The sequence below is a fragment of the Mesorhizobium sp. WSM3626 genome (assembly GCF_000513935.1).
Taxonomy (GTDB): domain Bacteria; phylum Pseudomonadota; class Alphaproteobacteria; order Rhizobiales; family Rhizobiaceae; genus Mesorhizobium; species Mesorhizobium salmacidum.
Map to the genome: position 1 here is coordinate 55798 of NZ_AZUY01000005.1, position 57503 is coordinate 113300.

A 57503-nucleotide genomic window follows, 5' to 3' on the forward strand; every position below is an offset into this window, starting at 1 on the left:
CGTCGTGGCCCATGCTTTAAGATCACGTTGGACCGAGGGGCATCATGCCCATCGGGCGCCGACCAAGGACTCTCGCATGACTATCCGGGACGCATTCGGCTTGGCATTTTCGGGCGCGACGGACGCGGGATTCGCACCCTATAGCCAGGCCGTACGCGAATTGCAGTGTTTCGTTGGCGATCCGGTGAACTCCGTCGACCGCGCCATCGCGCAGGATCCCGGTTTCGTCATGGCGCATGTCTTCAAGGGCTACCTTTTCGGCCTTGCCACCGAACCGAAGGCGACGGCCATGGCCAAGACCTGCCACGAGGCGGCACTGCCGCTTGCCGCGACAACGCGCGAGCGGGCGCATGTCTCGGCCCTCGGCCACCTCGCCAACGGGCGCTGGCATCAGGCCTCCGGCATCCTGCAGGACATAGCGATCGATTTCCCGCTCGACGCCGTGGCGCTCCAGGTCGGACACCAGGTCGATTTCTTCACCGGCAACGCCCGCATGCTGCGCGACCGCATCGCCCGTGCCCTGTCCTCATGGCGGACCGACATGCCGGGTTACCACGCCATCCTCGGCATGCAGGCTTTTGGGCTCGAAGAGATGAGCGAATATACGCAGGCCGAAAGGCTCGGTCGTACAGCGGTCGAGATCGAACCGCGCGACGGCTGGGCGCAACATGCGGTCGCCCACGTGATGGAGATGCAAAGCCGGCAAAGGGATGGCATCGCCTGGATGCGTGCCGATCCCGAAGCCTGGACGAAGGAGAGCTTCCTCCAGGTCCACAATTGGTGGCATCTGGCGCTGTTCCACTACGATCTCGGCGAGACTGGCGAGGTGCTGGAGCTCTATGACGGGCCGATCTACGGCGCCAGATCGACGCTGGCGCTCAACATGGTCGATGCGTCGGCGATCCTGTGGCGGCTCCATCTTGGCGGCGCCGATGTCGGTGACCGCTGGGCAGCACTGGCCGCCAATTGGGTGCCCAAGGCCCGCGCCGGCAACTATGCCTTCAACGACGCCCATGCGATGATGGCCTTCGTCGGCGCCGGGCTCGACGCTCCGGCCCGGATCTTGCTCGAAGCACAGCGCGAGGCCATGCGCGGCAATGACGACAACGCCGCATTCACCAGGGATGTCGGCCATCCCCTGACGCTTGCCATCAAGGCGTTCGGAGAGGGCAACTACGCCGAAACCATCCGGCTGATCGGTCCGATCCGGGCCATCGCCCATCGCTTTGGCGGCAGCCACGCGCAGCGCGACGTCATCGATCTCACGCTGATCGAGGCCGCCCTGCGCGCCGGCGACGGCGCGCTCGCCCAGGCACTGACGACGGAGCGCTCGACGGCGCGGCCGGACAGTCCGCTGTCGGCGCTGTTTTCGCGACGTGCCGCCGATTTGTCAGAGAATTGACCCGGAGCGGATCTTGCCTTAGAAACTGGCTCAAGTATATTTTTCGGGCTCCGAAAAAAATAAAGACGTGGGAGGAAACCATGTATCTCGGCCTCGACCTAGGCACATCGGGCGTCAAGGCGCTGCTGATCGATGCCGGACAGGGCGTCATCGGCTCCGGCCATGGCACGCTTGATGTCTCTCGGCCACATCCTGGCTGGTCCGAACAGGATCCGCTGCATTGGATACGCGCCTGCGAGGATGCGATCGCCGAACTGAAGACGTCCTATCCCAAGCAGTTCGCCGCGGTGAAGGGCATCGGCCTGTCCGGCCAGATGCATGGCGCGACCTTGCTCGATGCGGCCGATCAGGTGCTGCGCCCCTGCATCCTGTGGAACGATACGCGCAGCCATCTCGAGGCAGCGGCCCTCGATGCCGATCCGCGCTTCCGCGCGCTCACCGGCAACATTGTATTTCCCGGTTTCACCGCGCCGAAACTCGCCTGGGTGAAGAACAACGAGCCCGCTGTCTTCGCCAAGGCGGCAAAGGTGCTTTTGCCGAAGGATTTCCTGCGGCTTTGGCTGACCGGCGAACATATTTCCGAAATGTCCGACTCGGCCGGCACGTCCTGGCTCGACGTCGGCAAGCGGTGCTGGTCCGCGGACCTGCTCGCCGCGACATCGCTTGACGAGAGCCATATGCCAGCGCTGGTCGAGGGCACCGCGAAGGCCGGCGGTCTGCGCGCCGAACTCGCATCGCAATGGGGTATCGAGGCTGGCATCCCGATCGCCGGCGGCGCCGGCGACAATGCGGCTTCCGCTTGCGGCATGGGCACGGTCGGCGCCGGCCAGGCATTTGTCTCCCTCGGCACGTCGGGCGTGCTGTTTGCCGCAAACGCGTCCTACCTGCCGAACCCGGCAAGCGCGGTGCACACCTTCTGCCATGCGCTGCCCGACACCTGGCACCAAATGGGCGTCATCCTATCGGCAACCGATTCGCTCAACTGGCTGTGCGAGATCACGGGCAAGGGCGCCGGCGAGCTGACATCGGAACTCGGCGAGGCGCTGAAAGCGCCGACCGGCGTGTCGTTCCTGCCCTATCTCTCAGGCGAGCGTACCCCACACAATGATTCGGCCGTTCGCGGTTCCTTCACTGGCCTCGCGCATGAATCGGGCCGCGCCGTTCTAACCCAGGCCGTGCTCGAAGGCGTCGCGTTTGCCTTCCGCGACAGCCTCGAAGCGTTGAAGACGGCCGGCACGACCTTGACGCGCGTGACCGCGATCGGCGGCGGCTCGCGCTCGCGCTACTGGCTGAAGGCGATCGCCACCGCGCTGCAACTGCCGGTCGACATCCCCGCCGACGGCGATTTCGGCGCCGCCTTTGGTGCCGCCCGGCTCGGCCTGATAGCCGCGACGGGCGCCGATCCGCTGGCTGTGTGCTCCGCGCCGAAGACCGACGCCACGATCGAACCAGATTCCGGTCTGGCCGGTGCCTACGCGGATGCATACCAGCGTTACCGGGCACTGTATCCGGCGATCAAAGCAGTAACCGCGTGAGTTGGCGCCAGGCACCCCCCTCTGCCCTGCCGGGCATCTCCCCCTCAAGGGGGGAGATCGGCAGCGTTGATGGCTATGCCAATCCTGGAATGCTGGGGGATGGCGAAGGCGGAAAAATCAGCCAATCTCCCCCCTTGAGGGGGAGATGGCCGGCAGGCCAGAGGGGGGCGCCTCGCATCCCCCTTTCCAAGTCGCCCTCACTGAGCCGGCACCTTATCGAGGAAACCGGTGACGCTCTTCAGGCGGCCGTTCTCGATGATTCCGATATCGGTGCCTTCGATGACGGAGGGGGTGCCCTCGGGTCCGAGGTTCCAGGAGAAGCGGATTTTGTCGGCAAAGCCGTCCGGCGTGCCCTTCAGCGAGAAGCGGAAGCCGGCAAAGCGTTGCTGCACACCGTCGATCAGCGCGGCGACGCCTTTATGGCCGTCGCCCTGCATGAGCGGATCGCGATAGCTGACGTCTTCGGTGAAAGTCGTCTTGAGCAAGGCCGCCCGGCGGTCGGCATCGGCTTCGTTCCAGGCGGTGATGTAATTCTGAGCGATCGTGTTGAGGTCGGTCATGGTCTGTCTCCTTCGTTTGAGGGTTTTGACATGACCGTTTTCGACCAGCGCCGGCGTGAAACCAATTACGCCTGAGGTAATCAGGCAAAACTATCTTGGAGAGGAAGAGAACCATGAGCAGCGGCTTTTTCGGCGACATCCAGAAAATCAAATATGAAGGCCCGGATTCGACCAATCCGCTGGCCTATCGCTTCTACAATCCCGACGAAGTGGTGGCCGGCAAGCGGCTGGAAGACCACCTGCGCTTTGCCGTCGCCTACTGGCATTCCTTCGCCTGGCCCGGCGGCGACCCGTTCGGCGGCCAGACCTTCGACCGTCCCTGGTTCCCCAAGGCCGGCGGCGTCGACACGATGGAACTGGCGAAACTGAAGGCGGATGTCGCCTTCGAGATGTTCTCGCTGCTCGGCGCGCCTTATTTCTGCTTCCACGACGCAGATGTTCGGCCCGAGGGCAAGGATTTCTCCGAAAGTGCGGCCCGCCTCGATGAAATCGCTGACTATTTCGCCGCAAAGATGAAGCAGACCGGGGTCAAGCTTCTGTGGGGTACGGCGAACCTGTTTTCCAACCGCCGTTTCATGTCGGGTGCCGCGACCAATCCCGATCCGGATGTGTTTGCCTACGCCGCGGCGACGGTGAAGAGCTGCATCGACGTCACCAAGCGGCTGAAGGGCGAGAACTACGTGCTGTGGGGCGGGCGCGAGGGCTATGAGACGCTGCTCAATACCGACCTTGCCCGCGAGCAGGAACAGGCCGGCCGTTTCCTGAACCTCGTCGTCGACTACAAGCACAAGATCGGCTTCAAGGGCACCATCCTGATCGAGCCGAAGCCGCAGGAGCCGACAAAGCACCAATATGACTACGACGTCGCGACCGTCTACGGCTTCCTCAAGCGCTTCGGCCTGGAGAAGGAGGTCAAGCTCAACATCGAGCAGGGCCACGCCATCCTGGCCGGCCATTCCTTCGAGCACGAACTGGCGCTGGCCAATGCGCTCGGCGTCTTCGGGTCGATCGACATGAACCGCAACGATTACCAGTCGGGCTGGGACACCGACCAGTTCCCCAACAATGTGCCGGAGATGGCGCTGGCCTATTACCAGGTCCTCCAGGCCGGCGGCTTCAAGACCGGCGGCACCAATTTCGACGCCAAGCTGCGCCGCCAGTCGCTCGACCCGCAGGACCTGCTGATCGGTCATATCGGCGGCATGGATTCTTGTGCGCGCGGCCTGAAGGCGGCGGCCCGCATGGTCGAGGACAAGGCGCTGTCGGGTCCGCTCGCAGAACGCTACGCCGGCTGGAACGGCGCCGAGGCCAAGGCAATGCTGTCGGGCAAGCGCACGCTGGAAGAGATCGCCGAGCGCGTGGTGAAGAAGAAGATCGAACCGCAGCCGCGCTCCGGCCGCCAGGAACTGCTCGAAAACATCGTCAACCGCTACGTCTGACGCTGCCTGACCGCCGGCAATCCAAGCCGGCGCACTATGCGATTCGAAAGCTTGGCGCGCGGAAACCTTTTGCGCGCCATGCTGAAACCGACGACAAGGTTTTGCCCCTAAGCGCCCCTCAATCGCCCAGCTCTTGCCTTCAAACTGCCGTCACGAATCTCGTATAGATATTGCTCGTGGCGGGAGAGGAAGAAGGAGGCGAACCGATATGCAGAACGAACGTGAAATCGACGCCCTGCTCTCACCTGGCGAGGCCGGATCGATCATCGACCGGCTGATGGCAATGCCGCATCCAAAGCAGGGCGCACGCAGCACCAATGAATGGGACCGCGCCGTTGCCAGCCGCTTCGAGACCCATCTCGCGCGGCAGATGCGCTCACAGATCGATGGCGGCAGCGACCGCCAGAATGCGGCATAAGCTCTCTTTACCTGTGCATGTCGTTGCCCCAAAACCGCTACACGGTTTTGGGCGACCTGCACTACCCCCGGCGAAGCCTGACCGGGGCTTCGCCAAAAGCTCTTGAAAATGCTCTGGAAAAGGCCGCGGCAGACGAGAACCCCGTCCGCCCGGCGATATCCGCCATGGCGATCCGCGTGTCGACCACGAGCCGACGCGCGGCACCCAGGCGCAGCCTGAGATAATAGGCGCCCGGCGTCTCGCCGATCGACTTGCGAAAGATGCTTTCCAGCGTCCGTGCCGTCACCCCGGCGCGCCTGGCAACCGCCTCTATGGTCAGCGGCTGATCGACATGCGATTCCATCAGCCGGATCGCCTGCGCCAGCCGCGGATCATAGCCGTCGAGCCGGCCGAGCGAGACCAGCGGCTGCGCATCGGTCGCGGCCCGCGCCTGGTCGTAGATGAAGACGCTGGCGACGTCGAGCGCCACCGCCATGCCGAGGCGCGTGCGAATGAGATGCAGCATCAGGTCGAAGGTCGGGGACGCGCCGCCCGAGGTGAACACAGGCCCGTCGATGACATAGCGGTCCGGCCGGACATCGACGCCGGGAAAGGCCGAGGAAAAATCCTCCATGTCCTCCCAGTGGGTGGTGGCGCTGCGGCCTTCCAGCAGGCCGGCGCGCGCCACCAGCCAGGTGCCGGCCTCGACGCCGCCGCACGCACGGGCCGCTCGCGCCGCCCGCCGCAAAGCTGAGAGGAGAGCCGATGTGGCATAGTTTTGGGTGCCGAAGCCGGCGACGACGACCAGCACGTCGGTTGCCTCATTGGCGTCGAAACGGCCGCTGACCGCCACCGGCAGGCCGCATGTGGTGACCGGCGCCTCGCCCGTCACCGAGACCAGCTTGAAATCGAACAGGGTCTCGCCGGAAATGCGATTGGCGGCGCGCAGCGGGTCGACGGCGGAGGCCACGCACATGATCGACGAGCCGGAAAACACCAGCAACGTCACCTTGAGCGGCGTGCGCTCGGTGCGAAAGATATCCGGTTTTTCGCTTTTGATCATACCGCCTTCGTAAAACGCAAAGCAGCTTGGATCAAGTCGAGCGATGCTAGCGGCTGTTTCGTATGGGAGGAGAGTTTCGATGCCGCTTGCAATGAACCGTGAGGTCTTCATTACCTGCGCCGTGACGGGTTCCGGCGGCTCGCAGGACCGCTCGCCGCATGTGCCGCGCTCGCCCAAGCAGATCGCCGATTCGGCGATCGATGCGGCCAAGGCAGGCGCTGCCATCGTCCACTGCCATGTGCGCGACCCCGAAACCGGCAAGCCCAGGCGCGACGTGCATCTCTACCGCGAAGTGACAGAGCGCATCCGCGCGGCGGACGTCGACGTCATCCTGAACCTGACCGCCGGCATGGGCGGCGACATGGTGTTCGGCTCGCCGGAAGCGCCGCTGCCGCTCAACGAAAAGGGCACCGACATGGGCGGCGCCACCAACCGCATGGAACATGTGCGCCAATGCCTGCCGGAAATCTGCACGCTGGACTGCGGCACCATGAATTTCGCCGAAGCCGACTATGTCATGACCAACACGCCCGGCATGCTGCGCGCCATGGGCGGCATGATGACGGCGCTCGGCGTCAAGCCCGAGATCGAGGCCTTCGACACCGGGCATCTCTGGTTCGCCAAGCAGCTGGTCGAGGAAAAGGTGCTCAACCCCGACGCGCTGGTGCAGCTTTGCATGGGTGTGCCGTGGGGTGCGCCCGACGACCTCAACACCTTCATGGCGATGGTCAACAACGTGCCGTCGACATGGAACTGGTCGGCCTTCGCCATCGGCCGCAACCAGATGGCCTATGCAGCGGCGGCGGTGCTTGCCGGCGGCAATGTCCGCGTCGGGCTCGAGGACAATCTGTGGCTCGACAAGGGCGTGCTGGCGACCAATGCGCAGTTGGTCGAGCGCGCCGCCTCGATCATCACCAATCTGGGCGCCAGGATCCTGGGGCCGGAGGAAGTCCGCAAGAAGCTCAACCTGACCAAGCGAGCGCCGATAGCGGCATAAATTATTCGCAGGGAGGGTCGATATGGCTACCGTAAAATTCACCGCGATGAAGGATGGCGACAGGCAAGACTACGAGTTCCTGACCGCTCACGAAACCGACTATGCGGCCAAGACCGGCGAGCGGCTGCTCGACGCGCTGGTGCAGCTCGACGAGGGCCTTTCCGGCTACAAGATCACCCGGCTCGGCCATTCGCTGCAGGCGGCGACGCGCGCCTGGCGCGACGGCGCCGACACCGACTGGATCGCCTGCGCGCTGCTGCACGACATCGGCGACATCTATGCGCCCTACAATCACGACGAATACGCCGCGTCGATCCTGAAACCCTTCGTGCGCGAGCAATGCACCTGGGTGGTGGAGAAGCACGGCGATTTCCAGCGCCTCTACTACGCCCACCATCTCGGCGGCAATCGCCATGCGCGCGACCGCTTCGCCGGCCATGCGTATTTCGACGATTGCGATGCGTTTTGCGAGCGCTGGGACCAGTCGAGCTTCGACCCCGACTATGAGACGCTGCCGATCGAATTCTTCCGGCGCTTCGTGCTCGAAGTCTTTGCCCGCAAGGCCTACGACCCATCAGTCATTCGCGCTGGCGAGCGCGTGCCTCTCACCGATCCCGAAACCGCCAGGACAAGAACCGGAGCCTCTCAATGAGCATCATCAACAAGGCGGCCGCCATCGGCGGCGGCGTCATCGGCGCCGGCTGGGTGGCGCGGCTGCTCTTGAACGGCATCGACGTCTCGATCTTCGATCCCGATCCGGAGGCCTCGCGCAAGGTCTCGGAAGTGATGAAGGGCGCGCGCCGCGCCTACAAGCAGATGGTTCCCGGCGGCCTGCCCAAGGAAGGCAAGCTGACCTTCGCCAAGACCATCGCCGAGGCCGTCGCCGATGCCGATTTCATCCAGGAGAGCGTGCCGGAACGGCTCGACCTCAAGCACAAGGTGCTGGCGGAGATCGACACCCATGCGCCCGCCAACGCCATTGTCGGTTCGTCGACCTCTGGCATCAAGCCGACCGACATGCAGGTGGCGATGAAGAAGCATCCGGAGCGGCTGGTCGTCGGCCATCCGTTCAACCCGGTCTATCTGCTGCCGCTGGTCGAGATCGTCGGCGGCGACCAGACCTTCCCCGAAGCGATCGAAGTCGCCAAGGAAATTTACGCTTCGATCGGCATGAAGCCGGTCGTCATCCGCAAGGAAATCGAGGCTTTTGTCGGCGACCGCCTGCTTGAAGCCGCCTGGCGCGAGGCGCTGTGGCTGATCAAGGACGGTATTTGCACGGTCGAGGAACTCGACGACATTATGCGCTATGGCTTCGGCCTTCGCTGGGCGCAGATGGGCATGTTCCAGGTCTATCGCGTCGCCGGCGGCGAAGCCGGCATGCGCCACTTCATGGCGCAGTTCGGACCGTGCCTGAAATGGCCGTGGACCAAGCTGATGGACGTGCCGGAATTCAACGACGAGCTGGTCGACCTGATCGCCACCCAGTCGGACGACCAGGCGCACGGCCTGTCGATCCGCGAGCTGGAAAAGATCCGCGACGACAATCTGGTCGCGATCATGGACGCGCTGTCGAAGCAGAACAAGGGCAAGGGCTGGGGCGCCGGCGCGCTGCACAAGGACTATACCAAGCAACTCGCCAAGCTGGCGGCGAAGAAGCCCGTGGCTTCCAAGGCGGCCGAAAGGGCCAAGGCCGCCAAGCCGGTAAAGCGGGCCGAAAAGCCGAAGAAAAAGAAGAAGGGCTGAGACCATGGATTTCGGTCTTTCGGAAGAGCAGAAACTCATTGTCGAGACGACGCGCGCCTTCGTCGAGAACGAGCTTTATCCGCATGAACGCGAGGTCGAGCGCACCGGCGTGCTGCGCCGCGAGCTGATCGAAGAGATCAAGGCCAAGGCGATCGATGCCGGGCTCTATGCGGCGAACATGCCGGCCGATGTCGGCGGCGCGGGTCTCGATACGGTGACCTGGCTGCTCTACGAGAAGGAGCTTGGCCGCGCCAATTACGCGCTGCACTGGACCTGCGTTGCGCGCCCCTCCAACATCCTGCTCGCCGGCACGCCGGAACAGCGTGAAAAGTACCTTTTCCCCTGCATCCGCGGCGAGAAATGGGATTGCCTGGCGATGACGGAGCCCGGCGCCGGCTCCGACCTGCGCGGCATGAAGGCGACCGCCGTGCAGGATGGCGACGACTGGGTGCTGAACGGCACCAAGCATTTTATCTCGCACGCCGATCTTGCCGATTTCGCCATCGTCTTCATGGCCTCGGGCGAGGAGGATTCACAGCGTGGAAAACGCAAGAAGATCACCGCCTTCTTCGTCGACAAGGGCACCAAGGGATTTACGGTGCGCGACGGATATCGCAACGTCTCGCATCGTGGCTATACCAACGCTATCCTCGAATTCGACGACTGCCGCCTGCCGGCATCCCAGGTCCTGGGTGAGGTGCACAAGGGCTTCGATGTCGCCAATTCCTGGCTCGGCGCGACGCGCCTGCAGGTCGGCGCCACCTGCCTAGGCCGCGCCGAGCGGGCGCTTGGCCATGCGGTCGAATATGCCGCGCAGCGCCAGCAGTTCGGCCAGCAGATCGGCAAGTTCCAGGGCGTGTCGTTCAAGCTTGCCGACATGGCGACGGAACTGAAGGCCGCCGACCTGATGGTGTTCGAAGCCGGCTGGAAGTACGATCGGGGCATCGTCACCGACCAGGACATGGCCATGGCCAAGCTGAAGGCCACCGAAATGCTTGCCTTCGTCGCCGACGAGGCGATCCAGATCCATGGCGGCATGGGGCTGATGGATGACCTTCCGCTGGAACGCATCTGGCGCGACGCCCGCGTCGAGCGCATCTGGGAAGGCACATCGGAGATTCAGCGACATATTATTTCGCGGGCGCTGCTGCGTCCCTTCGGCGCTTAGAGCATGATAGCCAAGACCGGCATCCGGTTTTGTCGGGCAAACGGGATGGTTTGTCCTGAGATCGTGCTCAAAACGAAAAGATGACCATGCATAAACTCGAACGCCTTCTGCGCCCGAAATCGATCGCCGTGTTCGGTGGCGTGCAGGCCGCCGCCGTCGTGGCGCAATCGATCAAGATGGGGTTTGCCGGTGAGATCTGGCCGGTGCATCCGACCAAGGACGAGGTTGCCGGGCGCAAGGCCTACCGGTCGGTGGCGGATCTGCCCGCCGCGCCGGATGCGGCCTTTGTCGGCGTCAACCGGCATCTGACCATTGAGGTGATCAAGGCGCTCGCCGAGCGCGGCGCCGGCGGCGCCGTCTGCTTCGCCGCCGGTTTCCTCGAAACCGAGGCCTATGACGAGGATGGCGAACGGCTGCAGGCCGAACTGGTCGCCGCCGCCGGCCAGATGCCGATCATCGGGCCGAATTGCTATGGCCTGATCAACTATGCCGATGGTGCGCTCTTGTGGCCCGACCAGCATGGCGGCATCAGGCTGGACGAGGGCGGCAAGGGTGTCGCCATCATCACCCAGTCGTCCAACATCGCCATCAACATGACGATGCAGAAGCGCGGCCTGCCGATCGCCTTCCTGATGACCGCCGGCAACCAGGCGCAGACCGGCCTGTCGGAAATGGCGCTTGGCCTGATCGAGGACGAGCGGGTGACTTCGCTCGGCCTGCACATCGAGGCTTTTGATTCGGTAGCCGGCTTCGAGCGGCTGGCGGCCAGGGCGAGAGAGCTCAAAAAACCGATCATCGCCATGAAGGTCGGCCGCTCCGAACAGGCGCGGCAAGCAACCGTCTCGCACACCGCCTCGCTTGCCGGCTCGGACGCTGCTTCCGGTGCCTTCCTGAAGCGGCTTGGCATCGCGCGTGTCGATTCCATCCCCGCCTTCATCGAGGCGTTGAAGCTGCTGCACATCACCGGCCCGTTGCCCGGGTACAGGCTCTCATCGATGAGCTGTTCGGGCGGCGAGGCGTCGGTCATGGCCGACAGCGCCGAAGGGCGCTGGGTCAACTTCCCGGTGCTGACCGACAGCCATCGCGCCCATGTCAAATCGACGCTCGGGCCGCTGGTCGCGGTGGCCAATCCGTTGGACTACCACACCTTCATCTGGAACAACGAGCCGGCAATGACGGCCACCTTCACCGCCATGGTGTCGGGCGGCTTCGACCTCAACATGCTGGTGCTCGACTTCCCGCGCCCCGACCGCTGCTCGGTGACCGACTGGTGGGCAACGCTACGCGCCTTCGAATCGGCGCTGAAGACCAACAAGGCGCATGGTGCCATCGTCTCCTCGCTGCCGGAGAACCTGCCCGAGGAATACACGGCCGAGCTGATGGCGCGGGGCATGGTGCCGCTGTTCGGCATTTCCGAGGCAATGGACGCCGCGCAGGCGGCGGCCTTTATCGGCTGGGCCTGGCGCGAGCCGCAGGCACAGCCGGTCGACACGAGGGCTGCCGGCGCATCCGACGTGCCGCGCGTCACACCTGACGAAGCCGAAGCCAAGGCGCGGCTGATCAAGGCGGGGCTTTCCGTACCCAAGGGCGAGCGGGCCGGCAACGCCGTCGAGGCGGTGATCTCGTCCATGGCGCTCGGGTTTCCGGTTGCCCTGAAGGCTCTTGGCGTAACACACAAGTCCGAGGTCGGCGCCGTCAGGCTCAACCTCAAGGACGCCGAATCGGTCAGCACGGCGGCGCATGACTTGCTGCCGCTGGGCACCGGGCTCTATGTCGAACGCATGGTGCGCGACGGCGTCGCCGAACTGATCGTTGGCTTCACCCGAGACCCGATGTTCGGCGCTGTCATGACGCTGGGCACCGGCGGCGTGCTGGTCGAGTTGCTGCGCGACAGCGTCACGCTGATGCTGCCGGCGACCCGCGACGACATAGAAGCCGCGCTGCGCGGGCTGAAACTGTTCCCGCTGCTCGAAGGCTATCGCGGCCGGCCGAAGGCCGACGTCCAGGCCGCCATCGATGCCATCGCGGGGATTGCCGGCTTCGTGCAGGAAAATGCCGGCGAGATCGAGGAACTCGACATCAATCCGCTGATCGTCTGCACGGAAGGCAAGGGCGCCTGGATCGCCGACGCGCTGCTGGTGCTGGGAGAGAACAAGAATGTCTGACGTCATTTCGACCCGCCGCGAAGGCACCATCCTCGAGGTCACGCTCGACCGCCCCAAGGCCAATGCGATCGACCTGAAGACCTCGCGGCTGATGGGCGAGACATTCAAGGCGTTCCGCGACGATCCGGAACTGCGCGTCGCCATCGTCAAGACCGCGGGCGACAAGTTCTTCTGTGCCGGCTGGGACTTGAAGGCCGCCGCCGGCGGCGACGCGGTCGACGGCGACTATGGCGTCGGCGGCTTTGCCGGCCTGCAGGAATTGCGCGATCTGAACAAGCCGGTCCTCGCTTGCGTCAACGGCATGGCGGTGGGCGGCGGCTTCGAGCTGGCGCTGTCCTGCGACCTCATCTATGCCTCCGATCATTCCTCCTTCGCGCTGCCCGAAATCCGCGCCGGCACGCTGGCCGACGCGGCGACCATCAAGCTGCCGAAGCGCATCCCCTACCATGTCGCCATGGACCTGCTGCTCACCGGCCGCTGGATGGATGTCGCCGAGGCGCATCGCTGGGGCCTGGTCAACGAGGTGCTGCCCAAGGAAAAGCTGGAGGACCGCGTCTGGGAGATCGCCCGCCTGCTCGCCAGCGGCCCACCGCTGGTGTTCGCAGCGATCAAGGAAACGGCGAGGGTGGCGGAATCGCTGACCTTCCAGGATGCGATGAACAAGGTGACGCGCCGGCAGTTGCCGACCGTCGACGCGCTCTATGGGTCGGAGGACGGTATGGAAGGGTTCCGTGCTTTCGCGGAGAAGCGCGAGCCTGTCTGGAAGGGCAAGTGACGCTGCGGAGATGATGGCGCAAGGCACCCCCCTCTGCCCTGCCGGGCATCTCCCCCTCAAGGGGGGAGATCGGCGGTCTTGCCGACAGCGCTCTTCCGGAAACGTTGGCGGTTGGCGAAAGCCGAGACGACATCCGATCTCCCCCCTTGAGGGGGAGATGGCCGGCAGGCCAGAGGGGGGCGCCTGGGCGCGTTCATTGCTGTCCGGTCTCCGTTCATGACCGACTACGCAAAACTCATCGACGCCGAGACCTGGGCCTTCATCGAGCGGACCAATTCCTATTATCCGCCCGACACGATCGACCACACGATCGCGCGGCAGCGCGAGATCTATGACCGCATGTGCCGCGAGTTCTTTGCCGGCTATCCGCAAGGCGTGACGGCCGAGACGACCGCCATCGCCACACCTGCCAACAACATCCCAATCCGCATCTATCGCAACGCGACGCCGGACCGTGCCGCCACGGTGCTCTACATCCATGGCGGAGGCTTCATCCTCGGCGGGCTGGACAGCCACGACGATGTCTGCGCCGAGCTTTGCGGCCGCACCGGTTATGAGGTGGTCTCGGTCGATTACCGGCTGGCGCCGGAGCATCTACACCCAGCCGCTTTCGACGATGCGATGACCGCCATCGAATGGGCCGCGGGGAGCTCCGACCGCCCGGTGGTGCTGTGCGGCGACAGCGCCGGCGGCAACCTTTGCGCCGCCGTTGCGCACGCGACGCGTGGCCATGCGAAAAAGTCGGTCGGCCAGGTGCTGATCTATCCCGGCCTCGGCGGCGATCGCTCGCGCGGCTCCTATGTGACACACGCCGAAGCGCCGATGCTGACGGTGCGCGACCTTGAATTCTACAAGCACATCCGCACCGGGGGCGTGGACCAGACCGGTGACATCACGCTGTCGCCGCTGGCCGATGCCGATTTCGCCAACCTGCCGCCGACCGTGCTGATGACCGCCGAGTGCGACCCGCTGTCATCCGATGGCGAGGCTTATCGTGACCGCATCGTCGCGGCAGGCGGGCGCGCCACCTGGTTCGAGGAACCCGGCCTGGTTCACGGCTACCTCAGGGCCCGGCACAGCGTCGGCCGTGCCCGCGCGAGCTTCACCCGCATCGTCGACGCGGTGGCGACGCTCGGAAAGGGCAGCTGGACCTGGTAGGCGCCAATGGGCTGTCTCGTTCAGGAGGCCTTGGCCAGAAAACTCTGATAGTCCGATTTCGCCTGCAGCAGGCGCAACACGTTCTCGCGCGAACCGCGCACATGGGCGCGCGCCAGCGTTCCGGCGCGGCGAGCGTCGTTTGCGCAGATCGCCTCGACGATCTCGGCATGCTCGTCGCGAGCGATCTTCCATTCGTCGAGCCACAAGAGTTCGGTCCAGACATAGTGCTGGCACTTGTCGAGGATGCCGCAAAGCATGCCGTGCAGCATCGCATTGCCGCTGATTTCGGCAATGACGCGGTGCAGATCGATGCCGACCTCCAGTTCCTGGAATTTTTCGCGCGTCGTGCGATCGGGAATGGCGGCCAGCCGCTCGCATTCGGCCAGCATGGCGCGCAGCCGCGCCTTGTCCTTCTCGGTCGCGGCGGCCGCCGCCAGTTCGGTCGCATGGCCGTCGAGCAGTTCGCGGATGTCGAAGGCCTCCCGGAACATGTTGATGTCGAACTCGGTGACGGCATAGCCCTGGCGCGGCCGGCCGGTGACCAGTCCGTCGCGCTCCAGGCGGTTGAAGGCTTCGCGCACCGGCGTGCGGCTGACATTGAGTTTTGCCGCGATGTCGCTTTCGGTGACGCGCGAGCCCGGCGGAATCTGGCCGGTCACGATCATCGCCTTGAGTGCGGAATAGACCGAGTCGCGCAGCGTGTTTTTTGTTTCCTTGGCCAAGGTCCGTTCCCAGTTCTCCGGCTGCTTTAGCCGAACATTGCCTCGTTTGTAGTCGCAGTCGGTGCAATTTGCCACGCCCTGCGGCACCGTCCCATCGCGTCGTATTGATCGTGCTCGCCGGAGTTGACAACACCGATCTCTCGGCTACATTCGAAATTGTATACAAAATCGCATGCCAAATCAAAAACAAATGGGAACACCGGTCGGAGAACCGAAATGAACAGGAACTTTAGAACTTTCGCGATAGCCGGCCTCATTGCCTCCGTGGCAGTGCCTGCCCTCGCCGCCGACACCATCACCGTCGCCTCGTGGGGCGGCACCTATCAGGAAGCGGAAACCAAGGCCTTCTTCAAGCCGACCGCCGATGCGCTCGGCATCACCATCAAGGAAGACACCACCAACGGCCTCGACGACGTGCGCCTGCAGGTGACCGGCAATGCCGTCAAATGGGACATCACCGAGCTGGGCGCCGACGAATGCGCGCGCGGCTCCAAGGAAGGGCTGTTCGAAAAGCTGGATTACGGCATCATCGACAAGAGCGGCATCAACCCCAAGCTGGTGCATGACGACTGGGTCGGCATTTCCTACACCTCCGTCGTGCTGATCTATCGGACCGACGTCTTCGGCGACAAGGGCCCGAAGACCTGGGCCGACTTCTGGAACGTGGAGAAGTTTCCGGGACGGCGCGCGCTGAGCAGCAGCCAGGCGACGGAGACGCTGAGCGTCGCCGCACTCGCCTCGGGCTTGCCGATCGACAAGGTCTATCCCGTCGACATCGACGGCGCGCTGAAATCGGTCGACAAGATCCGTGGCCATGTCGATGCCTGGTGGACCTCCGGCGCCCAGGCCATGCAACTGGTGAAGGATGGCGAAGTCGATATGGCCAGCATCTGGAACGGCCGTGCCGGCACCCTGAAGAAGGCAGGCGCGCCGGTCAGCTTCTCGTTCGACCAAGGCGTGCTCACCGCCGACTGCATGGTCATCCCCAAGGGCGCCAAGAACAAGGAAGCGGCGATGAAGGCGCTGGCGATGTTCGTCAGCCCGCAGTTGCAGGCCAATCTGCCGCTCTATGTCGACAATGGGCCGGTGAACGAGAAGGCTTTCGAGACCGGCAAGATCCCGCCCGAGCGGATCAAGGACATCAACTCGGCGCCCGAAAACGTCAAGAAGCAGGTGTTGCAGGATGCCGAGTTCTGGCGCGACACCCTCGTCGAGGCGACGGAAAAGTTCAACAATCTGATCCAGCAATAGGCCGGAACCCTGACATTGCGGGGCGGCGCAAACGCCGCCCCCTTCAGTCTCTGCCCAGGAGAAAACGATCTTGTCCATTGCACCATCCGCGCTGCCGATCAGCATGCGCCGGATCGAGAAACGATTTGGCAGCGTGCCGGTGCTGCGCGACCTGAATCTCGATGTCGAAGCCGGCGAGTTCCTGACGCTGCTCGGGCCTTCCGGATCGGGGAAGACGACGCTGCTGATGATCCTGGCCGGTTTCGTCAGAGCCAATGGCGGGAGCATCAAGGTTGGCGGCGACGAGATCATCACCACGCCGCCCCACAAGCGCAATATCGGCATGGTGTTCCAGAACTATGCGCTGTTTCCGCATATGAATGTCTTCCACAACATCGCCTTTCCACTGAAGCAGCGCGGCGTCGCGGCAGCCGAGACGGCGCAGCGCGTGGAGAAGGCGCTGGAGCTGGTGAAGCTGCAGGGCTTGGGCGAGCGCCGCGTCGACCAGCTCTCCGGCGGTCAGCGCCAGCGCGTGGCCCTGGCGCGCGCCATCGTCTTCGAGCCGCGCATCGTCTTGATGGACGAACCGCTGTCGGCGCTCGACAAGGGTCTGCGCGAGCATATGCAAATCGAATTGCGCGCGCTTCATCGCCGTCTTGGCATGACGACGGTCTATGTCACGCACGACCAGCGCGAAGCCATCACCATGTCGGACCGTATCGCGGTGATGAACGCTGGCCGCATCGAACAGCTCGACAAGCCCGAAACCCTCTATGCCGCACCGAAGACGCAATTCGTGGCCGGCTTCATCGGCGAATCGAATTTCATTCCCGTCGAGTGCCGCAACGGGTCGGTCTGGTATCAGGACAGGCGAATCCAGACCGGCGCACCGACACCGCCGGCGGGTCGGCATCTGATGGTGGTGCGACCGGAGAAGTTACGGCTGGTCACCGCGAACGAGCCGTCGACCGGCATCAATGTGCTCGATGCCACGGTCAGCGATATCATCTACCAGGGCGACAGTTTCGTCTGCTATGCCAGCCTGAGCGACGGCCGCCAGCTGACGTTGCGCGATTATTGCCGCAGCGATGTGCTGGCCAGAATGCCGGCGCCCGGCCAGCCGATCACGCTCGGCCTCGATGCGAAGGACACGATCCTGGTGGCGGCCGAGGGATGAGCGCGCAATCCGCCCTGCTGAAAGAGATCGCCGGCCCGGCGGGGCAGGATCTGAACGCGCAAGCGCTACGCGCCGATGCGCGGCGGGAGTCACTGCGGCTGCTGGCGCTGCTGGCGCCGAGCCTGTTCCTCGTCTGCGCCATCATCATCGTGCCGATCGGCTGGCTGTTCTGGCTGTCGCTGTTCGACGAGACCGGTGCCTTCAGCGCCGCCAATTACGCACGGTTTTTCGAGCAGGCCTCCTACATCGGGACCTTCATCACCACCTTCAAGGTCGCCTTCATCGTTACCGGCGCCTGCGTGCTGCTGGGCTATCCCCTGGCCTACATGCTGTCGCAGCTGCCGCGCCGGGCCGCCTCGATCTGCCTGATCTTCGTCATCCTGCCGTTCTGGACGTCGGTGCTGGTGCGCACCTATGCCTGGCTGGTGATCCTGCAGCGCAAGGGCCTGATCAACAGCTGGCTGATCGACCTCGGCGTGATCAGCCAGCCGCTGTCGCTGGCCAATAATTTTTCAGGCGTGGTCATCGGCATGACGCACATATTGCTGCCGTTTCTCGTTTTGCCGCTCTACGCCTCGATGAAGACCATCGACACCGACTGCCTGCGCGCCGGCATGAATCTCGGCGCCGGCCCGGCCGCGACCTTTAGGCAGATCTTCTTTCCACTGTCGCTGCCCGGCCTCGCCTCGGGCGTGGTCATCGTCTTCGTGCTGTGCCTAGGCTTCTTCGTCACGCCGGCGCTGATGGGCGGCGGCAAGGTGGTGATGTGGGCGATGCGCATGGAACAGACCACCAGCCTCTATTCCAACTGGGGCGCGGGTGCGGCACTCGGCGTGGTGCTGCTGGTGGTCACGCTGGCGCTTCTCGGCCTATTCCAGTGGCTGCTCGGCGCGCGCGCCACCGGCGTATGGAGTTCACGATGAGCGGAGATATCGGCCTGCCGATCTCGCACCGGCAACGCCTGTGGCTCTACGGCCTCGGCGGCCTCGTGCTGTTGTTCCTGATCGCGCCGTCGGTCATCATCGTCATCATGTCGTTTTCGGATTCGACGCTGCTGCAATTCCCGCCGCAGCAATGGTCGCTGCGCTGGTACGAAAGCTATTTCCAGTCGCTGGAATGGCGTGACGCCACCATCGTGTCGGTGAAGGTCGCTGTCATGACCGCGCTGGTGGCGACGCCGCTCGGCACCGCGGCGGCCTACGCCATCAACAGAGGCACGCTGCGCTTCAACGGCACCATCAACGCGCTGCTCACGGCGTCGCTGATCGTCCCGGTGATCCTGGTCGGCATCGGCACCTTCTTCCTCTATGCGCGCATCGGCCTCAACAACACGCTGACCGGCCTTGTCATCGCGCATACGGTGCAGGCGCTGCCGCTGGTGGTGCTGACTGTGCTGTCTGGCCTGCGCTCCTACGACATGAACCAGGAGCGCGTGGCGCGCAGCCTGGGCGCGGGACGCATCGCTGCCTTCTGGCAGGTGACGATGCCGCAGATCCGCTTCTCGATCGTCTCGGGGGCGCTGTTTGCCTTCATCACCTCCTTCGACGAAGTTGTCGTCTCGCTGTTCATCTCGGGCGGCGAGACCACCACCTTGACGCGCCGCATGTTCAACGCACTGCGCGACCAGATCGACCCGACCATCGCCGCCATCTCGACTTGCCTGATCGTGCTTTCGGTCCTGCTGTTGTCGCTGGCGCAGATCTTCGGCCGCCGGCATTGATTTCATCGGACCCCTCAAGTGCCTCAAGGATATCCAGACCAGATGCGTGATTTCCAGTTTCCCGGCCGCTCGCCGGTTCGTGCCACCGAAGCGATTGCCGCGACATCGCATCCGCTCTCGACGCTTGCGGCCATCGAGATGCTGCGCGCCGGCGGCAATGCCATGGATGCCGCCATCTGTGCGGCCGCCGTGCAGGGCGTGGTCGAGCCGCAATCGACCGGCATCGGCGGCGATTGCTTTGTCCTCTACTGCCCCAAGGGACAAAGCGAGGTGCTGGCTTTCAACGGCTCCGGCCGGGCGCCGGCGGCCGCGACCGTCGACTGGTATCGCGACAAGGGTTTTAGCGAGCTTCCGAAACAGGGGCCGCATGCGGTGACCGTGCCCGGCGCCATCGACGCCTGGTGCCGGCTGCTTGAGGATCATGGCAGCAAGAACCTGGCCGAAGTGCTGGCGCCGGCGATCCACTATGCCGAGAACGGCTATGTCGTGCACGACCGCGTCGCCTTCGACTGGGCCGACCCGGAGACCGATCTTTCCGCCGACGAGCACGCGGCCCGCATCTTCCTGCCCGGCGGCGCCGCGCCGAAGGCCGGCGACGTGCACAAGCAGCCGGAGCTGGCCGCCACCTTGCGGATAATCGCCAAGCACGGCCGCGCCGGATTCTACGAAGGCGCGGTCGCCGACGACATGGTGCGCCGGCTCAAGGAATTGGGCGGACTGCATTCGCTTGAGGATTTCGCCGCGACCCGAGGCGACTATGTGGCGCCGGTCAGCGTCAGCTATGGCGGCCATGAGATTCACCAGATGCCGCCGAACAACCAGGGGCTGACGGCGCTTTTGATGCTGAACGTGCTGTCGGGCTTCAAGCTCGGCGGGCTCGACCCCAACGGCGCCGAGCGCCTGCACCTGGAGATCGAGGCCGGGCGGCTGGCCTATCGCGACCGCGACCGTTTCGTCGGCGACCAGGACCGTGTCCCGGTGCCCGTGAGGGAGCTTCTGTCGGCCGCTTATGCCGAGCGGCTGCGCGCCGAGATCGACCGCGAGCGCGCCATGACCCATCTGCCTGACGTCCAGTTGCCGGGCAGCGATACGGTCTACATCTCGATCGTCGACCGCGACCGCAACGCGGTCTCCTTCATCAACTCGACCTATTACTCCTTTGGCAGCGGCGTCGTTGGCCCGAAGACCGGCGTGGTGCTGCAGAACCGCGGCTCGAGCTTCCGCCTCGATCCGGCGCACCCCAACGCCATCGCGCCCGGCAAGCGGCCGATGCATACGATCATGCCCGGCATGGCGACGAGAAACGGCCGCGTGGTGATGCCGTTCGGCGTCATGGGCGGCGGCTACCAGCCGTTCGGCCATGTCCATCTTTTGACCAACATGATCGATTTCGGCATGGACCCGCAGCAGGCGCTCGATGCCCCCCGGGTGTTCTACGTCGACGGCATGGTGGAAGCGGAGCGCAACGTGCCCACCGAGGCGATCGAAGGCCTGCGCCGGCGCGGCCACGCCATCACCGAGCCGCACCATCCGCTCGGCGGCGGCCAGGCGGTGCTGATCGACTGGGAAAAGGGAACGCTGACCGGCGCGTCGGATCCGCGCAAGGACGGGATGGCGCTGGGGTATTGAGGTTTACGGCAGGATGATTGGTCGCAACCTTTGAAAGCCGGGGTTTCCTCTCCCTCACTACGTGGGAGAGGTGGCTCGGCGAAGCCGAGACGGAGCGGGGGCGGCGCCAACGTCAACTGGACTTTCACAAGCACTCGTCTGAAACATAGCCGGTAACCATGACCCAGACCCACACAGACCTCTCCCGCCGCCTCGTGGCCGGCGCCGACGACGCGCCGGCCATCCTGGCACCCGACAGGCCCACGCTCACCCATGGCGGCCTGCGCGCGCTGATCAAAGCCACAGCCACACAGCTTCATGCGCTCGGTATCGGCCGGGGCGACAGGGTGGCGATCGTGCTGCCGAACGGGCCGGAGATGGCGACGGCCTTCGTCGCCGTGGCGGCCACCGCCTCGACGGCGCCGCTCAACCCTGCCTACCGGGCCGACGAGCTCGATTTCTACCTGACCGACATCGGTGCCAAGGCGATCCTCGTCGCCGAGAACGAGACTGGCCCTGCCGTGACGGTGGCCGGTCGCCTCGGCATCGGCGTGCTGCGGCTCATCGTGCCGCCGGACGCGCCTGCCGGCAGTTTTGCCATCAAGGGCGCGGCGGTCGGCCAGCAAGCGGCGCCCGCCATGGCTGGGAACGACGACATCGCCCTGCTGCTGCATACGTCGGGCACCACCTCACGCCCCAAGCTGGTGCCGCTCAGCCATGCCAATGTCGCGGCCTCCGCCCGCCATATCGGCGCGACGCTTGGCCTGACGGCGGATGACCGCTGCCTCAACATCATGCCGCTGTTCCACATCCACGGCCTGATCGCGGCGGTGCTGTCGTCACTGGCATCGGGCGGCAGCATCTACTGCACGCCGGGCTTCAACGCGCTGCGCTTCTTCCAGTGGCTGAGCGACGCGAAACCGAGCTGGTACACCGCCGTGCCGACCATGCACCAGGCGATCCTGGCGCGCGCGGCGCGCAATGCCGAAGCGCTGGCGGCGGCACGCCTGCGCTTCATTCGCTCGTCCTCGGCATCGCTGCCGGCGCAGGTGATGGCCGAACTCGAGGCGACCTTCGGCTGCCCTGTCATCGAATCCTACGGCATGACCGAGGCCGCGCACCAGATGGCGTCGAACCGGCTGCCGCCGGGCCTGCGCAAGCCGGGCAGCGTCGGTTCCGCCGGCGGACCGGAAGTGGCCGTCATGGCGCCGGACGGTCGGCTGGTGCAAGCCGGCGAGACCGGCGAGATCGTCATTCGCGGCCCCAACGTCACGTCAGGCTACGAGAAGAACCCGGACGCCAACGCGACGGCCTTCGCGCATGGCTGGTTCCACACCGGCGACCAGGGCGTGCTCGACGATGACGGCTATCTCAGGGTCACCGGCCGGCTGAAGGAGATCATCAATCGCGGCGGCGAGAAGATCTCGCCGCTCGAGGTCGACGACGTGCTGATGGACCACCCGGCGGTGGCGCAGGTGGTGACCTTCGCCATGCCGCATGACAAGCTTGGCGAGGAGGTGGCGGCGGCCGTGGTGTTGCGCGAAGGCATGAGCGCAACCGAGGGCGAAATCCGCGCCCACGCCGCGATGCGGCTCGCCGACTTCAAGGTGCCGCGCAAGGTGCTGATCCTGGACGAGATCCCCAAGGGCGCGACCGGCAAGCTGCAGCGCATTGGGCTGGCCGCCAAACTCGGGCTCTAATGCATGTCGCTTGGAAGTGTCCTCGGTTCCGAGATAACGACATGCACAGAATCAAAGGCTCACTACGATGAAGATCACCATCTTCGGCGCCGGCGCCATCGGCGGCTATCTCGCGGCAAAGCTGGCCATCGCCGGCCGGACCGACCTGTCGATCGTCGCCCGCGGCGCGCATCTCGAGGCAATCAAGGCAAATGGCGTGCGCCTGATCGAGGACGGGAAAGAAACGACCGCCCCGGTCCGCGCCGCCGCCAAGGCGGAAGATCTTGGCGCGCAGGATTATGTCGTGCTGGCGCTGAAGGCGCATTCCGTCGCGCCCGCGCTCGACCAGATCGCACCGCTGCTTGGGGACCACACATCGGTCGTCACCATGCAGAACGGCGTTCCCTGGTGGTATTTCTACAAGGCCGGCGGCGCGCTCGAAGGCACCAGGCTGCATCAGGTCGACCCCGGCGGCACGATCTGGGAGCGGCTCGGCCCGCAGCGCGTCATCGGCTCGGTGGTCTACCCCGCCGTCGAGGTCGATGCACCCGGCCTGATCCGCCATGTCGAGGGCAAGCGCTTCTCGCTCGGCGAACCCTCGGGCGAGAAGAGCGAACGGGCCACACTTCTGGCCGGGGAGATGGTCAAGGCCGGGCTGCAGGCGCCGGTGCGCGACGACATTCGCGGCGAGATCTGGGTAAAACTGTGGGGCAACCTCTCCTTCAACCCCATCTCGGCGCTGACCGGCAGCACGCTGGCCGCGATTGTCGCCGACGAGGGCACCCGCACACTCGCCCGCACCATGATGCTGGAAGCGCAGGCGATCGGCGAAAGCCTCGGCGTGCGCTTCCCCATCGACGTCGACCGCCGCATCAAGGGCGCCGGCGACGTCGGCGAACACAAGACCTCGATGCTGCAGGACCTGGAACGCGGCCGACCGATGGAGATCGACGCGCTGGTCGGCGCGGTGCAGGAGCTTGGGCGGCTGACGGGCAAGCCAACGCCGGCTATCGATGGGGTGCTGGCGCTGGTGAGGCGGCTGGCGATGGAGCGGGGGTGTTATACGCCGGTAGACTAGCCACTGCCGCTGTCGATCGGCGGGTGACGCCCGAATGATGCGTCCTCCGTTCAAGAGGATCGATGCGCAGCCAGGCGCGACTTAAGCGATCAAGGATAAGTTGACGCGGCAGGTGGCGGAGACACGGACGAAGGGGAGGTGTTGTCCTACTGTCTTTCGTAGCTGCTCATCTCACTTCGTATGTCGTACATATCGCGGGCCAGATAGGTGTCGAAAAGGTCCAGAAGCTCCCGCTCCCGTTCATCGTCTACCGCGCGGTAAAGTTCAACGAGCAAACGACCTAGATGGTGAATGGTCGTATAGTGACCTTGCCTGCCATTTTTTGCCCAAACCGGATAGAGCGCCAATACGCGGTGGAGCACTTCAAATGCAAATCCGGGAAATCGATCAACGCGTTCCTCCAACGCGTGAACCAAATTATCTGAGTGATCCTCGAAAGCGGCTGAGTTCAAATACGATCTGGCGAGTTCGACTCGGTCTGTGTCCCCGTCTAGAACTTCGCCCCAGTTCACATGATATAGCTCGTTTCGCACAAGTTTCTCGGGATCGTCGACAAGCAGTCTTAGCCATTGGGCAGCGCGGTCACCGATCTTATCAGAGCTAATGTTGCCGCAGCCGCGAAAGGCCGCTACCCGGCGCCGGAGCGTGTCGTGAGTCGTGTTTTCCAGAAATGCAATGCTCGCGGTATCGTCGTTTAGGGCCGTCCCGGACTCTAGGAAAAGTCCGAGAACTCTCAGGCTTTCGTGCTCAGAGGCCATTAGTTGCCGAATAATTTTTGCAACTTGCTCAGGATAGCTCACGCTTATCCATTGCAGTAGATGATGCCCTCCTTGAGACCTCATCAGGCTTAGGTCACGGTCAGCGATCCGCGTCAGAAGGCTGATGCCCCGCTCCGTATCGTATTTTGCGATTGAGTTCACCGTATGCAACATACACACCAAAACTGATGCAAGTGGCTCCTCGTCAACTCGGCGTTCGACCAGTGCCGTGATATCGTCTAAGGTGGTCTCCTCGTCCCACAAGACGCTAGCAAGAGCTTCATATGCAGAGCCGCGCTCCTGATTGATACCGCTTGCGTAGATATCCTCATCCCCACGCAACAACTCCTCCACAGAGGTAGATTGTTCGGACGGGCCTGTAGTGCGGACTGCTGTATCAGACGCTGTGCCCGACGCGGCTATTTTGAGCAGAAGAGCTAGTATTTCGGTATCGGCGGCTGCGCTTGGATGCTTGTTGACTGTCCAACTGACCGCTCGGTTGAATGAGTGGCTCGACCATCTAACGGCGGCCTTAATCGCACGGGCGATCAGCGCCGCTTCTCCGCTGCTCTCGCGCACGCCGTCTAAAATCGCCTCGGGATATACCGCATCTAGCGATAACGGCATTCGTTCCAACAATCTTACAAAGCGTTCTGGTTCGTTTTTCGCCCTCGCTTGAAGCGCGGAACCGAGTTCTCGAGCCCCTCCTATGACACGGCCTCGCTCATATCGGTGACGACCGTCGCGCTTATAGTGTTCCATCGCGGACAGCCATTGTGGGTCTGTCATAAAACCAGCCTTGTCATGTGGGATTGGCGACTGAACCCAGCCCCCTCTAATGCCGTAAGCTTCCGGTGGTGGCCGCTGCTTGAATTTTCGATCAAGTTCTTCGAGGCGACGCAACGCCCGTGGGCTCAAGTGCGCTCGCCCAATCGTTGTCAGAACGGCTCGTTCGTGCTCACCCGAAGTATTTAGTATCCGTATAATATACTCCCTCGGGTGGTCGTATCTACGAAACTTGTCCACATTCTCCTTGGAAAGCCTTAAGTATTCCCCTGCCCAATCTAACTCGGTTCGGGTGGACAATATAATAGCTTCCACTGCCGAGCAATCTTTAGCTGAAAGATAAGGGAAAGCCGCCTTTGCTGCACTGGCTGCCGGTTCCCACTCACCGCCTGATTGGCCAATTTTGAATGCCTGCTCGTCCTGAATGAGAGGAAGCAACCGATTGGCAAGATGTTGTCCATTTGCCGCTATAGTTACGAAGTGCAAATATAGCGCCACCGCACCATTTGGCTCAATCTGGTCCAGATAAGCCGACGCCCTGTCTGGGTTTTCTAATGCGATTCTAGCAAGTGCCTGAGCGATAAATCTGACATAATGCTGATCATGCGTACCGATTGGCAATCTAATCGTCAGTGTATCTTTTCGCCCCGCTTTATCGCGGTCTAATCGGAGAGCGTTCGCGAACGGTGGCACTATCGCATTGAGAAAGGCTTCCGGCGAATGCTTAACGATCTCCTCCAGCCAATGGGTCGTACTTTGCCCCTCTCCCGCATCGCTAAATGGATGCTTCTGCGGATAAGCTTTCATCCAACGGCGAAGCCAGAAACCTAGTATGCTCGCACCAAGCGCCTTGTTCTTGTGCGTCCAAGCCGCGAGGTCAAAGTTCCCGGACAGCTTCTCTATGACATCGCCATCGCTCGTCGCTGCTACTAGGTCGCCATACAGAGTCTCAAGCTCGCCAATCGGCTCCTCAGGGTAAAGTCGATTAAACCAAGCAATTAACTCGGCCCCACGCTTATTGTCGCCAGCCCACCAGCTGCGGATGAATGCTGCGGCGATGCGGGGATGACGAGGCGCCCCTTTGCGGAGCACGGAGAAAGCAAGCTCTTTAATTTCATCGCTTGCATTGATCCAACTTTGTGCAAGCCCCGAACCGATGACCAGAGGCAACCAGTCACGACCATGTAAGACCAGCTTTGCGAGGTTCCTTTGGGGACTTTCCGACATTATCCAAGGCTGGACAATCGCCAATTCCTCGCGTGTTGGCGCGTTCACGTCTGCGAGCCAGTACGCCACAGCATCCTTAATGATGTAACGAATGTCACCGCCGTCCATGACCTGTCTGAGATCTGAGAGATATTTGCGTGTCGCAGCAAGATCGCGCAGACGCGAAAAAATTTGACGGACTTGCGTTCGTCGAAAAAGACGCTGCTCGTCACTTGTAAGCAAACTATGAACAGATTGTCCTGTGGCGAGGAACTGCCGAGAGAATATGTGATCGAAGAAAGACTCGTGCGCGAACTGCAACTTTCCACCAATCGCGCTAATGAGCCCATGGGAGTTCAAAGCGTGGACTGCGCCGGGAAACGCTGCCAACACCGCTGGCGGTGCTGTCAAGTCTTGATTTTCGCTCATACTATAAGCCATCGCGCCCAACGCGGCCTCTGGCGTCCATGAAAAACCTGCAGCAAGAAAATCTCGTCCTCGCACCTCTAAGAGCTGATCGAACAACCGACCGCTGGAAATCTCGCCTTCAATTCCTTCACCAGCAAGGACGATACTGGCGAAAAGCTGGAGATTGATCGGCACCGATAGGATGCTCCGCTCCTGGTCCGTAAAGCGCCGATCGCCCAGCCCAAGTTTACCCATTAGAGGCACTACCGCATCATCCCAACTGAGTGGTCGCAGGGTGATGGAGCGTGTGACAATGTTCTCAGATAGCGGCTTAAGGCGGCTGTCTCGTTCCAAATCATAAGAGCGGCAGGCGATAACCACTTTCATCCTCGGATAGAAATGCGACTCGCCCAATATGCGAAATAGCAATTCGCGAATCCGGCCGGATCTTCCAGACGCCTCGCTGACCGCGTCGACTTGATCGACCACAAGCAAGCAGGATTTGTTTCCGTAGCGATTTCCGAGCAGTCCAACCGGACTCTCTGCTCGCCCCACAAGAGCCTCACCGATCTCGCCGACCGCATGACAGGAAAGGAAGCGGTCAATCCGAAAGGCCAATACGGGCCATCCCATTGCGCGAGCGCTTTCAATGGTCTTGTAGAGTGCCACGCTTTTTCCGCCACCGGCACCACCGGCCACCACTGTTATGTTATGGCCTTGATCCATCGCCAGCGTCACGGCGTCGTCGACATCCGCAACCAGCAATTCACGGTTTGCTATGAGAGGTGGTAAGGAGGCCAAGTATTCGTCTGTCGCTTCGACAAATCTTGCGTCGATACTCAAGTCAAAGCGCGCCTTCCAACCTATGCCAAGCTCATCAATCGCGGCACGGAAGCCATTGGTTGTGATAGTCTGTGTTAGTTTGGATATCAAAAAGCCCGATAAGCGATCGAGAACCTCTTCTACGTCAGACTCAAACAGAAGTGAGGCGATCCCACGGAATTCCCGGAGTATAGAATAATCTGATACGGTTTCGACCTGACAACGCTTGAGCCAATCGAGTTCCGTCTCAGGATCGACCCGCCAGATCTCCACCAACTGCTTTCGCGCCTCGCGGTCCGAGTCCGAAATTCCGTCAACGAAGTCTCTTAGAGTCTCCGCAAGATGGGCCTTCTCAATCAGTGACTTAAGCACCGCAGCGGGATCTGCGGAGACGAATACACAACGGTTGGAAGGGTCGGTCAATTTTCTTGCAAACGCTTGTAGCACACCTTCAGCCTTGAGGGCTGTCATAGTCCAGCTGCCGGACGTCCGACGCCTTTTACACTGGTGCCAGAAATTCAGTCTATCTGCTGATAACCTAAATTCCAATCCTGCGGAATTCTCGTTGAATGGCTCAAGGCGAATCTCGTCGGCTTGACCACTTAATACCTTTAGAGCCTCTATCAGAGTCCAGTGTGCTTCATAGTCATTGCCAAGTTTATCTGAGACGCCTCCAACTAACATCGATGAAATTCCGCCGCCAGCCATGCCAGTTCTCTTAGTCCTCTACGTCGTTATCTGATGGTGACGACATGGTCTGACGATCTTTGCACCGGCAGCAGATATTGCAAGCCTTTCCGTAGTAATTTGAGTCCCGCAGAAACGCGGCTTGCAGAAAACCTGCTCGCGGAGGCCGTCGATCTCGCCGAGAACCATGAGGGCGACGCAGTAGGATCATCCTACCGCCGTGGACAATCCCTGGCTGATCACCCCTTCCCCGCCCGCCCCAGCACCCGCGCGTAAACCTCCCCGACAATGCCGCGCCGAAACACCAGCACGCAGACCATGAAGATCAGGCCGGTGGCGATGGTCACCGGAAAACCTGAGGTGGCGAGGGTGTTTTCCAGACCGACGACGAGGCTGGCGCCGATGATCGGTCCGACCATGGTGCCGATGCCGCCGAGAAGCGTCATCAGGATCACCTCGCCCGACATCTGCCAGGTGACGTCGGTGAGCGTGGCGAACTGGAAGACGATCGCCTTGAGCGAGCCGGCGAGCCCGGCCAGCGCCGCCGACATGACGAAGGCGCCGAGTTTGTAGCTGGCTACGGAATAGCCGAGCGAAATGGCGCGGTTCTCGTTTTCGCGGATCGAGCGCAGGATCATGCCGAAGGGCGAATTGACGATGCGCCAGATGGCGAAGACGCCGGCCAGGACCACGGCAAGCACGAAATAATAGATGTTCATCGGGGCGTTGAGGTCGAGGACGCCGAACAGGACGCCGCGCGGCACGCCCTGGATGCCGTCCTCGCCTTGCGTGAACGGCGCCTGCACGCAGAAGAAGAAGAACATCTGCGACAGCGCCAGCGTGATCATGGCGAAATAGATGCCTTGCCGGCGAATGGCGAAGAAGCCCATGACGAGGCCGAGCAGTGCGGCGCCCGCCATGCCGAGCAGAATGCCGGCTTCCGGCGGCCAGCCCCAGACCTTGACGGCATGCGCGGTGAAGTAGGCGGCGCCGCCGAAGAAGGTGGCGTGGCCGAAGGACAAGAGGCCGGTGTAGCCGAGCAGGAGATTGAAGGCGCAGGCAAACAGCGCGAAACACAGCATCTTCATCAGGAAGATCGGGTAGACGAAGAACGGGGCTGCCAGCAGCGCCAGTATGCCGAGCCCGACCAGCACCCATTCGAGCCTTGGCGAGGGATTGGCCGATGCCTCGCGAAGTGTCAGCTCGGCCATGTCGGATGTTTCTTCCGCCATGTCAGGCGTCCCTTCCGAACAGGCCGGCCGGCCGGACCAAAAGCACGATCGCCATGATGACGAAGACCACCAGGTTGGAGGCCTCGGGGTAAAAAACCTTGGTCAGGCCTTCGGCGAGGCCAAGCATGTAGCCGGTGACGATGGCGCCGAGGATCGATCCCATGCCGCCGACCACGACCACCGCGAAGACGACGATGATGAGATCCGATCCCATCAGCGGGCTGACCTGATAGATGGGTGCTGCCAGGATGCCGGCGAGCCCGGCGAGCGCGGAGCCAAGGCCGTAGGTGAGGGTCAAAAGCAACGGCACGTTGACGCCGAAGGCCTGGACAAGACGGGGATTCTCGGTTGCCGCGCGCAGATAGGAACCGAGCCTGGTCTTCTCGATCAGCGCCCAGGTTCCGAAGCAGACGACCAGCGAGGCGACCACGACCCAGCCGCGATAAATGGGCAGGAACATGAAACCGAGATTGGTGCCCCCGGCCAGCAGCGGCGGCACGGCGTAGGGGTTTCCCGACACGCCGTAATAGTAGCGGAAGATGCCTTCGAGCACGAGCGCGAGGCCGAAGGTGAAGAGCAGGCCGTAGAGCGGATCGGTGTCGTAGAGCCGCGACAGCGCCAGGCGCTCGACCACGACGCCGAACAGGCCGACGATCAGCGGCGCCAGGATCAGCGCCGGCCAATAGCCGATGCCGAGATGGGTGAACAGGAGATAGCCGACGAAGGCGCCCAGCATATATTGCGCGCCATGGGCGAAATTGATGACGCGCAGCAGGCCGAAAATCACGGCCAGGCCGAGGCTCAGCATGGCGTAGAAGGAGCCATTGATCAGGCCGACCAGCAATTGGCCAAGCAATGCCTGGACGGGGATGCCGAAGATCATCGTCATGGCGTCATCATACACCCAGAATTTCGTGGAGCAGCGCCATGCGGTCCGCCAGTTCGCCGGTGGGGAAACCGGCCACGACCTTGCCGTGCTCCATCAGGTAGAAACGGTCGGCGACACGGCTGGCGAAGCGGAAATTCTGCTCGACCAGCAGGATGGTCATACCCCGCTGCTTCAACGTCGCCAGCAGCTCGCCGATGCGCTGGACGATGACCGGCGCGAGACCCTCGGTCGGTTCGTCCAGGAGCAGCATCTTGACGCCGGTCCGCAGCATGCGCGCGATCCCCAGCATCTGCTGTTCGCCGCCCGACAGCCGCGTGCCCGGGCTGTTGCGCCGCTCCTTCAGATTGGGGAAGAGATCGAAGATTTCCTCGACGCTCATGCCGCCCGGGGCAACGACAGGCGGCAGCACCAGGTTCTCGTCGACGGTCAGCGTCGAGAAGATGCCGCGTTCCTCCGGCACGAAGCCGATGCCCTGGTGCGCGGTGCGGTGCAGCGGCAGCCGCATCAGGTCGGCGCCGTCGAAAACGACCTTCCCGGTTCGCCGGCGGATCAATCCCATGATGGCGCGCAATGTCGTCGTCTTGCCGACGCCGTTGCGGCCGAGCAAGGTCACGGTTTCGCCGGCAAACACTTCGAGGTCGACGCCGTGCAACGCATGGCCCTCGCCATACCAGGCGTTGAGACCGCGGACCGCGAGCAGGGGCGAAGCGCTAGTCATCGGCGGTGCCCATATAGGCCACCTTGACGCGTTCGTCGCGGCTGACGGTGGCGTAATCGCCGGCCGCGAGCACCTCGCCGCGCTGCATCACCGTTATCCAGTCGCAGAGATCGGCGACAACCGTCAGATTGTGCTCGACCATCAATACCGCGCGGTCGCTCGCCACCGACCGGATGAGGGCGGAAACCGTGGCCACGTCCTCATGGCCCATCCCGGCCATCGGCTCGTCCAGCAGCAGCACTTTCGGATCCAGCGCCAGCGTCGTGGCGATCTCGAGCACGCGCTTCCTGCCATAGGAAAGATCGCCTGCCAGCCTGTTCGTGGCATCGTCGAGGCCGACGGAACGCAGGAGCTCCAGGGCGCGCGGCGTCAACCGGTCGAGCGCCGCCAGCGAGCGCCAGAACTGGACGCCGAGCCCCGCCGGCCGCTGCAGCGCGACGCGCACATTGTCGAGCACGCTGAGGTGCGGAAAGATCGCCGATATCTGGAACGAGCGCACCAGCCCCATCCGCGCCACCCTGGCCGGCGACGTGCGGGTGATGTCGTGCCCAAGCAGCTCGATCCTGCCGCTGGTCGGCGCCAGGAATTTGGTCAGCAGGTTGAAAACGGTGGTCTTGCCGGCGCCGTTGGGTCCGATCAAGGCATGGATGTTGCCATGGCGGACATCGAGGTCGACATTCTTGACCGCGACAAAGCCGGCAAAGTCACGCCGCAGGCCGCGGGCGGAAAGCACGACCCGCGGCTCTTCCGCGTTCAGGTCAGGCGGCACCATGGCCGCGCCGGTCACTGGGCGGCCGTCGGACAGCCGCTGTCCTTCTCGCTGAGGAAGGCTTCCTTGCCGGGAATGGTGGCGAGGTATTTGTAATAGTCCCAATCCTTGGTGCTCTCGCTGGGCGCCTTGACCTGGTAGAGATACATGTCGTGGACCATGTTGCCGTCGGCCTGGACCTTGCCGCCGGTGATGACGGCGTCGTCCACCGGCAGCGAATGGAGTTGCTTGGCGACCGCTTCGGTCTCGTCGGTGCCGGCCTTGTCGATCGCCTTCAAATACTGCGTCACCGCCGAATAGGTCGCGGCCTGGATCATGTTCGGCATGCGGTTGGTGCGCTTGAAGAAGCGCTGCCCGAATTCGCGGCTCTTGTCGTCGCGGTCCCAGTAATAGCCCTCGGTCAGCACGACGCCTTGCGCTGCCTGCAGGCCGAGCCCATGCACTTCGGCCAGCGTGAACAGCAGCGCGGCCAGGCGCTGGCCGCCCTGCACGATGCCGAACTCGGCTGCCTGCTTGATGGAATTGGAGGTGTCGAGGCCGGCATTGGCGAGCCCGATGACCTTGGCGCCCGACGATTGCGCCTGCAGCAGGAAGGACGAATAGTCGGTCGCGCCGAGGGGATAACGCACCTCGCCCAGCACCTTGCCGCCATGGCTCTCGACGAATTTGGCGGTCTGCTCCTTCAGCGAATAGCCGAAGGCATAGTCGACGGTGACGAAGAACCAGCTGTCGCCGCCCTGCTGCACGAGGGAGCCGCCGGTGCCCACAGCCTGCGAATGGGTGTCATAGGCCCAGTGGAAGCCGTAGGGCGAGCACTGCTTGCCGGTGAGGTCGGTGGTCGCCGCACCGGTGACGATGTCGATCTTCTTCTTTTCCTTGGAAATCCCCTGCACGGCGAGCGCGACCGAAGAGGTCGTCAGCTCCATGATGGCATCGACCTGTTCGGTGTCATACCACTGCCGCGCGATGTTGGAGGCGATATCGGGCTTGTTCTGGTGGTCGGCGCTGATGATCTCGACCGGCGCGCCCTGGACCTTGCCGCCGAAATCCTCGACCGCCATCTTGGCCGCCTCGACCGACCATTTGCCGCCGAAATCGGCATAGACGCCGGATTGGTCGTTGAGGATGCCGATCTTGACCTTGCCATCGGAAATCTCGGCGGCCGAGGCGGTGGTGGCCGCAAGGAGCGCGGCGGAAACGACATAGCATAGCTTCATGAGTCTACTTCCTCCCAGTGTGGATGAATCCGGCCGCCCCCTACGGTCGTCATCCGCAAGCACCAAGGAACATTAGGAAAATCAGGCGGAAGGGCAAGGGGCGGCCGCGGATTTCATGACGGCAAGGCCGACCCGATAGCGTGACGCCAGCGGGAAAGCTCAGGACGGGACACGAACATGTGAAGCTCGATCGGGAGCACGCCGGGCTTGTTTGAACCACATCCCGGGCAGCTTCAGCCCTCGGTGGCGACGAGATGGCCGTTGCCGACATCGCTCAGCGCCAGTTTCAGCGGTGCCTCGCCGATCCGGCGGGTGGCGCTGGGGATCTCCTGATCGAGGCGGGCAAAACGGCTTCTGCGCTGCGCGGGATCGGGCACCGGCACAGCTTCGATCAGGCGCTTCGTGTAGGGGTGGCGCGGGTTCGAAAAAACCTGGTCGCGCGTGCCCATCTCGACGATCTGGCCGAGATACATGACGGCGACACGGTCGGAGATGTTCTCGACCACGGCCATGTCGTGCGAAATGAAGAGATAGGCGACGCCGAATTCGCGCTGCAATTCCTTCAACAGGTCAAGCACGCGCGCCTGCACCGAGACATCGAGGGCCGAGACGCTTTCATCGGCGATGATCAGTTTTGGCCTGAGCGCCAATGCCCGGGCGATGCAGACGCGCTGGCGCTGGCCGCCGGAGAATTCGTGCGGATAGAGCTCCATCTGGTCCGATGACAGGCCGACGCGGTCGAACAGGGCCGCTGCCCGCTCGCGACGCTCTTCCTTCGAGGCGATGCCATGGATGACCAGCGGTTCGGCGACAAGGTCGCCGACGCGCATGCGCGGGTCGAGCGAGGCGAAAGGATCCTGGAAGATCATCTGCACGTCGCGACGCACGGCCTTGCGCTCGTCGCGGCCGAGACCGGACAAATTGCGGCCGCCGACAACGATGTCGCCGCTATACGGCACCAGCCCGGCCAGCGCCTTGGCGGTGGTCGACTTGCCGCAACCGGATTCGCCGACCAGCGCCAGCGTCTCGTTGGGCGCGATCGAGAAGCTGACGCCCTCGACGGCATGCACGCGGCGGGTGACCCGGCCGAGAATGCCGCCGCGCAGGTCGAAGCGGACGTGGAGGTCGTTCACCTCCGCGACATTGGCCGGCATTGCGGCTTCGGCAATCTCCTTCGATTGCTGGCGGCCGGCGCCACTGCCGATGCGCGGCACGGCGGCCAGCAGCTCGCGCGTGTAGTCGGCTTGCGGGCGGGCGAAAATGTCCGACGTCTTGCCTTCCTCGACCATGCGCCCATGCCGCATGATGATGACGCGGTCGGCCATTTCGGCGACCACGCCCATGTCGTGCGTGATCAGGATGACGCTGGTGCCATGCTTTTGCTGCAGGTCGCGCAGCAGTTCCAGCACCTCGCCCTGCACGGTAACATCGAGCGCCGTGGTCGGCTCGTCGGCGATCAGCACGTCCGGTTCCAGCGCCAGCGCCATGGCGATCATCACGCGCTGGCGCATGCCGCCCGACAGTTCATGCGGAAATTGCCTTAGCCGGCTTTCGGCTTCCGAAATGCGCACCGCCTTCAGCGCCTCGATGGCGCGCTGGCGGGCCTGGCTGGGCGACAGGCTGGTATGCGCCTCGATGGATTCGGTGAGCTGGCGGCCGATCGACAGCACCGGGTTGAGCGAGGTCATCGGTTCCTGGAAGATCATGGCGATGCGGTCGCCGCGAATGCGCCGCATCCGGCGTTCGTCGAGAGCGGTCAGCTCGGTCTCGCCCAAATGGACCGTGCCGGCGGAGATGCGCGCGGCGGGCTGAGGCAGGAGCTGCATGATGGCCAGCGCGGTCATGGATTTGCCGGAGCCGGACTCGCCGGCGATGCACAGCGTCTCGCCGCGGGAGAGCGTCAGGGAGAGGTTGGAGACGACCTCGCGGGAGCCCTCCTCGCCGCGCACGGAGACGGAAAGGTTGGTTATGGTGAGGATGCGGTCTGGGGTCATTGCGAGGACAGGATTCTGAGAAGTTTGTTGCGGCACGCCCCCCTCTGTCCTGCCGGACATCTCCCCCTCAAGGGGGGAGATTGGCAGCTTCGCCGACTCGCCCTCTTGATGACGATGATGGTTGGCGAAGACCGAGGTGACATCCGATCTCCCCCCTTGAGGGGGAGATGCCCGGCAGGGCAGAGGGGGGTGCGGCGCTGACGCAACCTCATTCAAACACGCAACGGGGGAAATAGAACGACACCACCCAGTTCGGCATGTCGACGATCTCGCTGATCCTGAGATCGCCGCAGACCGAGGCCAGCATGTAGGCTTCGACCGGGTCGATTTGATAGCGGCCCGCTATCAAATCGACCATCTGCGCGACCGCTTCCTTCGCGCCAGTCATCAGGTCCGGACCGATCCCCGTCGTCACCTCATAACCCTTGGCATCGAGATGCCTGGTCACCGGCCCCGGCGTGGTGAAGCGCGGCGTCTTCAGCCGGGCATCTTTCACCAAATCGAGCTTGAGCACCACGTCCATCGGGCTTTCGATCGCCGTGCCGCAAACCTCGCCGTCGCCTTGCGCGGCGTGGGTGTCGCCGACCGAGAACAGCGCGCCCGCCACCTCCACCGGCAGATAGAGCGTGGTGCCGGCGGCGAGATCGCGGATGTCGAGATTGCCGCCGACGCGACGCGGCGGCACCACCGAGTGGTGTCCCATCTCGGCCAGCGCATTGCCGATCGTGCCGGCGAATGGTTTCAGCGGCACGCGGGCGTTTTTGCCGAACAATGCCGGTTCGAGCGAGACGGCGTCGTATTTCCAGACGTTCAGCGCCGGCTCCTTGAAGTCGTCGGCGAGCAGGCCGAAACCCGGAATGTTCGCCGTCCAGCCGAAGCCGGACGGTTTGAACATCTCGATCGTCACCTTCAGCGCGTCGCCCGGCTCGGCACCCTCGACGAAGACCGGCCCGGTGACCGGATTGATCTGGCCAAAGTCGAGCTTGGCAATGTCGGCGGCGGTGCTATCCGGCTTCAGCTGGCCACCGCCGGCATCCAGGCACTGGAACTCGATGGTCGAGCCGGGCGCCACACGCTCAGCCGGGACAAACGAATTGTCCCAGCCGAAATGGTGATGGCGCCCGTGGAGGGTGTAGTCGCAGTTATTGCACATCTTTTACGTACACATTGTCGTAGTTGATCGGGATATGGACCGGGTCGACATAGAGATTGTCGGCGCCGCCCATGCGGGCCGATTTCATGGTGAAGCGCTGCTCGTTGAAGACCGGCGCCCAGGGCGCGTCCTCCATCACCTTGTCGTAGATGGCGCTCCACATCTTGTCGCGCTCGGGGGCCTTGGCCGGGTCGACCACCGAGTCGGCCTCGGCCGCCTTGGCATCGAGATCCTTGTTGCAATACCACGACCAGTTCCAGCCGCCGGGAACCGCGCCGGCGCAGCCAAGGATCGGGCCGTAGAAGTTGGACGGATCGGGAAAGTCGGCGATCCAGGCCATGCCGCCCGACCAGATCATCGGCGCGCCGGCCTTGTCGCCGCCGGCGGCAATGACGTTGGCCTGCGCCAGCGACTGGATGCTGGCCTTGATGCCTATCGCCGCCAGGTCCTGCTGGATCGCCTGGGCGATGCGCGGGTTGGGGTCGGTGTTCATGGCGAACAATTGCGTCTCGAAGCCATCGGGATGGCCGGCCTCGGCCAGCAGCGCCTTGGCCTTCGCGACGTCATAGGGATAGCCCTTGTACTCCTTGTCGTAGCCCGGCATCGACGGCGGCAGCGGCTGGTTGGCCGGCACGGCGCGACCGTTGATGATCTGAATGATGCGCGCCTTGTTGAGCGCCATGTTGACGGCCTGGCGCACCTTGACATTGTCGAACGGTGCCATGGTGGTGTTCATGGTGACGTAGCCGGTGTGCAGCTGGCCGCCTTCGACGACGCGCGCCTTCTGCTCGGGATCGGCCATCACCTCCTGGAATTTTGCCGGCGGAATGCCGTCGCCGGGCACGTCGATCTCGCCCTTCTGCAGGCGCAGCAGCGCCACGATCGGCTCCTGGCCGATCTCGAAGGTGATCTTGTCCAGATGCGGCAGGCCCTTGTGCCAGTAGTCCGAGTTGCGCTCGAAGACGATGCGCTGGCCGAGCGTCCACTCGGCCAGCTTGAAGGCGCCGGTGCCGACCGGGTGCTTGCCGAAATCGGCGCCGTATTTCTCGACCTCCTCCTTCGGCACGACATGCGAGAAGTTGATGGCCATGACATGCAGGAAAGTGGCGTCCGGGCGGGTCAGTTCGAACTTCACCGTGTAGGGGTCGACGACGGTGATACCGGCTAAGCTTTCGGCCTTGCCGGCGGCGACATCCTCATAGCCCTTGATCGAGCCGAAGAAGCCGGCGCCGGGGCTCTGCGTCTTCGGATTGGTGACGCGGTCGAGCGAATATTTGACGTCGTCGGCAGTCATCTCGCGGCCATTGTGGAACTTCACACCATGGCGCAGCTTGAAGGTGAAGGTCTTGCCGTCGGGCGAAATCTCGTAGCTCTCGGCGAGGTCGGGCTTGAGGTTGGTGGTGCCGGGCTCGTAGTCCATCAGCCCGTCGAACAGGCTCTTGATCATCGACCAGTTCTGCCAGTCATAGCCGATCGCCGGATCGAGGGTCGCGACGTCGTCCTTGTAGGTAATGGTGATGGCGCCGCCCTGCTTGGCGTTGGGATCGATCGTGTCCTCGGCCCGGGCGCTCGTCATGCCAAGCATCAGCGCCAGCGCCGATGCGGCCACGGTTGATGCGAGAAACTTTTTCATTGTTATGTTCCCTTTCTCTGTTTGTGTTCTTGGTTTCATCCGAGCCTGATGCTCATCTCAGTTTGATACGGGGGTCGATGAAGGGCGCGATGATGTCGGCCAAGAGGTTGCCGAGCACGATGGCGAAGGCCGAGACCAGGGTGACGCCCATTATGATCGGGATGTCGACGCGCTGGATGGCTTGCCACGCGAGCTGGCCGATGCCTGGCCAGCCGAACACGCTTTCGACGACGACGATGCCGCCCATGAAAATGCCGATGTCGATGCCGATCATGGCGATGACCGGCAGAATGGCGTTGGGCAGAGCATGGCGGAAGATGATGGCGCCGCGCGCGATGCCTTTCGCACGCGCGGTGCGCACATAATCCTGGCGCAGCACGTCGATCATCGACGAGCGCATCATGCGCGCGTACCAGCCGGCGCCGAGGATGCCCATGGTCAGCGAGGGCAGTACGAGGTGGCGCCAGGTGCCGTAGCCGCCGATCGGGAACCAGCTGAGCCGCACGGCAAAGACATAGAGCAGCAGCAGACCGACGACGAATTGCGGCGCCGAGACGCCGACGAAAGAGGCGACCATCAAGGTCTGGTCGGTGGCGGTGCCGCGCTTGACGGCGGCGATCAGGCCCATGGAGAGGCCGATCAGCAGTTCGCACAAAATGGCGCCGAGCATCAGAAGCAGGCTCGCCGGCAGCCGCGAGACGATGAGCTCGGTCACCTCGGAGCGCTGGATATAGGAGCGGCCGAGATCGCCGCTGACGAGCTTGGTCAGGTAATGCCAGTACTGGACGATGAAGGGCTGGTCGAGGCCGAGCTGCTGGCGGATGTTCTCGACCGTCTGCGGCGTGGCGCTGCGGCCGGCGATCTGGCGCACCGGATCGGCGGGCAGGAGATAGAGCAGCGCGAAAGTGATCAGCGAGACGCCGAGCAGGATCAGCAGCGACTGGATCAGGCGGCGGCCGAGATAGGCGATCATGCCCGGCCCCTTTGCGTCGGGTCGAGGATGTCGCGCAGCGCATCGCCGATCAGGTTGAAGGCCAGCGCCAGCGCCAGGATCGCGGCGCCGGGGAAGAACACCAGCCAGGGCGCGGCCTGAAAGTAGGTCTGGTTCTCGAAGATGATGTTGCCCCAGGACGCCGTCGGCGGCTGCACGCCGATGCCGAGGAAGGAGAGCGTGGCTTCGAGCAGAACGGTGGTCGAGATGCCGAGCGTGCCCCAGACGATGATGGTCGGCAGGAGATGCGGCAGTATGTGGCGAAACAAAATGCGCGGCGCGCTCGCCCCGATGGTGCGCTCGGCATCGATGAACTCGCGTTCGGCGAGCGAAGACGTCTCGGTGTAGATGACGCGGGCGGTCTGCACCCAGTTCACCAAGGCGATGACCATGGCAACGATCCACAGGCTGGGCTGGAATACCGCCGCCAGGCAGATGGCGAGCAGAAGCGCGGGAAAGGCCATCATCAGATCGGTGAAGCGCATCAGCGCGCTGCCCATCCAGCCGCGGAAATAGCCCGCGGTGACGCCGACAAGCGTGCCGATGAACAGCGCCACGCCATTGGCGACGATGCCTATGATCAGCGAGGTGCGCGCGCCATAGAGGATGCGGGTCAACAGATCACGCCCGAGCAGGTCGGTGCCCAGCCAGAATTTTGCGCTCGGCGGCAAAGGCGAGCCCTCGATGGTCAGGCCGTCGAACATCTGTTCGTTGGGATCATAGCCGGTCAGCCACGGCGCCAGGATCGCGCCCGCGACGACGACGGCGACGATGACCAGGCCGAGCAGCGCAAGGCGGCGCTTGGCCAGCCGGCGCCAGATGCCGGCGCGCGGCTTGGCCGGCATGCGCCCGGCCGTGAGATCAGGCGCGATGGGACTGGTCATCGCCGCTCTCTTCTCCGGTCTTGGCCTCTCCCGTTACGTCTTCGGTCATCGCCACGATACGTCGTGCGGCGTCCTCGACGCTGATCTGCCAGCTCATCGCCAGCGAGCGCAGCTGCGCATAGGCGCGGTCGTCGTCGCTGCCTTTCGACAAAGCCGAGACAGCCCGCACGATGGTCTGGCGTTCGGCGACGCGCTGGCGCAGCGCGGCGATCTCGCCGGCTAAATGTTTTCTCGCCTCGAAACCCTGGCGCGCGATGAGCAGCGCGCTGTAGACCCCGGCATTGCCGACCGGCTTCAGGAGCTGGGCGTCGGCCTTGTGCGACAGCGCCCATTCTATGCGGCCCGGCGCCTCCGAACCGATCAACGCCACCAGCGGCATCGGCGCTTCGCCCGACTTCCAGGGGAATTGCTCGTCGAAACCGAGATCGGCGTCGAAGAAGACGAAGTCGGCGGCCAGCGCTTCCGGCGCCAGTTCCGGCCAGCAGTCCACGGTGACAAGCCCGATGGCTGACAATTGCCTGGTGATCGCCTGCACCGTCGGGTGCGGACGATGCAGGACAAAGGCCCTGGCGCCGCCAAGATTGGGGATGCGCGGGGTCCGGGTCACGACACCACCCGCAAGCGCGGCCGGCCGAATGTTTTTGCGGGGTCGTAGCGCGACAGATAGGGGTCCGGCGCGACCTCGTCGTCGCGGCTGACGACTTCGAAGTAGCCATCCGCGATCCGGCCGATGATGACAGGCAGCGTGGCGTGCTGGGAGTGCGCGTCGATGGCGATCGGGCCGAGCCGGGTGGAGAAGCGCCGTTCGGCGAAGGCTTTTGAAAATTCCGCCGGACCGGCGTCGGGGTCGCGCAACAGCACGTCGGCCATCACTTGCACCGAGGCATAGGCGGAGGCTTCGAAGGAGGAGGCGAAGGCGGCCGGCCTTGGCGCGAAATAAGGTCCGACCGAGAGATGGCCCTTGCCCGTTTCGCCGATCGCCGGCAGTTCACCCTCGGTGAGGTTGCAGGAGATCACCGGGCAAGAGTCAGGACTGAAAGCCGCATCCTCGCCCGCCAGATCGCGATAGGCCGCCAGGAAGGCATAGGACGAGGTGCCGATCAGATTGTTGAGGATGAAATTCGGCCGCGTCGCCCGGATTTCGGCGATCAGCCGCGACACGTCGGTCTCGCCGATGCGCAGATAGCGCTCGCCCAAAACCTTGCCGCCGGCGTCGGCGATCAGGTCGCGCGCCACGCGGTTCATCTCCCAGCCCCAGATGTAGTTCGAGCCGAGCAGAAAACCGTTGGCGCCGAAGCGCGGCACGACATGGGCCAGCAGCGGCACCAGATGCTGGTTGGGGCAGGCATGCATGTAGACGACATGCTCGTTGGCCTCGAAGCCTTCATAGGGGCAGGCGTACCAGAGCATGCCGCCGGCCTTCTCCAGCACCGGAATCGTCTCCTTGCGGCTCCAGGAGGTGACGCAGCCGACGACGTGGCGCGCGCCGCTGGTCCTGAAAATGTCCTCGCACAGCGTCGCGTAGCGATCGGCATTGCTTTGCGGATCGCGCTCAACCGGCACCAACTCGATGCCCGAGCTCCTGTCGGCATTGATGTCGGCGATGGCGCGCATGGCGCCGATGCGGCACGCATCGGAAACGAGCTGGTAGCTCCCGGAGCGGGAATAGAGGATGCCGATCTCGATGCGCCGTTTCAAACAGAACCCCAGAAATGACAATGCCCCGCAGCCAGCGCCGGGAAAGGCGAGGCATACGAGGCATGTTTGCCGCCCGGCGATCAGAGCCGGTATTTGCCTTAGCGTATTCGGTCCGGCGGCTCAGTCAAGCCCTCAACGCCATCCGCGTCAAACACCGAGTGTCCGGCCATTGCTGGTTCCCACGAAATCCGCTGCCGCTATTTGGCCGCCGGCCTGTGTTGGCGGGCATAGGCCACGCAAGCATCCACGGTGCTGACACAAAGCGCGTCGCGCTTGTTCGGCAGGTTGTTGTCGCCGGCGTAGGCAACTTCGGCGACGCGGCCGCCGACCATGCGAACCTGCGTGTCGCAGTAGCCGCCGGGAGCGACATTGACGGAACCGCCGACCGTGGGGATGGCCCCCACGGCCAGGGCAGGAACGACGACGCTGAGATTGCCGCGCTGGACGACGCGCTTGTAGGTCCAGATCTGCCCGGACTGACCGACATCCGCGGTGGCGGTCGGAAACCCCGCGCACATTCGAACGTCGGCTTCGCTGAGGCCGACCATCTCCTTGCGAGCCGCCGCCGCGGTGGGATCGACCTTGGTCATGCGCGACGTGTCGTCGGGAACGACGCAGGAAGACTGGACGACGACGATGAGGCCAGAAAGGGCAAGCTTTCGAATACAGGGAAATGTCATACCGATTAGTTGAGATCGCGTGGCGCCCGGCCGCCCTCTCTACCTAGGCAAGCAGACCGCCGGATCAACCCGCATGCCTTCACGAAAAGGTGGCTGGGCAAGCCGCGGAGCTTTTGACTTCCGCTCGCCATGGATGAACCCGCCGGACGAAGGACGTCCATCATTTCCGGGCGATGTCCTCGAAGCGCGTCTCGTGCTCCCTTCCCCGGAATTTTTGAGAGAATATTCCCGGCTTTGCCGAGAACGGCGAAACATGTTCTTTGATAAAATCGATAGAATTTCTGACGATGTGACCAAGCTTGGGCAATCCGCCTTGCTGCCATGACTTCACAACCGCAGAGATCAATCATGTCCGACCTCACCAACACTTCGTCTTTTTCCCCAAGGTCAACCCTGAACCGCCGCAGCGGCCTGGCTCTGCTTTTCGCCTCGGCTGTCGCGATCGGCAGCCTGATGGCGCCGCATGCGTCGTTCGCAGAGGACAAGAAGGCAATCAAGGTCGGCATCATCAGCGGCGAGGACGAGGATGTCTGGCGCGTCGTGGTCGCCAAAGCCGCCGGGAAGGGCCTGAGCATCGAGACCGTGGTGTTCAACGACTACACCCAGCCCAACGAGGCGCTGGAGCGCGGCGAGATCGACGCCAACGCCTTCCAGCACCAGCCTTATCTCGACAACCAGATCAAAACCCAGGGCTATCACATCGTGCGCGTCGGCTATACCGGCGTGTGGCCAATCGGCCTCTACTCAAAGAAGTACAAAAAGGTCGCGGACCTGCCGGAGGGCGCGGTGATCGGCCTGCCGAACGACCCGTCCAACGAAGGCCGGGCGCTGCGCGTGCTGCAGAATGAGGGCGTGATCAAGTTGAAGGACGGCACCGGCATTCTCGCCACCATCGCCGACATCGCCGAAAATCCCAAGAAGGTCGAGATCAAGGAACTCGACGCCGGCATCGTCGGCCGTTCGGTCGAGGACCTCGACGCCGCCGTGGTCAACACCGACTGGGCGCTGAAAAGCGGCCTGACGCCGGAAAACCGCATCGCCCAGGAGCCTATCGCAGACAATCCCTACCGCAACTTCATCGCGGTGAAGGCCGGCAATGAAAACGAAGCCTGGGTGAAGACCCTGGTGGCGTCCTACCAGAACGACGCGGTCAAGGCCGAGTTCGACAAGGTCTACAAAGGCACAGGCCTCAGCGCCTATTAAAACCATCCGGGCACTGATGTGCCTTTGACCGGGACAGCGGTCCGCGCAATGCGCGGGCCGCGATCGTATTTTCAGGATCCGCCCATGAACCAGCATTTTACCGCAACCACAGAGCCCGGGGATCAGGCCGCTACACAGGACGTGGTGCGGCTTGTCGACCTGAAGCGCCGTTTCGGCGCGACGGCGGCGCTCGACGGCATTTCCTTGACGGTGCGCAAGGGGGAGATCCTCGGCATTATCGGCCGCAGCGGCGCCGGCAAGTCGACGCTGATCCGCTGCCTGAACGGGCTGGAGCGTCCCGATTCCGGCGAGGTCTTCATTGAGGGCCGCGAAATCAGCCGGCTTGGCGAGCGCGACCTGCAGCCGCTGCGGCGGCGCATCGGCATGATCTTCCAGCATTTCAACCTGCTGTCGGCCAAGACGGTCGAGGACAATGTGGCGCTGCCGCTCAAGATCGAGGGCCGGCCGAAGGCGGAGCGGCTGAAGCGAGCGGCAGAGCTGCTCGATCTCGTCGGCCTGTCGGAGAAGGCGAAAGCCTATCCGGCGTCGCTGTCCGGTGGCCAGAAGCAGCGTGTCGGCATTGCCAGGGCGCTTGCCGCGCGGCCAGCGCTGCTTCTGTCGGACGAGGCGACCTCGGCGCTCGACCCGGAGACGACGCGCTCCATCCTTGCCTTGCTGAAGGACATCAACCGGCGGCTCGGCCTGACCATCCTGCTGATCACCCATGAGATGGAGGTGATCCGCTCGATCGCCGACCGCGTGGCGGTGATCGACGCCGGGCGCATCGTCGAGGAAGGGCCAGTCTGGTCGGTGTACGCCGATCCACGTTCCGAGATCACCCGCAGCCTGCTCGGCGCCATCCGCCCGCAGCTTCCGCCGGAGCTGGCGGCGCGGCTGCTGCCGGCGGGCGGCACCGAAACGATCTTGCGCGTCGACGTGGCGGGCGAAGCGGCGCGGGGGCCGCTGCTGTCCGACCTCGCGGCCGACGCGCCCGGTGCTTTTCGCCTCATCCATGGCGGCATCGACCATATCCAGCAGCAGCCGGTCGGAACGCTGTTCCTCTCCATTCCCGGCAATCACGAAAGCCACCTCGCAGAAGTGATCACATTCCTGAAGTCCCGCCAGGCGCGGGTGGAGGTGCTTGGCCATGTCGCCGATCCTGTTTGAGCTTCTGTTGCGATCGATCTGGGAGACGGTGCTGATGACGGCCGCCTCCGGCCTGATCTCCCTTGTCTTCGGCCTGCCGCTCGGGCTGGCCTTGATTGCCACCGAACGCGGCGGCATTGCCGAAAGCCCGTGGGTGAACCGCGTGCTCGGCGCCGTCATCAACGGCTTCCGCTCGGTGCCGTTCATCATCCTTCTGGTGGCGCTGATCCCGATGACACGGCTGATCGTCGGCACGTCGATCGGCACATGGGCGGCGATCGTGCCGCTGTCGATCGCCGCCACGCCCTACTATGCGCGCATCGCCGAGGTGTCGCTGCGCGAGGTCGACCACGGCCTGATCGAGGCGGCGCGCGCCATGGGCGGCAACCGCTGGACGATCATCCGCGAGGTGCTGGTGCCGGAAGCGCTGCCCGGCATCGTTGCCGGCTTCACGGTGACGCTGGTCACACTCATCGGCGCCTCGGCAATGGCGGGCGCCATCGGCGCCGGCGGGCTGGGCGACCTCGCCATCCGCTACGGCTATCAGCGGTTCGAGACGTCGGTGATGGTCGCCGTGGTGATCGTGCTGATCATCCTGGTCTGCGGCATCCAGTGGGTGGGTGACCGGCTGGTGGCGAGACTGGATCGGAGAGGTTGACGACTGAGCCAACGAGTTATGCGACGATGTCTTCGATGAGTGCCTGCAGTGGCGTTTCGGAACCGCCGAAGCTGTCTATCATGGCCTGGATGACGCGATCTCGCTCAAGAATGTCGGCGTTAAACGTCAAGCCTGCGTGCTCGGCCAGCATTGCGAGGAAGGTGAGTTGGGTACGGCCGTTGCCCTCACGAAACGGATGCACCGCATTGATCTCGGCGATGATGTGCGCCATGTGCCTCGCAAAGCCAGTGGCATCAAGATCAGCCAATAGATCGGTATCACCTAGCTCGCCGAATACCCGCGCCATCTCACTGGCGATGTGTTCAGGATAACAGAACCAACTACCACCTTTGCCGATGCGAATAGTGCGCGCTTGGCCGGCCCATGCATAAATGTCCTGAAACAGGTGCTGATGAAGGCGGAGATAATGACGATAGTCGAGCTCACCCGCCGGCAAGGGCTCATCGGCACGGGTCAGGAATAGAGCGAGTTCAACCTCATCGAGTTCGGCCTGGTCACGGATGTCCAGCAGATTGATGAGCACCGTCGTGCCGGGGTAGCAGAGTGGATCGAACTCGGCAGCGTAGACCAACGTCTATTTCTTTTTACGGATTTCTTCCTTGATGAGGGAGCGGCGCTCGTCACCGGACAGTCCTTGCCGAACGCTATGGTTGAGTACCTTGGCCATGCGGGGCGACAGCTTCATGCCTTCGACAGCGCTGATTTTCTCGCCACGCGCGCTCGTCAGGACGAAATGACCAGTCTTGGCTGAACGGCCGATTCTTGAATTAGGAGATTTCATCCGCAAACCATATCATGGACGCCAAAGGGAAACCAAAACGATTCCGGCTAGCCCTTCAATCTTATCCCTTCCGGGGTCGAAGAATGGCATCGGCGCCACCACCGCGCGTGTTGGCTTGCCGTCGATGTCGATGCTGAGTCCGGTTCCGACCGAGGTGAACGGCAACCGCAAATGCGCTGTCGCCAGCACCTTGCCAAGGGAATAGCCATAGTCGCTGTAGGTGACCACGCCGGCGTCCTCGGCGCACAGCGCCTTGCCGAGATCGATGTCGAAGCCGCCGAGCGTGCCGTCGGCATTGGCGTAATTGAAGGGCGGATAGGCACCCTCGGTGCCGAGCCTCAGCTTTTCTCCTGGGCGGAAGCAGCACCGGTGGCAAGCGTAAGGCATACGGAAGCGGCAAGCACGAAACGACCGCAAAGACGCATGGTCCAGATCTCCGTTGACCCGGGAAGTGTACGGTCTTTCCGATCGTCGTCGGGGACGGAAACGACATGTGCTGCGGCGATCACGGCGCGGTGAGGAACCGCACAATGACCGACAGTTTTAGCCGGCGCGTTGCTTTTCCGTTGCTTCGCGATCAACGGCTCCTGCCGACAGCACGACGCCGAATTTTTCCCAGGCTTGCCGTGGGGTATAGTACCCCAGGGCCACATCGCGCAGCACCTGATCGGCATCGCGCTCACGCGGATCGCCATAGCCGCCACCGCCCGGCGTGCCGACGCGCACGCGGTCGCCGGCCTTCAGCGGGATGTCCTGCTCCTTGGAGAGGTGCGGCGGTACGTGTTGCTCGCCATTGCGGAAGACGATCACGCTGTTGGGCTCGCCATCCCCACCGCCAAGGGCGCCCTGCGGGCCGAAGCGGCCATGGTCCATGACGAAGGAGGCACGCGCCTCGCCGCGCAGGATCTCGACCTCGTAGGCGAGGCCAAAACCGCCGCGATGCTTGCCGGCGCCGCCCGAGCCTTCGCGCAAGGCATAGTGCCGGTAAAGCACCGGAAAGGCCTGCTCCATGATCTCGACCGGCGGCGACTTGGAGATGCCGATGGTCGAGCAGCCATTGGTGAGGCCGTCATGGCCTGAATTGCCGCCATAGCCGCCGCCGGAGATCTGGTACATGACGTAATCGCGGCCGCGCGCGGGATCGTTGCCGCCGAGCGCGAAATTACCGCTGGAGCCGGCAGGTGCGGCCGTCACCTTGTCGGGCAGTGCCTGCACCATGGCCGCGAACACCGCCTCGGCAATGCGCTGCGACACTTCGGCCGCACAGCCCGATACGGGGCGCGGATACTTCGCGTCGAGGAAGGTGCCTTCCGGCCGCTTGACGATCAGGGGTTCGAAAGCGCCGGCGCTGATCGGCACATCGGGGAAGATGTGGCGCATGGCGAGATAGACCGAGGACAGGGTCGTCGCCAGCACGCTGTTCATCGGCCCCGCACAGGGCTTTGACGACCCTGAAAAATCGAAAGTCAGCGTGTCGCCCTTCTTCTCGACGGCGAGCGCGATGGTCAGCGGTTCGTTGACCACCCCGTCGGAATCGACAAAGGCCACGGAGCGGTAGGTGCCGTCGGGAATGGCCGCTATGTTGGCGCGCATCTGCTCGGCGGCACGGCGGCGCAATTCGGCGATCGCTTCGACAACGGTTTCGTCTCCGTAACGATCCAGGATTCCGTTGAGCCGATCCTCGCCGATCAGCAGCGCGGCGGCCTGGGCCCTGATGTCGCCGATGCGCTGGTCGGCAACCCGGATGTTGGAGCAGATGATGGCGTAGATTTCGGGATCGAGCACGCCCTTCTTGAACAGCTTTACCGGCGGCAGCCGCAGGCCCTCCTGCTCGACCGCAGTGGCCGAGGCTGAAAAACCGCCCGGCACCGAACCGCCAATGTCGGGCCAATGGCCTGTGTTCGACAACCAGCAGAAGATCTTTTCACCCCGATAGACCGGCATGACGAAGCGCACATCCATCAGATGCGTGCCGCCGAGATAGGGGTCGTTGACGATATAGATGTCGCCCGGCTCAGGCGGCAGGCAGCGGCCATCGGCGATCATCTCGATCACCGTCCTGGTCGAATATTGCATGACGCCGACAAACACGGGCAGGCCCTGGCTGCCTTGTGCGATCAGCGAGCCATCGACGGCCGAATAGATGCCATCCGAGCGGTCATTGGCCTCGGCGATCACGGGCGAGAAGGCGGCGCGGGAAAAGGTCAGGTCCATCTCGTCGCAGACCTGCTGCAAGGCAGCCTGGAGAACCGAAAGGGTAATGGCGTCGAGCTTCATTTCAGGCCTCGCCAATGTCGATGATGATGTTCCCGTCGGCGTCCGATCGCGCGCGGTCGCCGGGTTCGAGCACGGTCGTCGCGTCCATCTGTTCGACGATCGCCGGGCCTTCGATGACCGCGTCGAGCGGCAGCTTTTCCCTGATATACACCGGCGTGTCATGCCAGCGGCCGCCATACCAGACCGGCCTGATCTCGCGCCGCGCCTCGTCGAGCGTCCTTGCCCGCCCGGCCGGATCGATCAGGCGTGACAAGTCGATCGCCGGACGCACGCCGGTGACCGAGGTGTTGAGGTTGACGAGATTGGCCCGGATTTCCGGCAGCTCTACCTTGAAGCGAGCGAAATAGGCTTTTTCGAACAGGGACTGCAACTCGTGCCGGGTCACCGACGAGGACGGCAACGGCACGTTGATGATGTGGGTCTGGCCGACGAACTGCATGTCGGCGGAGTGCGTGACGCGGATCGTTTCCGGCTTTACCGCTTCCTTGGCGATCAGCTCCTCGCCTTCGTTACGGTGCCGTTCCAATACTTGGTGGAGCCGGCTTTCATCAAGCACGGCCACGGGTTGGTTGATGGTGTTGACGAAGTCATGGCGCAGATCGGCGACGACGCAGCCGAGCGCATTGGTGATGCCGGGACGCGCCGGCACCAGCACTTTGGGCAGGCCGAGTTCACGCGCGAGCGCGGTGGCATGCAGCGGCCCGGCGCCGCCGAAGGCGAACAGCGCGAAATCGCGGGGATCATGGCCGCGCGATACCGAGACCATGCGGATGGCGCCGGCCATCTTCATGTTGCCGAGCCTGAGCACCGCGCCCGCCGCCTCGACACCCGACAGGCCCGTTGCCTTGCCGATTCTGTCCTCGAAGATGCCGGTGACGCGCTCTGATGTGACCGGATTGTCGACCGCGAGCAGCTTCTTCGGCGCCAACCGGCCGAGCACCAGATTGGCGTCGGTGATCGTCGGCTCGGTGCCGCCGCGCCCGTAGCAGATCGGCCCGGGATTGGCGCCCGCACTTTCCGGGCCGATCTGGATCAGGCCGGCCGCGTCGACGCGGGCGATCGACCCGCCGCCGGCGCCCACCGTATGCACCGCCACCATCGGCACATGGATGGGCATGGCATATTCGATCTCGATCTCGTTCGAGACAGCCGGTTCGGCGTTACGGATCAGCGCCACGTCGGTCGAGGTGCCGCCCATGTCGTAGGTGACGAGGTTTTCGAAGCCGGCGCGCTTGCCCGTATAGGCGGCGGCGATGACGCCGGAGGCGGGGCCCGACATGACCGTCTTGGCCGATTCACGTGTGACGAAGCGCGCCGAGATCATGCCGCCATTGCCATTCATGATGAGAAAATCGCGGGCATAGCCCTTGTCGGCCAATTCCGTGCGCAGACGCTCGACATAGCGCTCCAGGATCGGCTGCACCGAGGCGTTGACCGATGCCGTCACCCCGCGCTCGAATTCGCGCGCTTCCGACAGCAGCGCATGGCCGGTGGTGATGTAGCCGTTCGGCCAGAATTCGGCGGCGATCTCGGCGGCGCGGCGCTCATGCGACGGGTTGGCGTAGGAATGCAGAAAATGGATGACGAGGGATTCGCAGCCGGCCGCGATCAGCGCCTTTGCCGCCTCGCGCATCTCGGCCTCATCAAGCGGCGTGCGGACGGCGCCTGATGCCTCGACGCGTTCGGACACCTCCAGGCGCAGATTGCGCGGGATGACCGGAACGAACGTGCCCGTCATGCCATAGGGTTGCGGCCGCGTGCGCCGGCCAAGCTCGATCACGTCGCGAAAACCGCGCGTGGTGATCATGCCGGTCTTGGCCAACCGGCGCTCCAGCACCGCATTGGTGGTGGTGGTCGTGCCATGCACGATGAGGTCGATGCCGTCGATCGGAAAGCCGGTGGCGCCGAGCGCCGAAACCACGCCAAAGGCCTGGTTGTCGACCGTGGTCGGGGTCTTGGCCAGATACACCTTGCCACCGTCCTTGCTGTCGATCAGGAGCAGGTCGGTGAAGGTTCCGCCGACGTCGATGCCGGCGACGACGCTGCCCAGGGAATCCGGCGGCTGCACCGAAAAATTCTCTTTCATTGTCGAAACCCGAAATGCTGGGACTACGGATATGCCACAGTTTGGAAAGGTGTTTTACGGCGGCATCTTGACGCAAATATCGTTTGTATACTAATAAATTCCGGACACAAGAGCTTACCGCTTCGGTAGCGTGCATGGCACGCCGGAACCTGAATGGTTCGGGCGCGCACGGGAAAGTTTGGCGCCCGCGTCTGTAACTGGGCGAGAAGGTTGGAATTGATGAACACCACGCCCGCGTTCAATACCGCTGAAGCCCGCCCGCTGCAGTTTCCGATTCCGGCCAATGTCTATGCCGAGACGGTCGTCTCGGTGAAGCACTACACCGACCGGCTGTTCTCGTTCCGCATCACGCGCCCGCAGTCGCTGCGCTTCCGCTCGGGCGAGTTCGTGATGATCGGCCTGCCCAATGCCGAGAAGCCGGTATATCGCGCCTACTCCGTCGCCAGCCCGGCCTGGGACGAAGAGCTGGAATTCTTCTCGATCAAGGTGCCGGACGGCCCGCTGACCTCGGAACTGCAGAAGATCCAGGTCGGCGACACGGTCATCATGCGCCAGAAGTCGACCGGCACGCTGGTTGTCGACGCGCTGACCCCGGCCAAGCGCCTGTTCATGATCTCGACCGGCACCGGCATCGCGCCCTTTGCCAGCCTGCTGCGCGACCCCGACACCTACGAGAAATTCGATCAGCTGATCCTGACCCACACCTGCCGCGACAATGCCGAGCTGATCTACGGCCAGGAGTTGGTAGCGGCACTGGAAAGCGACCCGCTGATCGGCGAGCTGACCGCCGGCCGCGTCACGCTGTACAATTCGACGACCCGCGAGGAGTCGGCACGCATGGGCCGCATCACCGCGCTGATCGGCTCCGGCAAATTCTACAGTGATCTCGGCATCGAGAAGCTCGATCCCGAGACCGACCGCATCATGATCTGCGGCTCGATGCACATGCTGAAGGACGTCAAGGAGCTGGCCGAAAGCCTCGGTTTCCAGGAAGGTTCGCTCAGCCACCCCGCGAGCTTCGTCGTCGAACGCGCCTTCGTCGGCTGAGGCCAGCGCGTCTCCCGGAAACCTGATTTTGACCTTCCGGTCAAAAATCAGCTGCTTTCGCGGCCTTTTTCAGCTATCCCTCGCCTGAGGACTCGTGAAGCGCGGCTTCGCGGGTTATCGTCGTGCGTGTCGCCCAAAGTGTCGAGACTTTGGGAGAACGATGCGCACCAAGAGCGCACGCCGCTGAACGAAAGGGCAGGAGATGAGCAGCACAATCCGCGAAGCCGATCTTGGCACCAAGGTGACGCCGCTGCCGGCACGCGCAGCCGCCAATACGCCGGTGCCGCTGGACCATCACATCGCGCGCAATCCGGGCCTGAAACTCGACCTTGGTTTTCTGGAATCGGTGCGTAGCGTCAACCGCTCGGCGCTGGAGCGCCGCGTCGCCAGCCTGACCAAGCGGCGCTCGATCAAGGCCGACAACCAGGCCGCCTGGCTGCTGCGGGCAATCGCCTGCATGGACCTGACGACGCTCAACTCCAACGACACCGAGGAGCGCGTGCGCCGGCTCTGCGCCAAGGCGATCAACCCGCTGCGCCGCGACATCATGGAAGGCCTCGGCATTGCGGGCGAAACCATCCGGCCGGCCGCCGTCTGCGTCTACCATCCCTTCGTCGCCACGGCGGTCGACGCCGTGCGCGGCACCGGCATCAACGTCGCCGCCGTCTCCACTGCGTTCCCACATGGTCTGGCGCCGCTGTCGACCCGGCTGCAGGAGATCGAGGCCTCGGTGAAGGACGGAGCCGACGAGATCGATGTCGTCATTCCGCGTGGCCTGGTGTTCGGCGCCAAGTGGCGCGAGCTTTACAACGAAATCGTTTCGATGCGCGCCGCCTGCGGTGACGCGCATCTGAAGGTCATTTTGGGCACCGGCGACCTCGCCACGCTGCGCAACGTCATGCTTGCCTCGATGGTGGCGATGATGGCGGGCGCCGATTTCATCAAGACCTCGACCGGCAAGGAGAGCATCAACGCCACCCTGCCCGTCGGGCTTGCCATGGTGCGCGCCATCAGGGCCTATTTCGAGGAAACCGGCTATCTCATCGGCTTCAAGCCGGCCGGCGGCATTTCCACCGCGAAAGTGTCGCTCGACTGGCTGGTGCTGATGAAGGAAGAACTCGGCCGGCCGTGGCTGGAGCCCGACCTGTTCCGCTTCGGCGCCTCGAGCCTGCTGACCGACATCGAGCGTCAGCTCGAGCACCATCTGACCGGGCATTATTCGGCCAACCATCGCCACGCGATGGCTTGAACTGATCGACGCGGTGATGGCTGGAACACCCCTCATCCGTCGCCTTCGGCGACACCTTCTCCCACAAGGGGAGAAGGAAAAGTTCTGCCTCGGCCTGTCGATCAAGTACTATCGTGAGCAACTCGCTGGCCCGCAGACGTGCGCCTTCCCTTCTCCCCTTGTGGGAGAAGGTGGCCGAGCGAAGCTCGGTCGGATGAGGGGTGCTAGGCTTCGGATCAGCCTGCAAGGAACAAATCCATGAACATTCTCGAACGCTATCACGCCATGGAATACGGCCCGGCGCCGGAAGCTCGTAATGAGGCGGACGCCTGGCTCGCGGCGCGCGATTTCGGCAAGGCGCTGTTCATCGGCGGCGACTGGAAAGCGGCGGGCGGCGGCAAGACCTTCGACACCAGCGAACCATCTTCCGGCAAGCTGCTGGCCAAAGTCTCCGACGCCAATGCCGCCGACATCGACGCGGCGGTCGCGGCGGCCACCAAGGCGCTGCCGAAATGGAGCGCCAGCACCGGCTACCAGCGCGCGAAGGTGCTTTACGCCATCGGCCGCGCCATGCAGCGCCACCAGCGGCTGTTCGCGGTGCTTGAGACAATCGACAACGGCAAGCCGATCCGCGAAAGCCGCGACATCGACGTGCCGCTGGCCATCCGCCATTTCATTCATCATGCCGGCTGGGCGCAGGCGCTGGACCGGGATTTTCCCGGCCACAAGGGTGTCGGCGTCGTCGGCCAGATCATCCCGTGGAATTTTCCGCTGCTGATGCTGGCCTGGAAGATCGCGCCGGCGCTTGCGGCGGGCTGTACCGTGGTGCTGAAGCCGGCCGAATTCACGCCACTCACCGCCATCTTGTTCGCCGAGATATGCGAACGCGCCGGTGTGCCGAAGGGCGTCGTCAATATCGTCCAGGGCGGTCCGGAAGCAGGTGCTGCGATCGTCAACCACCCCGGCATCCAGAAGATCGCCTTCACCGGCTCGTCCGAGGTCGGCAAGATCATCCGCAAGGCCACCGCCGGCTCGGGCAAAAAACTGTCGTTGGAGCTCGGCGGCAAGTCGGCCTTCATCGTCTTCGAGGACGCCGATCTCGACAGCGCCGTGGAAGGGCTGGTCGACGGCATCTGGTTCAATCAGGGCCAGGTCTGCTGCGCCGGTTCGCGCCTGCTGGTGCAGGAAGGCATCGCCGACGCCTTGATCGCCAAGGTCAAGGTCAGGATGAGCCGACTGCGTGTCGGCAGCCCGCTCGACAAGAACACCGATATCGGCCCGCTGGTCGACCTGACCCAGATCGACCGCGTCAAGGGACTGATCGCCGAGGGCGCCAGGCAGGGCGCCGTCTGCTGGCAGCCGGATGCAACGCTGCCGTCGTCGGGTTACTATCATCTGCCGACGCTCGCCACTGGCGTTTCGCCGGCTAATATCCTGGCGCAGGAAGAAGTGTTCGGGCCTGTGCTCGCCACCATGACCTTCCGCAACACCGAGGAAGCGATCGAGCTCGCCAACAACACGCGCTATGGCCTGGCCGCCTCGGTGTGGAGCGAGAACGTCAATCTTGCCCTCCATGTGGCGCCGCAGCTGAAGGCCGGCGTGGTCTGGGTCAACGGCACCAACATGTTCGACGCCGCCTGCGGCTTCGGCGGCTATCGCGAAAGCGGCTTCGGCCGCGAAGGCGGGCGCGAGGGCATGTTCGAATATCTCGCGGCGAAACTGCCGCTCGGCCCGGTGATCAAGCCGGCGACATCCTCCGCGCAGCCCGTCGAGCAGGCCGATGGCGTGGCAATCGACCGCACGGCAAAGCTGTTCATCGGCGGCAAGCAGGTGCGCCCGGACGGCAATTACTCGATTGCCGTCGCGACGGCCAAGGGCAAACTCGCCGGCGAAGTCGGGCTCGGCAACCGCAAGGATATCCGCGATGCGGTTTCGGCTGCCCGCGCCTGCAAGAGCTGGCCGGAGGCGACTGCCTACAACAGGTCCCAGGTGCTTTATTACCTGGCCGAAAACCTTTCCGGCCGTGCAAGCGAGTTTGCCGCCCGCCTCACTGAACTGACCGGGTCCAATGCCAAGGCCGCGCGGGACGAGGTGGAACTCTCGATCGAACGGCTGTTCCTCTATGCCGGCCTCGCCGACAAGTTCGAGGGACGCGTGCATCAGCCGCCGGCCCGAGCCGTGACGCTGGCGCTGCATGAGCCGGTCGGCGTCGTCGGCATCGTCGCGCCGGACAATCAGCCCCTGCTCGGCTTCATCTCGCTGGTCGCGCCGGCGCTGGCCATGGGCAACACGGTGATCGCTGTGCCTTCGGAGCGCTATCCGCTGCTCGCCACCGATCTCTATCAGGTCATCGAGTATTCCGACGTGCCGGCCGGCGCCATCAACATCATAACCGGCCGCAGCGCCGAACTTGCCGGCGTGCTGGCCAAGCACGACGATGTCGACGGGCTCTGGCTGTTCACCGACGCCGAGACCTGCGCCAAGGCGGAAGCCGACTCCATCGGCAACCTCAAGCGCGTCTGGAGCGGAAATGGCCGCAGCCTCGACTGGGCCTCGGAAGAAGCCACCGGCGACGCCTTGCTGCGCCGCGCCATCGAGGTGAAGAATGTCTGGGTGCCTTACGGGGACTAAAGGCATGTCGCCCAAAAGTGCGCAGCGGTTTTGGGACAACGACATGCCTGGAGCTCTGTTGCGGTTGGTGATCGCGTTCGGGCTTGACGCCCGAACATATGTTCTTTAACGAGAAAAAACATCTTTATCAGTGAACTGGCACAGGCCGGACGATCGCGCCTGACTGGCACATGACGCCTTCGCCGGCCGCCGATAAAGGCAATTGACCCAAGCAGGCGAGGAAAAGATATGGCGGATCTGGCAGGCAAGGTCGTTGTCATCACGGCGGCGGCGCAAGGCATCGGCAAGGCAAGCGCGCTGGCCTTCGCCAAGGCCGGCGCCACCGTCCATGCCACCGACATCAACGAGACGCTGCTGGCGGAACTCGCCAAGGCTTCCGGCATCAAGACCCGCAAGGTCGACGTGCTCAACGACGAGGCGGTCAATGCCGCCTTCGCCGAGATCGGCGCCGTCGATGTGCTGTTCAACTGCGCCGGTTTCGTCCATTCGGGCTCGATCCTGGAGATGAAGGACACCGATCTCGATTTCGCCTTCAATCTCAATGTACGCGCCATGATCCGCACCATCCGGGCGGTGCTGCCCGGCATGCTGGAGCGCGGCGACGGATCGATCATCAACATGGCTTCGCTCGCCAGCTCGACCAAGGGCGTGCCGAACCGCTTCGCCTATGGCGTTACCAAGGCGGCGGTCATCGGCCTGACCAAGTCAGTCGCGGCCGACTATGTCGGCAAGGGCATACGCTGCAATGCCATTTGCCCCGGCACCGTCGAAAGCCCGTCGCTGCAGGACCGCATGCACGCCCAGGGCGATTACGACGCCGCCCGCGCCGCCTTCATCGCCCGCCAGCCGATGGGCCGGCTCGGCACGCCGGAGGAGATTGCCGATCTCGCCGTCTACCTGGCCGGCGCCACCTACACATCGGGTCAGGCCTATAATATCGACGGCGGCTGGTCGATCTGAGCGCCGCCCGGGGACAACGGGAAGATCGGGTTTGACGAGGGATCGCGAAGTCTGAAAATCCCGCTCGCCGGCCGTCAAAACACGCTGTCCGCGCTTGTCGTGAAGCAGGCCGGTGGTTACGGTCCGCCCGATTCCAGAAGGGCAGATGCCTCGGCGGAGATATTTTAGAACGGCCACGAGGCCGCAATCAGGAGAAGATGCATGAAACTGCTGCGCTATGGCGAGATGGGGAGCGAACGTCCCGGCCTGCTCGATGCGGATGGAACGATCCGCGATCTCTCCGCCCATGTCGCCGATATTGCCGGCACCACGCTTCATCCGGCCTCGCTGGATATGCTGTCGAAGCTCGACGCGAAGTCGCTGCCGGTGGTTTCCGGCAAGCCGCGCCTTGGCGCCTGCGTTGCCGGGACCGGCAAGTTCATCTGCATCGGCCTCAACTATTCCGACCACGCCGCGGAAACCGGCGCCACCGTGCCGCCTGAGCCGATCATCTTCATGAAGGCAAGCTCGGCCATCGTCGGCCCCGACGACGACGTGCTGATCCCGCGTGGTTCCGAAAAGACCGACTGGGAAGTCGAGCTCGGCGTTGTCATCGGCAGAAAAGCCAAATATGTCAGCGAAGCCGATGCGCTCGACTACGTCGCCGGTTATTGCGTCGCGCACGACGTGTCGGAACGCGCCTTCCAGGCCGAGCGCCAGGGCCAGTGGACGAAGGGCAAGAGCTGCGACACGTTCGGCCCGACCGGCCCGTGGCTGGTGACCAAGGACGAAGTGGCCGACCCGCACAACCTCAAAATGTGGCTGACGGTCAACGGCAAGACGATGCAGAACGGCTCGACCAGGACCATGGTCTATGGCGTTGCCTATCTCGTCTCCTACCTCAGCCAGTTCATGTCGCTGCACCCCGGCGACATTATTTCGACAGGCACCCCGCCCGGCGTCGGCCTCGGCATGAAGCCGCCAGTGTTCTTGAAGGCCGGCGATGTGGTGGAGCTGGGTATCGAGGGGCTCGGCCAGCAGAAGCAGACGTTCAAGGCCGACGTTTAAGCGCGCCCTTCCCTTCTCCCCCTGTGGGAGAAGGTGGATCGGCGCGCAGCGCCGAGACGGTTGAGGGGTGGGTGACGGAATGCCGTCGGTGCCAAGCTGGAGCACCCCTCATCCGGCCGCTTCGCGGCCACCTTCTCCCACAGGGGGAGAAGGCAAGAAGCGTTGGCACGTCCTACTTCAGCACCTTCCCATCCAGCCCAAACCGATACGTCTTCGCCGGATCGGGCGTCGCATAGAGCGTGGCGCCGGGTTCCGCGTCGTAGACGCCGAAAATCCG

General features: G+C 63.7%; 50 protein-coding genes and 1 pseudogene (1 of these 51 running past the window's edge). 27 read left to right on the plus strand and 24 right to left on the minus strand.

Annotated elements, in window-relative coordinates; translation table 11 throughout:
* Positions 1-76: 76 nt before the first annotated feature.
* Together M653_RS0105685 and xylB are read left to right on the plus strand one after the other, a co-directional pair.
* Positions 77-1402 carry a tetratricopeptide repeat protein gene (locus M653_RS0105685; protein WP_027142446.1) on the plus strand — a complete coding sequence of 442 codons (1326 nt, stop codon included), beginning with the start codon at positions 77-79 and terminating at the stop codon, positions 1400-1402.
* A gap of 80 nt (positions 1403-1482) precedes the next feature.
* Positions 1483-2937 carry a xylulokinase gene (gene xylB, locus M653_RS0105690; protein WP_027142447.1) on the plus strand — a complete coding sequence of 485 codons (1455 nt, stop codon included), beginning with the start codon at positions 1483-1485 and terminating at the stop codon, positions 2935-2937.
* Positions 2938-3134: 197 nt separating this feature from the next.
* Here the strand turns inward: xylB and M653_RS0105695 are convergent, their stop codons facing one another.
* The gene (locus M653_RS0105695) at positions 3135-3497 is read right to left on the minus strand and encodes a nuclear transport factor 2 family protein (RefSeq protein ID WP_027142448.1); all 363 of its coding nucleotides are present in this window, start codon (positions 3495-3497) and stop codon (positions 3135-3137) included.
* Between the two features lie 113 nt (positions 3498-3610).
* Here M653_RS0105695 and xylA point away from each other — a divergent pair, with 113 nt between their 5' ends.
* Positions 3611-4936: a xylose isomerase gene (gene xylA, locus M653_RS0105700; protein ID WP_027142449.1), complete on the plus strand. Its 1326-nt coding sequence runs from the start codon at positions 3611-3613 to the stop codon at positions 4934-4936.
* Between the two features lie 208 nt (positions 4937-5144).
* Positions 5145-5354 carry a hypothetical protein gene (locus M653_RS0105705; protein WP_027142450.1) on the plus strand — a complete coding sequence of 70 codons (210 nt, stop codon included), beginning with the start codon at positions 5145-5147 and terminating at the stop codon, positions 5352-5354.
* A 61-nt stretch (positions 5355-5415) separates the two neighbouring features.
* Here the strand turns inward: M653_RS0105705 and M653_RS0105710 are convergent, their stop codons facing one another.
* On the minus strand, positions 5416-6396 hold the full coding sequence (locus M653_RS0105710) for a GlxA family transcriptional regulator (protein WP_027142451.1): 981 nt from the start codon (positions 6394-6396) through the stop codon (positions 5416-5418).
* Between the two features lie 79 nt (positions 6397-6475).
* On the opposite strand from M653_RS0105710, the gene M653_RS0105715 reads away from it, so the two are divergent.
* From M653_RS0105715 to M653_RS0105745, 7 genes are all read left to right on the plus strand, one after another.
* Positions 6476-7393, plus strand: coding sequence for a 3-keto-5-aminohexanoate cleavage protein (locus tag M653_RS0105715; RefSeq protein WP_027142452.1), 918 nt, complete (start codon positions 6476-6478; stop codon positions 7391-7393).
* 22 nt (positions 7394-7415) lie between these two features.
* Positions 7416-8045, plus strand: a complete 630-nt coding sequence (locus M653_RS0105720) for an HD domain-containing protein (protein ID WP_027142453.1) — start codon at positions 7416-7418, stop codon at positions 8043-8045.
* On the plus strand, positions 8042-9136 hold the full coding sequence (locus tag M653_RS0105725) for a carnitine 3-dehydrogenase (RefSeq protein WP_027142454.1): 1095 nt from the start codon (positions 8042-8044) through the stop codon (positions 9134-9136). Before M653_RS0105720 ends, M653_RS0105725 begins: the two co-directional genes overlap by 4 nt.
* Before the next feature lie 4 nt (positions 9137-9140).
* Positions 9141-10304 carry an acyl-CoA dehydrogenase gene (locus M653_RS0105730; protein ID WP_027142455.1) on the plus strand — a complete coding sequence of 388 codons (1164 nt, stop codon included), beginning with the start codon at positions 9141-9143 and terminating at the stop codon, positions 10302-10304.
* A gap of 86 nt (positions 10305-10390) precedes the next feature.
* A complete protein-coding gene (locus M653_RS0105735; RefSeq protein ID WP_027142456.1) occupies positions 10391-12469 on the plus strand; it encodes an acetate--CoA ligase family protein in 2079 nt (692 codons plus the stop codon).
* Entirely contained in the window at positions 12462-13244 is a 783-nt protein-coding gene (locus M653_RS0105740; protein WP_027142457.1) for a carnitinyl-CoA dehydratase, read from the plus strand. The genes M653_RS0105735 and M653_RS0105740 overlap by 8 nt, the downstream gene beginning before the upstream one ends.
* 216 nt (positions 13245-13460) lie before the next feature.
* Entirely contained in the window at positions 13461-14402 is a 942-nt protein-coding gene (locus M653_RS0105745) for an alpha/beta hydrolase (protein ID WP_027142458.1), read from the plus strand.
* A gap of 20 nt (positions 14403-14422) precedes the next feature.
* Here the strand turns inward: M653_RS0105745 and M653_RS0105750 are convergent, their stop codons facing one another.
* Positions 14423-15124 carry a GntR family transcriptional regulator gene (locus tag M653_RS0105750; RefSeq protein ID WP_027142459.1) on the minus strand — a complete coding sequence of 234 codons (702 nt, stop codon included), beginning with the start codon at positions 15122-15124 and terminating at the stop codon, positions 14423-14425.
* A 216-nt stretch (positions 15125-15340) separates the two neighbouring features.
* Here M653_RS0105750 and M653_RS0105755 point away from each other — a divergent pair, with 216 nt between their 5' ends.
* The 7 genes from M653_RS0105755 (at position 15341) to M653_RS0105785 (ending at position 23616) form a co-directional block, all read left to right on the plus strand.
* Positions 15341-16375 (plus strand): ABC transporter substrate-binding protein, encoded by a 1035-nt coding sequence (locus M653_RS0105755; protein WP_027142460.1) that lies wholly within the window; start codon positions 15341-15343, stop codon positions 16373-16375.
* Between the two features lie 70 nt (positions 16376-16445).
* The gene (locus M653_RS0105760; protein ID WP_027142461.1) at positions 16446-17531 is read left to right on the plus strand and encodes an ABC transporter ATP-binding protein; all 1086 of its coding nucleotides are present in this window, start codon (positions 16446-16448) and stop codon (positions 17529-17531) included.
* Positions 17528-18454, plus strand: a complete 927-nt coding sequence (locus tag M653_RS0105765) for an ABC transporter permease (RefSeq protein ID WP_027142462.1) — start codon at positions 17528-17530, stop codon at positions 18452-18454. Before M653_RS0105760 ends, M653_RS0105765 begins: the two co-directional genes overlap by 4 nt.
* Positions 18451-19251 carry an ABC transporter permease gene (locus M653_RS0105770; RefSeq protein ID WP_027142463.1) on the plus strand — a complete coding sequence of 267 codons (801 nt, stop codon included), beginning with the start codon at positions 18451-18453 and terminating at the stop codon, positions 19249-19251. Before M653_RS0105765 ends, M653_RS0105770 begins: the two co-directional genes overlap by 4 nt.
* Before the next feature lie 42 nt (positions 19252-19293).
* Entirely contained in the window at positions 19294-20880 is a 1587-nt protein-coding gene (gene ggt, locus M653_RS0105775; protein ID WP_027142464.1) for a gamma-glutamyltransferase, read from the plus strand.
* Between the two features lie 158 nt (positions 20881-21038).
* Positions 21039-22559: an acyl--CoA ligase gene (locus tag M653_RS0105780; protein WP_027142465.1), complete on the plus strand. Its 1521-nt coding sequence runs from the start codon at positions 21039-21041 to the stop codon at positions 22557-22559.
* 67 nt (positions 22560-22626) lie between these two features.
* The gene (locus tag M653_RS0105785; protein WP_027142466.1) at positions 22627-23616 is read left to right on the plus strand and encodes a 2-dehydropantoate 2-reductase; all 990 of its coding nucleotides are present in this window, start codon (positions 22627-22629) and stop codon (positions 23614-23616) included.
* 146 nt (positions 23617-23762) lie between these two features.
* On the opposite strand, the gene M653_RS0105790 is transcribed toward M653_RS0105785, so the two are convergent.
* From M653_RS0105790 to M653_RS0105855, 14 genes are all read right to left on the minus strand, one after another.
* Positions 23763-28304: a hypothetical protein gene (locus tag M653_RS0105790; protein ID WP_156938152.1), complete on the minus strand. Its 4542-nt coding sequence runs from the start codon at positions 28302-28304 to the stop codon at positions 23763-23765.
* Positions 28305-28522: 218 nt separating this feature from the next.
* Entirely contained in the window at positions 28523-29494 is a 972-nt protein-coding gene (locus M653_RS0105795) for a branched-chain amino acid ABC transporter permease (protein ID WP_027142468.1), read from the minus strand.
* A 22-nt stretch (positions 29495-29516) separates the two neighbouring features.
* Complete coding sequence (locus M653_RS0105800; RefSeq protein ID WP_027142469.1) at positions 29517-30404, minus strand: branched-chain amino acid ABC transporter permease; 888 nt, start codon at positions 30402-30404, stop codon at positions 29517-29519.
* Between the two features lie 7 nt (positions 30405-30411).
* Entirely contained in the window at positions 30412-31122 is a 711-nt protein-coding gene (locus M653_RS0105805) for an ABC transporter ATP-binding protein (protein WP_027142470.1), read from the minus strand.
* The gene (locus tag M653_RS0105810) at positions 31115-31894 is read right to left on the minus strand and encodes an ABC transporter ATP-binding protein (RefSeq protein WP_027142471.1); all 780 of its coding nucleotides are present in this window, start codon (positions 31892-31894) and stop codon (positions 31115-31117) included. Before M653_RS0105810 ends, M653_RS0105805 begins: the two co-directional genes overlap by 8 nt.
* 11 nt (positions 31895-31905) lie before the next feature.
* On the minus strand, positions 31906-33108 hold the full coding sequence (locus M653_RS0105815) for an ABC transporter substrate-binding protein (RefSeq protein ID WP_027142472.1): 1203 nt from the start codon (positions 33106-33108) through the stop codon (positions 31906-31908).
* 233 nt (positions 33109-33341) lie between these two features.
* The gene (locus M653_RS0105820) at positions 33342-35102 is read right to left on the minus strand and encodes an ABC transporter ATP-binding protein (RefSeq protein WP_027142473.1); all 1761 of its coding nucleotides are present in this window, start codon (positions 35100-35102) and stop codon (positions 33342-33344) included.
* 208 nt (positions 35103-35310) lie between these two features.
* Positions 35311-36255, minus strand: coding sequence for an acetamidase/formamidase family protein (locus tag M653_RS0105825; protein ID WP_027142474.1), 945 nt, complete (start codon positions 36253-36255; stop codon positions 35311-35313).
* Positions 36245-37888: an ABC transporter substrate-binding protein gene (locus M653_RS0105830; protein WP_027142475.1), complete on the minus strand. Its 1644-nt coding sequence runs from the start codon at positions 37886-37888 to the stop codon at positions 36245-36247. The genes M653_RS0105825 and M653_RS0105830 overlap by 11 nt, the downstream gene beginning before the upstream one ends.
* A gap of 52 nt (positions 37889-37940) precedes the next feature.
* Positions 37941-38861: an ABC transporter permease gene (locus tag M653_RS0105835; protein WP_027142476.1), complete on the minus strand. Its 921-nt coding sequence runs from the start codon at positions 38859-38861 to the stop codon at positions 37941-37943.
* Positions 38858-39763, minus strand: a complete 906-nt coding sequence (locus M653_RS0105840) for an ABC transporter permease (RefSeq protein ID WP_027142477.1) — start codon at positions 39761-39763, stop codon at positions 38858-38860. The genes M653_RS0105835 and M653_RS0105840 overlap by 4 nt, the downstream gene beginning before the upstream one ends.
* On the minus strand, positions 39741-40370 hold the full coding sequence (locus M653_RS0105845; protein WP_027142478.1) for an ANTAR domain-containing protein: 630 nt from the start codon (positions 40368-40370) through the stop codon (positions 39741-39743). Before M653_RS0105845 ends, M653_RS0105840 begins: the two co-directional genes overlap by 23 nt.
* On the minus strand, positions 40367-41461 hold the full coding sequence (locus M653_RS0105850; protein WP_027142479.1) for a transporter substrate-binding protein: 1095 nt from the start codon (positions 41459-41461) through the stop codon (positions 40367-40369). The genes M653_RS0105845 and M653_RS0105850 overlap by 4 nt, the downstream gene beginning before the upstream one ends.
* Positions 41462-41658: 197 nt before the next feature.
* Positions 41659-42051 (minus strand): hypothetical protein, encoded by a 393-nt coding sequence (locus tag M653_RS0105855; protein WP_245262065.1) that lies wholly within the window; start codon positions 42049-42051, stop codon positions 41659-41661.
* A 163-nt stretch (positions 42052-42214) separates the two neighbouring features.
* On the opposite strand from M653_RS0105855, the gene M653_RS1000000136585 reads away from it, so the two are divergent.
* The 4 genes from M653_RS1000000136585 to M653_RS0105870 all read left to right on the plus strand — a co-directional run bounded on the left by M653_RS1000000136585 (position 42215) and on the right by M653_RS0105870 (position 45148).
* On the plus strand, positions 42215-42466 hold the full coding sequence (locus M653_RS1000000136585) for a hypothetical protein (protein ID WP_156938153.1): 252 nt from the start codon (positions 42215-42217) through the stop codon (positions 42464-42466).
* 23 nt (positions 42467-42489) lie between these two features.
* Complete coding sequence (locus M653_RS0105860) at positions 42490-43344, plus strand: MetQ/NlpA family lipoprotein (protein ID WP_027142481.1); 855 nt, start codon at positions 42490-42492, stop codon at positions 43342-43344.
* Between the two features lie 84 nt (positions 43345-43428).
* Positions 43429-44511, plus strand: a complete 1083-nt coding sequence (locus M653_RS0105865) for a methionine ABC transporter ATP-binding protein (RefSeq protein ID WP_027142482.1) — start codon at positions 43429-43431, stop codon at positions 44509-44511.
* Positions 44492-45148 (plus strand): methionine ABC transporter permease, encoded by a 657-nt coding sequence (locus tag M653_RS0105870; RefSeq protein ID WP_027142483.1) that lies wholly within the window; start codon positions 44492-44494, stop codon positions 45146-45148. Before M653_RS0105865 ends, M653_RS0105870 begins: the two co-directional genes overlap by 20 nt.
* Positions 45149-45164: 16 nt before the next feature.
* Here M653_RS0105870 and M653_RS0105875 read toward each other — a convergent pair whose 3' ends face one another.
* The 6 genes and pseudogenes from M653_RS0105875 to M653_RS0105895 all read right to left on the minus strand — a co-directional run bounded on the left by M653_RS0105875 (position 45165) and on the right by M653_RS0105895 (position 50313).
* Positions 45165-45740 (minus strand): Fic family protein, encoded by a 576-nt coding sequence (locus tag M653_RS0105875; protein WP_027142484.1) that lies wholly within the window; start codon positions 45738-45740, stop codon positions 45165-45167.
* 3 nt (positions 45741-45743) lie between these two features.
* A complete protein-coding gene (locus tag M653_RS0105880) occupies positions 45744-45950 on the minus strand; it encodes a hypothetical protein (protein WP_027142485.1) in 207 nt (68 codons plus the stop codon).
* A 12-nt stretch (positions 45951-45962) separates the two neighbouring features.
* Complete coding sequence (locus tag M653_RS1000000138205) at positions 45963-46178, minus strand: glycine cleavage T C-terminal barrel domain-containing protein (RefSeq protein ID WP_348626229.1); 216 nt, start codon at positions 46176-46178, stop codon at positions 45963-45965.
* Between the two features lie 9 nt (positions 46179-46187).
* A pseudogene (locus M653_RS1000000138210) lies at positions 46188-46375 on the minus strand (transporter substrate-binding domain-containing protein); the annotation flags it as partial.
* Between the two features lie 118 nt (positions 46376-46493).
* On the minus strand, positions 46494-48227 hold the full coding sequence (locus tag M653_RS0105890; protein ID WP_027142487.1) for a hydantoinase B/oxoprolinase family protein: 1734 nt from the start codon (positions 48225-48227) through the stop codon (positions 46494-46496).
* A 1-nt stretch (position 48228) separates the two neighbouring features.
* The gene (locus M653_RS0105895; protein ID WP_027142488.1) at positions 48229-50313 is read right to left on the minus strand and encodes a hydantoinase/oxoprolinase family protein; all 2085 of its coding nucleotides are present in this window, start codon (positions 50311-50313) and stop codon (positions 48229-48231) included.
* A gap of 219 nt (positions 50314-50532) precedes the next feature.
* Here M653_RS0105895 and M653_RS0105900 point away from each other — a divergent pair, with 219 nt between their 5' ends.
* From M653_RS0105900 to M653_RS0105920, 5 genes are all read left to right on the plus strand, one after another.
* Positions 50533-51360: a ferredoxin--NADP reductase gene (locus M653_RS0105900; RefSeq protein WP_027142489.1), complete on the plus strand. Its 828-nt coding sequence runs from the start codon at positions 50533-50535 to the stop codon at positions 51358-51360.
* 202 nt (positions 51361-51562) lie between these two features.
* Positions 51563-52609 carry a deoxyribose-phosphate aldolase gene (gene deoC, locus M653_RS0105905; protein WP_027142490.1) on the plus strand — a complete coding sequence of 349 codons (1047 nt, stop codon included), beginning with the start codon at positions 51563-51565 and terminating at the stop codon, positions 52607-52609.
* 237 nt (positions 52610-52846) lie between these two features.
* Positions 52847-55219, plus strand: coding sequence for an aldehyde dehydrogenase family protein (locus tag M653_RS0105910; protein WP_027142491.1), 2373 nt, complete (start codon positions 52847-52849; stop codon positions 55217-55219).
* 228 nt (positions 55220-55447) lie between these two features.
* Positions 55448-56179 (plus strand): SDR family oxidoreductase, encoded by a 732-nt coding sequence (locus M653_RS0105915; protein ID WP_027142492.1) that lies wholly within the window; start codon positions 55448-55450, stop codon positions 56177-56179.
* 201 nt (positions 56180-56380) lie between these two features.
* Entirely contained in the window at positions 56381-57226 is an 846-nt protein-coding gene (locus M653_RS0105920) for a fumarylacetoacetate hydrolase family protein (RefSeq protein ID WP_027142493.1), read from the plus strand.
* Between the two features lie 172 nt (positions 57227-57398).
* Here the strand turns inward: M653_RS0105920 and M653_RS0105925 are convergent, their stop codons facing one another.
* A protein-coding gene (locus tag M653_RS0105925) for an ABC transporter ATP-binding protein (protein ID WP_027142494.1) crosses the window boundary here: on the minus strand, positions 57399-57503 show its 3' portion. It continues 894 nt past the right edge of the window; 105 of the gene's 999 nt are visible here — the last part of the coding sequence; the start codon falls outside the window, past its right edge — the gene reads right to left on this strand; it ends in the stop codon at positions 57399-57401.

What these genes read in the sequence shown, in the direction of transcription:
- M653_RS0105685 (WP_027142446.1), top strand. Translation starts at nt 77, where the DNA reads ATGACTATCCGGGACGCATTCGGCTTGGCATTTTCGGGCGCGACGGAC.
- xylB (WP_027142447.1), top strand. Translation starts at nt 1,483, where the DNA reads ATGTATCTCGGCCTCGACCTAGGCACATCGGGCGTCAAGGCGCTGCTG.
- M653_RS0105695 (WP_027142448.1), bottom strand. Translation starts at nt 3,497, where the DNA reads ATGACCGACCTCAACACGATCGCTCAGAATTACATCACCGCCTGGAAC.
- xylA (WP_027142449.1), top strand. Translation starts at nt 3,611, where the DNA reads ATGAGCAGCGGCTTTTTCGGCGACATCCAGAAAATCAAATATGAAGGC.
- M653_RS0105705 (WP_027142450.1), top strand. Translation starts at nt 5,145, where the DNA reads ATGCAGAACGAACGTGAAATCGACGCCCTGCTCTCACCTGGCGAGGCC.
- M653_RS0105710 (WP_027142451.1), bottom strand. Translation starts at nt 6,396, where the DNA reads ATGATCAAAAGCGAAAAACCGGATATCTTTCGCACCGAGCGCACGCCG.
- M653_RS0105715 (WP_027142452.1), top strand. Translation starts at nt 6,476, where the DNA reads ATGCCGCTTGCAATGAACCGTGAGGTCTTCATTACCTGCGCCGTGACG.
- M653_RS0105720 (WP_027142453.1), top strand. Translation starts at nt 7,416, where the DNA reads ATGGCTACCGTAAAATTCACCGCGATGAAGGATGGCGACAGGCAAGAC.
- M653_RS0105725 (WP_027142454.1), top strand. Translation starts at nt 8,042, where the DNA reads ATGAGCATCATCAACAAGGCGGCCGCCATCGGCGGCGGCGTCATCGGC.
- M653_RS0105730 (WP_027142455.1), top strand. Translation starts at nt 9,141, where the DNA reads ATGGATTTCGGTCTTTCGGAAGAGCAGAAACTCATTGTCGAGACGACG.
- M653_RS0105735 (WP_027142456.1), top strand. Translation starts at nt 10,391, where the DNA reads ATGCATAAACTCGAACGCCTTCTGCGCCCGAAATCGATCGCCGTGTTC.
- M653_RS0105740 (WP_027142457.1), top strand. Translation starts at nt 12,462, where the DNA reads ATGTCTGACGTCATTTCGACCCGCCGCGAAGGCACCATCCTCGAGGTC.
- M653_RS0105745 (WP_027142458.1), top strand. Translation starts at nt 13,461, where the DNA reads ATGACCGACTACGCAAAACTCATCGACGCCGAGACCTGGGCCTTCATC.
- M653_RS0105755 (WP_027142460.1), top strand. Translation starts at nt 15,341, where the DNA reads ATGAACAGGAACTTTAGAACTTTCGCGATAGCCGGCCTCATTGCCTCC.
- M653_RS0105765 (WP_027142462.1), top strand. Translation starts at nt 17,528, where the DNA reads ATGAGCGCGCAATCCGCCCTGCTGAAAGAGATCGCCGGCCCGGCGGGG.
- M653_RS0105770 (WP_027142463.1), top strand. Translation starts at nt 18,451, where the DNA reads ATGAGCGGAGATATCGGCCTGCCGATCTCGCACCGGCAACGCCTGTGG.
- ggt (WP_027142464.1), top strand. Translation starts at nt 19,294, where the DNA reads ATGCGTGATTTCCAGTTTCCCGGCCGCTCGCCGGTTCGTGCCACCGAA.
- M653_RS0105780 (WP_027142465.1), top strand. Translation starts at nt 21,039, where the DNA reads ATGACCCAGACCCACACAGACCTCTCCCGCCGCCTCGTGGCCGGCGCC.
- M653_RS0105785 (WP_027142466.1), top strand. Translation starts at nt 22,627, where the DNA reads ATGAAGATCACCATCTTCGGCGCCGGCGCCATCGGCGGCTATCTCGCG.
- M653_RS0105790 (WP_156938152.1), bottom strand. Translation starts at nt 28,304, where the DNA reads ATGGCTGGCGGCGGAATTTCATCGATGTTAGTTGGAGGCGTCTCAGAT.
- M653_RS0105795 (WP_027142468.1), bottom strand. Translation starts at nt 29,494, where the DNA reads ATGGCCGAGCTGACACTTCGCGAGGCATCGGCCAATCCCTCGCCAAGG.
- M653_RS0105800 (WP_027142469.1), bottom strand. Translation starts at nt 30,404, where the DNA reads ATGACGATGATCTTCGGCATCCCCGTCCAGGCATTGCTTGGCCAATTG.
- M653_RS0105805 (WP_027142470.1), bottom strand. Translation starts at nt 31,122, where the DNA reads ATGACTAGCGCTTCGCCCCTGCTCGCGGTCCGCGGTCTCAACGCCTGG.
- M653_RS0105810 (WP_027142471.1), bottom strand. Translation starts at nt 31,894, where the DNA reads ATGGTGCCGCCTGACCTGAACGCGGAAGAGCCGCGGGTCGTGCTTTCC.
- M653_RS0105815 (WP_027142472.1), bottom strand. Translation starts at nt 33,108, where the DNA reads ATGAAGCTATGCTATGTCGTTTCCGCCGCGCTCCTTGCGGCCACCACC.
- M653_RS0105820 (WP_027142473.1), bottom strand. Translation starts at nt 35,102, where the DNA reads ATGACCCCAGACCGCATCCTCACCATAACCAACCTTTCCGTCTCCGTG.
- M653_RS0105825 (WP_027142474.1), bottom strand. Translation starts at nt 36,255, where the DNA reads ATGTGCAATAACTGCGACTACACCCTCCACGGGCGCCATCACCATTTC.
- M653_RS0105830 (WP_027142475.1), bottom strand. Translation starts at nt 37,888, where the DNA reads ATGAAAAAGTTTCTCGCATCAACCGTGGCCGCATCGGCGCTGGCGCTG.
- M653_RS0105835 (WP_027142476.1), bottom strand. Translation starts at nt 38,861, where the DNA reads ATGATCGCCTATCTCGGCCGCCGCCTGATCCAGTCGCTGCTGATCCTG.
- M653_RS0105840 (WP_027142477.1), bottom strand. Translation starts at nt 39,763, where the DNA reads ATGACCAGTCCCATCGCGCCTGATCTCACGGCCGGGCGCATGCCGGCC.
- M653_RS0105855 (WP_245262065.1), bottom strand. Translation starts at nt 42,051, where the DNA reads ATGACCAAGGTCGATCCCACCGCGGCGGCGGCTCGCAAGGAGATGGTC.
- M653_RS1000000136585 (WP_156938153.1), top strand. Translation starts at nt 42,215, where the DNA reads ATGCCTTCACGAAAAGGTGGCTGGGCAAGCCGCGGAGCTTTTGACTTC.
- M653_RS0105860 (WP_027142481.1), top strand. Translation starts at nt 42,490, where the DNA reads ATGTCCGACCTCACCAACACTTCGTCTTTTTCCCCAAGGTCAACCCTG.
- M653_RS0105865 (WP_027142482.1), top strand. Translation starts at nt 43,429, where the DNA reads ATGAACCAGCATTTTACCGCAACCACAGAGCCCGGGGATCAGGCCGCT.
- M653_RS0105870 (WP_027142483.1), top strand. Translation starts at nt 44,492, where the DNA reads ATGTCGCCGATCCTGTTTGAGCTTCTGTTGCGATCGATCTGGGAGACG.
- M653_RS0105880 (WP_027142485.1), bottom strand. Translation starts at nt 45,950, where the DNA reads ATGAAATCTCCTAATTCAAGAATCGGCCGTTCAGCCAAGACTGGTCAT.
- M653_RS0105890 (WP_027142487.1), bottom strand. Translation starts at nt 48,227, where the DNA reads ATGAAGCTCGACGCCATTACCCTTTCGGTTCTCCAGGCTGCCTTGCAG.
- M653_RS0105895 (WP_027142488.1), bottom strand. Translation starts at nt 50,313, where the DNA reads ATGAAAGAGAATTTTTCGGTGCAGCCGCCGGATTCCCTGGGCAGCGTC.
- M653_RS0105900 (WP_027142489.1), top strand. Translation starts at nt 50,533, where the DNA reads ATGAACACCACGCCCGCGTTCAATACCGCTGAAGCCCGCCCGCTGCAG.
- deoC (WP_027142490.1), top strand. Translation starts at nt 51,563, where the DNA reads ATGAGCAGCACAATCCGCGAAGCCGATCTTGGCACCAAGGTGACGCCG.
- M653_RS0105910 (WP_027142491.1), top strand. Translation starts at nt 52,847, where the DNA reads ATGAACATTCTCGAACGCTATCACGCCATGGAATACGGCCCGGCGCCG.
- M653_RS0105915 (WP_027142492.1), top strand. Translation starts at nt 55,448, where the DNA reads ATGGCGGATCTGGCAGGCAAGGTCGTTGTCATCACGGCGGCGGCGCAA.
- M653_RS0105920 (WP_027142493.1), top strand. Translation starts at nt 56,381, where the DNA reads ATGAAACTGCTGCGCTATGGCGAGATGGGGAGCGAACGTCCCGGCCTG.